Raw genomic sequence first — 56687 nt, 5'->3', positions numbered from 1 at the left:
TTCCCGAAGTGGTATTCGGGTGTGTAGCCGTACACGTGGATCGGCTTGTCGGCCCAGTCGCCGGTCAGTCCGAGCTGTCCCCAGGTCCGGATGTTCTTGTCCGCCCCCCGCACCTTCGTCGGATCCCATTTCTGGCCGTCCCAGACTCCGGTTCGCGCCGCACCGAAGACCCCGTCAATCTGCGAGAACGACAGTTTCGAGAGGGGGTTGGCCTTGTTGACGAAGACCGCGAGCGCGTTGGTCCAGCCCGTCACGTCGTACGAGCCGGTGGTGACGGTGACTTCGAGTGGCTGGGAGTTGAACTGGCGCTGGTATCCCTGGAGTTCGTCCCAGAGGATTTCCCGGCCCATGGGAGCCACGTCCGCGGTTCCGGTGTACAGACTGGGAATACCAACGGCGGAGCTGACGAGATTGTCCTGGAACGTGACGTCCGGCTGATACTTCTGGAACGCCTTCTCCCAGCGCTTGGCCACCGGGCTGTCGCCGAGGTAGTTGTTCCCGGACTGCCGGATCGTCCCGGAGACCATGTGTTGGGGCTTGTACGTGGGCAGCCCGCTCAAGTCGAACTTCTTGGTGTAGTGGATCTGCGCGCCCTTGGAGGTCACCGACTTGATCCGGGCACACTGCTCTGCCAGTGGGTCCTTGGAGTTCGGATCACGGTACTTGGGGTCGTCGCAGTTGAGAGTCGCCTTGCCCGGCTGGGCAGTCGAAGAGGCCGACTGCGCCGCGGAAGGCTGAGACGAACTCGTACAACCGGTCAAGGCCAGCATCACCACGGCCGGGAACACCCATGCGAGCCTTCGCATCGGATCCCGCCCCCGCCTGCGCCTCGGGCGCCGAGCCGCGGTGCCCGTGCGGCGTGGCACGGTGAACTGCGTCATTGCAGAACCTCCGTCGCAAATCGTCTGTCGAAAGCGGATCAAGGCGACTCGCTCTCTGCCCGATCTCTGTCTGACACAACGGAGTGTGGCGCGAGCGGCAGTTGGCGTCCTCCTTGTGGTCCTATTGGTCGAGCGACCAGTGATCCCACACCGTACGAGCGGTTCCGGACCGCCGCGGCCATGGCGTACCGCTACCTCCACCACCGGCGCGGACGCGAACGCGGCGAGTTGTCCTCCTGGTGTCTTGCCGACCGCGAGACACCGTTGTAACGTCCACGGTTGCCCCGCTGATCTCCCTTCGCAAAGGGTGGGACGCCATGCAGCATCGCCGCCGAGCCGGCGGGAAGAGGCGGTTGTGGTCGTAATGGTTATCCGCGGAACGGCCCGATGATGATCAGGACCCTCGTCGTCGAAGACGATCCGACCCTGGCGGCGGCCCACCTCGGTTTCGTGGCAACGGTCCAAGGTTTCGAACCCGCGGGAATCGCGCATTCCGGCAGGGAGGCACTGCGCTTCATAGGGCGTAACCGCCCCGACCTCATTCTGCTCGATTTCGGCCTGCCGGACATGAACGGCCTCGACGTGTGCCGTTCTCTGCACTCCGGCGCCGGCCGGTCGGTGGACGTCATAGCGGTCACCTCCGCCCGCGATGTGGAGACGATTCACCACGCCATCGCCCACGGAGTGACGCAGTACTTGATAAAGCCGTTCATGCCCAGTTCGTTGCGCGAGAGGCTCGAACGGTACGCCGAGTACCGGCAGCGCCTGACGTCGAGCAGGGGACTCGCGGCGCAGCAGGATGTGGACCTGTTGTTCGCCACATTGCGCGGCTCGCGTAGCGAACCACTGCCCAAAGGACTGACGAGGGATTCCTGGAGGGCCGTCGCACGTGTGGTTCGCGACGCCGGACGGCCACTGTCCTCAACGAATGTCGCGGAGGCCGCTGGGCTGTCACGTGTCACCGCCCGCCGCTATCTCGAACATCTGGTCGCCCAGGAACTGGTGACCAGGTCCCTGCGCTACGGCGGTGGACGCCCCGAACAGCTCTACCAGTGGGCCGCTCGCGGCTGAGTCTCGATGGGGGCGCCAACGTGACGGGCACGACCACACGCGGCAACAGATACGCTTTCCGTCGGCTGCGCGCGGTCAGCGTCGCCCGTCAGTTCTTTCTGTTGCAACTCGGTGTTCTGGCCGTGCTGGTGACCGCTGTCCTGGCCGCCGCCTACGTCGAGATATCCCACGAGAGCGAGTCGCACGCGGCCAACGTGTCCTTGGCCGTGGCGCGAACGCTCGCCCACAGTCCCGACGTACGTACGGCGCTGAGCCGGCCCGAACCCCCGCCGGGCCTGCAATCGCTGGTGGAAACCGTGCGGCAGGCCAACAATGTCGACTTCATCGTGATCGCCCGACCCGACGGGACCCGCTGCGTCCACCGCGACCCCACACGGCTGGGCACACAGATCAACTGGGACATCGCGCCGGTTCTCAACGGGCACGAGCTGACCCAGTTCTACCAGGGCCGCCTCGGAACGTCGGTGCGCGCGTCGGCGCCCGTGATCGGCGCGGACTCCACGGCCATCGGCATCGTGTCGGTGGTGATGACGCAGCCGAAGATCGGTGACCAGTTGCACGGCAGGCTGCCCGGGCTGTTGATCGCCGCCGGACTCGCCCTACTGGCGGCCGCGTTCGCGTCGTTCGTCATCAGCAGACGTCTGCGGCGTCAGACTCTCGGCCTGGGGCCGGCCGAGATCACCAGGATGTACGAGCACCACGACGCCGTCCTGCACACCGTGAGCCAAGGGCTCGTAGTCCTGGGACCCGACCGGCAGTTGGTACTGGCCAATGACGAGGCGCAGCGCCTGCTCAGCCTTGGTCCGGACGCCGAAGGCCGCCCGTCAACCGGCCTGACCGACTCTCCTTCGCTGCGGAAGCTGCTGACCGCCGGGCACGACGCCGAGGACGAGATCCACCTCGCGGGCGAACGAGTACTTGTCGTCACCCAGCGGACCGCCCGACGGGACGGCCGCCTCGTCGGCACCGTGGCGACCCTCCGCGACCACACCGAACTGCTTGCTCTGACCAGCGAACTCGACTCCGCGCGTTCCTTCGCCGAGTCTCTGCGGGCACAGGCGCACGAGGCCGCGAACCGGCTGCACACCGTGGTCACGCTGATCGCGGTGGGCAAACCGGAGGAGGCCATGGAGTTCGCCGCCGCCGAGCTGACCGCGACGCAGCAACTCGTCGACCGGGTCGTCGAGTCGATAGCCGATCCCCCGGTGGCCGCACTGCTGCTCGGCAAGGTCGCCGAGGCACAGAGGAAGGGCCTGCATCTGGTCATCAGCGATGACACACGGGTGGACACGGTTCCCATCGACGCCCGGGACCTGATCAGCATCGTGGGAAACCTGGTGGACAACGCGATCGACGCGGCGCTCACCACTCCGTCCCCCCGGAGGGTCGACGTCACCATGCGAACGGAAAGCGACACGCTGACGATCCGCGTCCGCGACACGGGTACCGGACTCGACCCGGCGACGGTCCGGACCGCGTTCACCGCCGGCTGGTCGACGAAGACCGCGGATCGCCCGCACGGCCGCGGGCTCGGCCTGGCGCTGGTGGCCCAGGTGGTGAAACGCCATCACGGCACGATCGACGTCATCAGTGACGGCGGGGCGATCTTCACCGTACGCATCCCGCTCCGGCAACAGCCGGAGCGCAACCACCGGCCAGAAACCTCCTCTTGACCACGTAGTCGCACTATGGGGAGTTCCGACAGCGCCGCAGGCGTGACGGCACGCGCAAGCATCGCCGTACGTCCTCGTGGTTGGCACCGTAGACCCGGCCACGGCTCAGCCGATCAGAGCCTGGTTGATCTGGCGGGTGGTCTGCGCGGCGACGCGGGGGTTGACGGCGGCGTACGAGATGTAGGCGTTCAGGCCGGTGGCCAGGGCCCAGCCTCGACCCCGGGCCCAGGTGGCGTCGTCGACATCGAGCGCGGCACGGAAAGCGGCCCGGCTCCCGGCCGACATCAGGGTGAAGGCGATGGTCAAGGTCGCGGGCCGGGTCGCCGATGCCGAGTTCACCGAAGTCGATGACCGCGCCGAGCTGGCCGTCGACGGTCAGCAGGTTGCCGGTGTGGATGTCGCCGTGGAACCAGACCGGAGGACGGTCCCATTCGGGGGCGTTCAGTGCCGCGTCCCACAGCTCGGTCAGGGCCGCGGTGTCGAACACGCCGCTGAGCTCCGCGAGAGCGGCCCGCGTCGCGTGATCCCGGTCGGCCAGCGGCACACCGCCCATGGCCACGGATAGCCGAAGCCGGGCTCACCCACTCCCACCGGTACCGGGATGGCCAGTGGCCTAGGTCCTGTCCGGCCGATCTTCGCGGGCCCGCGGCGCCGCAGTGACACGAGCCGCTGCCGCGGCGGGCGCACGCTCGCCGCGTTGTCGGGATCACCCCAGTACGTCCAGTACTGGGGAGACCCTCCGCCTTGCGATCGCCGCTCGGCATCCAGGGAGGAATCAAGGCGCCGAGACGAAGAGAGCGCAGCGAACGTAGTGCGCCAGACGCCGCGGCCTGATCCGCGAAGATCGGCCGGACAGGACCTAGCCGCCCGCGGTCACGGCCTTGAGTTCGTCCAGCGAATCCCGCATCAAGTGCGCCATGTCGCGTTCCTCGGCCGCCACGATCCAGCGCTCGAACCCGACCTTGAAGACGGCGACCCCCGCCTCGGCGGTCAGGCTTGCGGCCGGCTCCGCGACGCCGCGCCGGCGGAGGGTGTCGGCGAGCGCGGCCGACATGGAGGCGAGCTTGATCAGCTCGCGCTCCTGGAGTTCCGCGTTCGCCATGATCACAGCCTGTCGCTTCCGCGCGTACTCGCGACGGTCGGCGAACATCTCGGAGACGGCGTCAAGGCCCGCCGCCAGTGCGTCGATCGGCGCCGCGGACTCCGGAGCGTCGGCGACCGCCCGCACGAACAGTTCCTGCAACGCGCTGGAGCCGGCGAACAGCACCTCGCGCTTGTCGGCGTAGTGCCGGAAGAAGGTCCGCTCCGTGAGCCCGGCCCGTTTGGCGATCTCCACCACGGTGGTCTGCTCGAACCCGCGCTCGCTGTAGAGCTCCAACGCCGCTTTCGCCAGGCGCCCCCGCGCGTCCGGCTCCCATCTACCCATGCGCAGATCCTACGCGATGGCAGCGACTGACATCAGGTGCTAGCCTCGATGACAGCCACTGCCATCAAAAGTTTGGAGTCCTCCCATGCGCATCTTCGTGACCGGCGCGTCCGGCTGGATCGGTTCCGCCGTCGTTCCCGAGCTCATCGACGCGGGGCACCAGGTCGTCGGGCTCGCCCGCTCCGACGCCTCCGCCGCCGCGCTCACCGCGGCCGGGGCGGAGGTCGTCCGCGGCACCGTCGACGACCTCGGCGTCCTGCGGGACGCAGCCGCCGCGTCGGACGGGGTGATCCATCTCGCCTTCAAGCACGACATCGCCTTCAGCGGCGACTTCCAGGGCGCCGCCGAGGCCGATCGCCGCGCCGTCGACACCTTCGGCGACGCGCTCGCCGGCACCGACCGCCCCTTCGTCCTCGCCTCCGGCGTGCTCGGCCTCGCGCCCGGGCGTGTGGCGACCGAGCGGGACATGCCCACGATCGACGGCTCGCCGCTCTCGACCCGATCGGCCACCGCCCAGGCGATGCTCGCACTCGCCTCGCGCGGCGTGCGCTCATCCGTGGTGCGACTGTCTCCGACCTGCCACGGCGAAGGAGACCAGGGCTTTATGGCCACCTTGGTCGCCATTGCCCGCGCCAAGGGCGTCTCCGGTTACATCGGCGACGGCGCCAACCGCTGGCCGGCCGTCCACCGCCTCGACGCCGCACGGCTGTTCCGCCTGGCCGTCGAGGAGGCCCCCGCCGGATCGGTGCTGCACGGCGTCGCGGACGAGGGCGTCGCGATCCGCGACATCGCCGAGGTGATCGGCCGTCACCTCGACGTGCCGGTGACCTCCGTGGCCCCCGAGGCCGCGGCCGACCACTTCGCCTGGCTGGGCGCCCTCCTCGGCCTTGACGCCCCGACGTCGAACACCCTGACGCGGGAGCTGCTGGACTGGGAGCAGACCCACCCCGGTCTCCTCGAAGACCTCGACAAGGGCCACTACTTCCAGGTCCCTGCCACCACCGCCTGACCAACAGCGGAGACGCCACCTGCGCGGTACGCGTCCAGTCTCACGCAGATAGCGTTTCCGCGGGGTCGACGAGCTGTGCGGCTTCGCCCGTCACCGCTCCGGCCAACGGTCCATCAGCTCACGACCGCCAGCTTGGTCAGCTTCCCCCAGCCCAGGCTGTCCAGCCTGCTGAACAGGTTCTTGATGTTGGACGGGTTGAGCTTGATGCAGCCGTTGGAGTAGTAGTCGTTCGGGTTGCTGTTGGTCCACTTCTCGGACTCGATCGAGCCCTGCTTGCCGTTCGGCTTCATCTCGCTGTGGATGAACAGCTCGGTGCGCTTGGCGCCCTTGCTGCATCGCTTGTCGGCGAGCTTGATGACGTAGCCGTTGATGATTCCGTCGAAGTTCTTGCGGTGGAACTCGATCTTGTAGTTGCCGTTGGGCAGCCAGCCCTTCCCGACGGCGCAGGTGTTGGTGCTGGTCCCCGATCCGGCCTTGTAACTCGCGATGACCTTGTCGGGGCCCGCGACGCTCTTCATCAGAGACAGCTTGGAGTTGGTCACGGTGTTCTTGTCGAACTTCAGGTAGTACGTCGCGGCGGCGGCAGCGGTACGTTCGCCCGCCGGCTGCGCCTGGGCCGGGGCCATGGTGGCCGTCAGACCGCCGGCGAGGGTCATCGTGAGGACTATGGACGCAAGGCGTGCTCGGGTTCCCATGCGAGGGCTCCTGTCGTGAGTTCGTACGGCGCCCGGCGTGATCGCTCGGGCTGCGACAGAGCCTTCCGGGGCAACGCGGAACCTGACAATGGCGGTTCGATGTCCCGGACAGTCCCGCTCTGTCCGGGCTGGTCAGAGCGGTGTCCGGGACATGGGAGCGCATCGGAATGCGCCGCCTCGAACCGACTGGGGGCGCTACGGGCCGTACCGAGGGCCGGTCGCGAGTCCGGTGTTCTCGATGTCCGCCCCGAGGTGGCCGTGTGGCCGGTCCCCCGGGAGGCGTCGGGCGACCGCCGCACTTCGCTGAGCGCCGCACCGCGGCGAGCGCCGGCCCCTGTGCGGAGGTCACAAAGGCCGTCGGGCCGCTGTCACTCGCGCTTCATGTGCCAGTGAATCCATCCGGCCTGCCCGCCGTCGACGAGCAGGTCGGTGCCGGTGATGTAGAGCGACTGCGGGCCCGCGAGGAACGCCACGGCGTCGGCGATCTCCCCCGGTGTTCCCATGCGGCCCGCGCCGCACTCCTCCAGCATCCTGAGCATGTGCCCGTTGGAGTCCGAATCGGCCTCGGCCTTCGACATCGCGGTGGATATGACACCGGGGCTGACCGTGTTCACCCGGGCGCCGCGCTGGTTCCAGGCGAGCGCCGCGGCCTGCACCCGGACATGGTTGGCACGCTTGGCCACGATGTACGCGCTCGTCGAGTCGTCGCCCACGGCGGTGACCGCCGCCAGCCCGAGCAGTTCCTCGGGGGGAGCCGTCGCCAGGGCGGCCTCGTCCTCCCGGCTCAACGACGCGTAGTGGCCGGCCATGCTGGACACGCAGACCAGCGATGTGCCGCGGACCGCCACCTTCTCGAACGCGTCGATCACGTACACCGTGCCGAGCAGATCGACCTCGAAGATCTTCCGCGCCGACGCGGTCGCGGCGGCTACGCCCGCGGTGTGCACCACGGCTGTCAGCCGGCCCTCGCCGGAGGCGATGTCCGCGAGCTTCTCGACCGAAGCGCGGTCGGACACATCGGTCAGCACGCCACGCACCGCATATCCCTCGGCACTCATCGCGTCGACGACCCGGTCGAGTTGCTCGGGCGAGGCGTCGGCGAGGATGAGGGTCCGTCCGCTGCCCAGCCGGCGCGCGATCGCCGACCCCATGCCGCCCGCCCCCGTGACCACCACCACGTCACGGCCGTCGTATGTACGGTCCTGCATGAACAACCTCCTTGTTGTCGGGTGGGCTCCCGGAATCCGGGAGCCCACCCGGTGAACGGCGGGCAGTGTCAGGCAACCTCGTTGACAGCGGCGCCCGTTGTCTCGGTCGGTACGGCCTCGCGCCAGGCGGCGCCGGTCGCGACGGCCTGACGCCACAGACGGATCGCCTTGGGCGGCATCCCGACCGCGAGCGCGCCGGTCACCCGGTCGCCGGTGCGGTAGGCGGCCACGAAGCGGCGTTCGGCGAGGTCCCCGTCCACGACGGCGACTTCGTCGTGCCCGCGGAGGTAGCCGTACGCCTGGATCTTCATGTCGTACTGGTCCGACCAGAAGTACGGCACCGGCGCGAACGGCTTGCGCGCCTCGGGGTGGAGCAGATTCCGGGCGGCGGCCATGCCCTGCTCGGCGGCGTTCGTGCGGTGCTCGATCCGCATCGAGACCCCGAACAGCGGGTTGTACCAGCGGGCCACATCCCCCGCCCCGTACACCCCCTGGCCGGCCTGGCAGTACTCGTCGCACACCAGCCCGTCCCGCACCGTCAGACCGCTGTCCGCCAGCCAGTCGGTGTTCGGCAACGACCCGATGGCCACCAGGATTTCATCGGCCCCGACGAGTTCGCCGTCGTCCAGCAGCACCCCGTCCTCGGTGACCGCGCTGACCGACACCCCGGTGCGCAGATCCACCCCGTGCTCCAGATGGGCACGTGACAGCACCCCGCCGACCTGATGGCCGACCGCCTGGGCGAGCGGCACCGGTGCGGGTTCGATCAGCGTCACCCGGGCGCCCAGCTTCCAGGCCACCGCCGCCGCCTCGGCTCCAAGAAACCCGGCGCCGACCACGACCAGCCGCCGTCCCGGCCCCAACAGGCCGCGCAGCGCCAACGCGTCGTCCAGGGTGCGCAGTACGTGGGCACCCTCGCCGGGCAGGCGCCGCGGGCGTACCCCGGTGGCGACGATCAGCCCGTCGTACGCCACCTGCGACCCGTCCGCCAGACGCACCGTACGGTCCGTGGTGTCCAGTCCGGTCGCCGCCACCCCCAACCGCAGGTCCAGGCCGAGGCTGTCGAGGACCTGGTACGGGCGCAACGGCAACTGCTTCGTGCCCCACTCGCCGGACAGGATCTGCTTGGACAGCGGGGGCCGGTCGTAGGGGGCATGCGGCTCGTCACCGACCAGGGTGAGTGTGCCGTCGTAGCCTTCCCGGCGCAGGGTCTCAGCTGCCGCGAGCCCGGCGGCCGAGGCGCCCACGACCACGATCCGCTTCACCCCTCCACCAGCCGGATCGCCGCCGCCGGGCAGATGGCCGCCGCCTCGCGCACGCCGTCGTGCAGCTCGGAGACGGGGTGCTCGTCCAGCAGGATCGCAACGCCGTCGTCGTCCCGCTGGTCGAAGACCTCGGGGGCGGCCATCACACACTGCCCCGATGCCACACACTTCGGCTCGTCCAGTTCCACGCGCATTGTCGTTACCTCAGTTCTTACTTGGGGGGTTACCAGGCCACCGGCAGGCTGTGCACGCCGTACGTGGTCCCGGTGTGGTCGAATTCCAGCTCCTCGATCCCGGCGGCCAGCCGGAGGGTGGGGATGCGGCGGTACAGCGTGCCGTAGACGACCTGGAGCTCCAGACGGGCCAGGTTCTGCCCCAGGCACTGATGCGGCCCGTATCCGAACGCCTGGTGCGTACGCGCCGGCCGGCGCACATCCAGCCGGTCGGCCTCCGGGAACGCCTCCGGATCCCAGTTCGCCGCGTGCAGATCGAAGATGATCCCCTCCCCGGCCCGGATCACGACGCCGCCGATCTCGATGTCCTCCTTGACAACCCGGCGCACCCCCGTCTGCACGATGGACAGGTAACGCAGCACCTCGTCCACCGCGTTCGCGATCACTTTCGGGTCCTCGGTCTCCCGCACCACCGCCAGTTGGTCGGGATGCTGCAACAGCGCCAGCGTGCCGAGACTGATCATCGTGGCCGTCGTCTCGTGACCCGCGATCAGCATGGCCACGCCCATGTGCACGGCCTCGGTCCGGGTCATCTCCCCGGCTTTGACGCGACCGCCCATCTCCGACAGCACGTCCTCGCCCGGGTCGGTCATCTTCTCCCCGAGCAGGTTGTCCAGGTACGCGGACAGCGCACCGCTGACCTCCCGGGCCTTCTCGGGCGGCGCCGTGCTGTCCAGCACCAGACTGCTGCTGCTCTGGAAGAAGTCATGGTCCTTGTAGGGCACCCCGAGCAGCTCCGCTATCACCAGCGACGGCACGGGCAGGGCGAGCGCCGTGAGGAGATCCACCGGGTTCGGCCCGTCCAGCATGGTGTCGATGAGATCGTCGACGATCTTCTGGATCGCCGGCCGTGCCTTCTCGATCCGCTTGACCACGAACGGTCCGTTGACCGTCCGCCGCAACCGCGTGTGCTCCGGCGCGTCCGTGTTCGTGATCAGCCGCGGCGTCACCGGTGCGATCTCCGCTCGGTGCGCGTTCACATAGGGAAATCCGGGGTCGAGGTCGTCGTCGCTCACGCGGGGGTCGGTCAGCAGGGTCCGCTGGTCGGCGTGCCGAGTGACCAGCCAGGGCGTGCTGCCGTTCCAAATGCGCACCTTCGTGATGGGTTTCGCCGCCCGCAATTCCTGAACGGCCGGAGCCGGGGCCAGCGGGCATTCCGCCGCCCGCTGCAACGGATATTCGGGCAGCGACTCGGCCGCGCCGCTCACGGGGCAAGAAAGGGTGTCGGACATTCGCGTCTCCTTGGTGATGTGGGGGCTCCGGCCGGAATGGCTGCGGAGATCCGGAGAAACATTTGGTCGAAGAGTTCGACTACTCACATGAAAGCGGAGTCGACTGACACGTTCCGGTCAGTTCCCTGACATTAGCCGGACGTGGTGCACGTCACACGCCCGCCCGAGGGCTGGTCGAACGGCGTACTGATCGATACGGGAGAAATTTCCCTATCGCACCGGACAACGCGAGACCGGGTGTCCCCCGGGCATTCGACCGCAGAGAAATCCCGACCGGCATCGAGGCATGCGGAATTGATGTGGAGCGTCTGGAATGGTGCGCCTGCGTACCTATCGCGCACAAGAGAGTCGAGAAACTCAACCCCCGATACGAAGGGCCTATCATTTCGTCGCCCTGGAGCCGCCGGAGCCGGCCGCCTACGACGTGACACCTGTGACCTCCGCCGGCTCGGCCCGTCCGGAGGCCGCCGGCGCCGCCGCCACGACGCCGGGGCGGTGGCGCGGGAGGAACGCGGCGAGGACGAAGGCGAGGACGGCCGCGCCGGCACCGATGGCCATGACCACCTTGAAGCCGCTTTCGGAGGGCAGGGCGGCGGTACCGAAGCTGATGGTCATCTGGGCGAGAACGACACCGGCGATGGCGCTGGCGATCGATGTACCGATGGATCGCATCAGGGCGTTGAGACTGTTGGCGGCGGCCGTCTCCGACGCGGGCACGGCGCCCATGATGAGTGCGGGCATCGCGCCGTACGCGAAGCCGACGCCGGCGCCGATGACGCAGGAGACCATGACGAGGTGCCAGACCTCTGACATCAGCGCGATATTGAGGCTGTAGCCGGCGGCGACGATGACGGCGCCGAGCATCAGGGTGACCTTCGGGCCCTTGGACTTGGAGATGGCAGCGGACAGCGGGGCCATCGCCATCATCACCAAGCCTTGCGGGGCCAGGACCAGGCCGACGGTCAGCATCGACCGGCCCAGACCGTAGCCGGTGGCCTCGGGCAGCTGAAGCAGCTGCGGGAGGACCAGGGACATGGCAAACATCGAGAAGCCGAACGCGATCGAAGCGAGGTTGGTGAAGAGCACCTGGCGGCGCGCGGTGGTACGCAGGTCCACCAGCGGCTGCGCGGTGCGCAGCTCGAAGACGCCCCACGCCAGCAGGACGACGACCGCGAAGGCGAACAGCCCGAGTGTGGTGCCGCTGGTCCAGCCCCAGTCGCCGCCCTTGGAGATGCCCAGCAGCAGGGACACCAGGCCGGCCGCCATGCCGAGGGAGCCGGTCAGATCGAAACGTCCGCCGGTGCGCACCTTGGACTCGGGCACCAGCATCGTGACAAGTACGGCAGCGACGACGCCGAGGGCGGCCGAGGTCCAGAACAGAACGTGCCAGTCGAAGTTGTCGGCGATGAAGGCGGCCGACGGCAGGCCGAGGGCACCGCCCACACCGAGCGAGGCGCTCATCAGCGCGGTCGATCCGGCCAGCCTTTCGGTGGGCAGCTCATCACGCATGATGCTGATGCCGAGAGGGACGACGGCGGCCGCCAGGCCCTGCAGCGCCCGTCCGACGATCATGGGGATCAAGGACTCGCTCAGCGCGCAGACGACCGAACCGGCCACCAGCAGGGCCAGGCTGACCAGCAGCATGCGGCGCTTGCCGTACATGTCACCGAGACGCCCGGCGACCGGGGTGGCGACGGCGGCGGCGAGCAGGGTGGCGGTGACGGCCCAGGCGGCGTCGGAGGCAGAGGCGTCAAGGAACTTGGGCAGTTCGGGGACGATCGGAATGACCAGGGTCTGCATCAGCGAGACAACGATTCCGGCCAGGGCCAGCACTGCCACTACGGCGTTCGACCTCGGCGGGGCGGAGCCCCGGGCGTCGGCGGAGTGGGCAACGGTGTCGGACATGGAGGGCCCCCGTCAGGGTGATCGGATGTGCTTGACTCACGCAAGCATAAATCCCTTGATTGACTTAATCAAATCTTGTCGGGTGATCGTCCTGTTCCCGATGACGGGTTCCGCGGGCATCACCGGCGAGCTCTTCCGAGGCAGGACTCGGCAGCGCTGCGTGGCGGGCGCGATACTCAGACAGTCCAGGGCGACGTCGGCGCGTACCATCCGGCCGACGGTCGCGGGCCCCGACGAGCCGTCGCGTTCGGCGCGGGCCCAGGCCAGGGCGGGGCGCCGGCCGTGCCGCTCCGAGAAGCCTTCACGGCGGAACAGGTCGAAGGCCACCTGGGCCAGTTCGGCCCGGACGGCGGCCCGGGCGATATCCCGTGTGTTCGTACGCGCTGTTCCGCTCACCCCGCGATCCCAACCACCCCATGGCCCTGATTTGCAGGAGTGCGCCTCAGTAACTAACGTGCCACTGAGTTTCATGTGAGACGTGAGAAATCACAGTCGGGCTTGAGGGGCACAGGTGGAGACCCGAACGCCTCTCTCCCGCTGAAACGGAGACCTTGGACCCTGACCGAGACTCAGCCTCCGGTCAGTTCCTTGACGCGCTCGGCCAGGACACACCTGCTCTCCGTATCCACCCCCACCACGAAGTGAGACAACGATGACCGCCGCTGTGCACGGCTCGTCCGTAGACATCCCCACCCAGGACGGAACCGCCGACGCCTATCTGGCCCACCCCGACGACAGCGCCCCGCACCCCGCCGTCCTCTTCTACATGGATGCCTTCGGACTGCGCCCGCACCTGAAGAAGATGGCCGACCGACTCGCCTCGGCCAGCTATACGGTCCTGGTCCCCAACGTCGTCTACCGCTACGGGCGGGCGCCCGTGGTGGAGCTTCCCGAGTTCATCAACCCGGCCGAGCGCCCGGAGATCATCCAGAGCATCCGCCCGGCCATGGAGACGCTCACCCCCGAGGCGGCCATGCGGGACGCCGGCACCTACCTCGACTGGCTGGCCGCCTCTCCCCTGACCACCGGCGGCCCGGTCGGCATCACCGGCTACTGCATGGGCGCCGGCCTGGCCCTGCGCACCGCCGGCAGCTACCCGGACCGGGTGGCCGCCGCGGCGGGCTTCCACGGCGCGTACCTCGCGAGCGACGCGCCGGACAGCCCTCACCTGCTCGCCGGCCGCATCACCGCCGAGCTCTACTTCGGCCACGCCGACCAGGACGCCACCCTGCCCCCGGAACAGATCGACCGCCTCGACAAGGCCCTCACAGCGGCGGGCGTGCGGCACCGCGCCGAGGTCTACACCGGCGCCCACCACGGCTTCACCCAGGCCGACACCGCCATGTACAGCGCCGAAGCGACGGAACGCCACTGGACGGCCCTGCTGGAACTCCTGGGCCGCAACCTCTGATCCGTCAGTAGGTTCCTCGACGGTCAGTCGTGCCGACCCGCCGTTCGCGCCGCCGTGGAAGGTGACGCGGAGAGTCATGTGGCTGCCGCCTCGTCAGGAGTGCTGGGGTGCAGCGGCAGTTCGGCGACGACTTCGAAACCTCCTTGAGCGCGTCGGCCCGCGCGGAGGCGGCCGCCGACGGACAGAGCGCGCTCGCGCATGCCGACGAGGCCGTAGCCGCTGCCGGAGGCCGGGGAAGAGGGCGGTGTCACGCCTCCCTCGTTGGTGATGGTGACACCCAGCCGGTCGCGGGAGTAGGCCAGCCGCACCGCGGCCGAGCGGCTGGCCGCGTGCTTGGTGACGTTGGTGAGCGCCTCCTGCACGATGCGGTACGCCGCCAGATCCGCCCCGGCGGACAGCGGCCGCGGCTCTCCCGCGCCGGTGACGGTCACCGTGAGTCCGGCGGTCTTGAACGAGGCGATCAGCTCGGGGAGTTGAGCGAGCCCGGGAACAGGATCCAGGGGCCACTCCTGATCGTCGGTGTGGCGCAGCAAGCCGACGGCGGCCCTGAGTTCACGCAGGGCCGATGAGGTGGTGCCCGCGAGTTCGGTGACGATCCTCTCGGCCTCCGCGGGCCGGCTGCGCAGGGAACGCGCGACGACACCGGCCTGGATCTTGGCCAGGACGAGGTGATGGGCGACGACGTCGTGCAGTTCCCGGGCGATGCGCAGGCGCTCCTCGGTGACGCGGCGCCGCGCATCTTCTTCCCGGGTTCGTTCCGCGTGCTCAGCGCGGGCTTGCACCGCCTCCAGAACGGCCGCGCGAAGCCGGGTCGCGGTGCCGAGGGAGGTGGGCAGCAGCAGCCAGAAGACGGGCCCCATCAGCTTGAGGACCAGGGGCTCATCGGTGGGGCCGGCGATCAGTGCTGTAACCAGCAGCAGTGCGATGCCGGTGAAAGCGAAGCCGTTCGCGGTGCGCCGGTCGGTACGGACGGCCAGCGCGTAGAGCGCGACCATGAGCGGCCCCAGCAGCAGGACCGTGAGGATGTAGCCGAGCGCCGTCATGGCTATCGCGCACACGCCTGTCACCACGGCGGTGGTACGGGGGCGGCCGTGGCGCCACAACAAGGCGGTGCTGGAGATGACGCCAAGCAGCACCCCGGGCCACCACGGAACCCCCAGGTCACGGCCGGGAAGCGGCACCGCGCTACCGGGAAACGAGCAGGCACAGAACACGACGGCGACGGCCACATCGACGATGCGGGGGTGGTCGCGCAGCTGCTGCTGCAATCTTTTGATCATGGACCGTGGTTCCTGTTCGATGATGCGACCGTCGTGGATCCCCCAACACACTTACGGCCACCCAAACACGCTTGCTTAAGTTAGGCAATCATCTGTACAGTAGTCGAGTCGGGCAACACTTCAAAACTCTGACTTGACCGAGCGGAATATCCCACGCGTCCGGCCGCCCGAGCCCGCGGCAGTACGAGCGTCTCACAGCGTAAGTCCTATACGAATGGCCTTGTCATGCACAGGAACCTCGGTGAAGAACCGTCGCCGTCCTGCGGCGACAGGAAGCACGTCCTGGTCGTCACCGCCGATCCCGGCATCACCGAACTACTCGACACCACACTGGAGTTGGCGGGCTATCAGGTCCTTATGGCGGGCACCGCCACCGAGGGGATGATGCGGCTCACCCAGCACCGTTTCGATGTGGTGGTCTGGGACGCCACACTGCCGGACCAGGAGGAGTTCGCCCGGGGCCGCCGCATGGCAGCGGCGGACCGTCCCCCGCTGCTCTTCCTCACCACGTGCGACTCCCTCCATAGCCTCGCTCCCGAACTGTCCCCCGGGACCGAGGACTACGTCATCAAGCCCGTCCGGATCGCCGAAGTCCTGGCCAGGGTCCACGTACTGCTGCGCGGCCGGACTCCCGAGCGGCACGAAGGGAAGGCATGCTACGGCGAGCTGGTCCTGGACGACGCGACCTGCCGAGCCCGACGCGGGCCCAGACCGCTCGGCCTCACCCCCGCCGAGTACCGGCTGCTGCGCCATCTGCTGGCCAACGCCGAGCATGTGTTGTCGAAGGAGCAGATCAGCCGGCACGTCTGGGGTGAATTCCGCGCCGACCACGCGATCGAGAAGCTCGTCTCCCGGCTGAGGAACAAGGTGGATCGGGAAGAGTCCGCGCTGATCCACACCCGCCGGGGATTCGGATACTGGCTCGGCTGCCCAGGTCTCTGAGACTCCCATGGGCGGTGCTCGCCACTGGTTCCCGCCCGTCGCTCACCGCCCTCAGCGCCGCCGGCCACGACATCCGACACCGGACCTGACCCGTCCGGTCACCGAAAACCGAAACCCACGGCGCCGACACCATCCGTGGGTACGCAGACCGGGGCCGCTCCCAGCGGAGGCGGTCCCGCCGCGCCCAATCCGTGGGGACGGGGAAGGGCGCGGTCCCGGGCCCGGCGGCCGGAACCCTCCGCCGCCGGGCCCGGGGACAACAGGTCCCCGTTCAGGCACCCCGTCTCTCCCGCGTCCCCTCCCCCGCCGGGTCGGTCAGACGGCCGACCAGCCGTTGTCGACAGGCAGGATGACGCCGTTGATGTTGCTGGCGGCGTCCGAGGCGAGGAAGACGATGGCGGCGGCCTGCTCCTCGGGCTGGGCGATGCGGCCGATGTTGCCCATGTAGCCGCCGACGACCGCGGGGCCGTGGCCTGCGGGGTCGGCGTCGACGACGATAGCGGTGGCGGTGCCGCCCGGGGCAACGGCGTTGGTGCGGATGCCCTTGTCCCGGTACATGATCGCGGTGGACCTGGTCAGACCGACGATGCCGTGCTTGGCCACGGTGTAGGCGGTTCCGGCGGCCGCGCCCCGAATGCCGCCCGCTGATGCGGTGTTGACGATCGCGCCCTTGCCCGCCGCCAGCATATGAGGGAGGGCTGCGCGGGTCAGCAGGAACGGCGCGGTGAGGTTGACGCGCAGCTGGCGCTCCCAGTCCGCGTCGGTGACGTCGGCGGTGGCGGCCATCCGGTCCATGATCCCCGCGTTGTTGACCAGAACGTCCAGGCTCCCGAAGGACTCGACGGCCGTCGCCACCACCTCGTCCGCCACTGTCTGCTCGCTCAGGTCACCGACCACCGTGACGGCCGTGCCCCCCGTCGCCCGGATCTCTTCGGCGACCGCTTTGGCGCCCTCGGAGTTGAGGTCGGCTATCAGTACCCGGGCACCCTCGCGTGCGAACAGCAGCGCGGTGGCCTTCCCGATGCCGGAACCAGCTCCGGTGACGACCACGCTCCCGCCGTCCAGGCCGCTCATGCTCATGGCGATCTCCTCGATTTCGTTGTGTGCGGTGGTGCTGTGTGGTGGTGCTGTGTGGGGCGTCATCTGTCGCCGGCGGACGGGGACAGCCTCACTACCGTCCCCTCGCCGTTGGCCGAGAGGAGAAGCGAACCGTCCGGGGCGGCGGCGAGGCCCGCGAACAGGCGCGGCGAGCCGGGCATGCCATGGGTGAACAGCGCGGGTTCGGTGCGCTGGGTCACGCCCGGCGGCGGCCCGACCGCCAGGTCCTCGGCATCGATCCGTGTCTCCCCCGTGGTGAGGGAGACCGCTCGCAGTCGCCGGTGCTCGGTTTCCACCGTGAACAGTTCAGCGCCCAGGACCGCCAGTCCCTGGGGCGCGCCGAGTTGCTCCGCGACGGCCACCGTCCCACTGTCGTCGATCCGGAGCACCGCCCCGAGCCGGTCGTCACTGACGTAGCAGCGCTGTTCGGCGTCGAGGGCGACGTCCACGGGGTGTTCGAGTCCTTCGGCGAGCACGGAGATGGTGTCCGTCTCGTCGATGGCCAGGACCCGGCCGGCTCCCGCCTCGGCGATGATCAGTGTGCCGTCCGTCCCGACGGCGATGCCCAGGGGCTGGTCGAGCCCGGTGGCTCGTACCCGCGTTGTTCTGCGCTCCGGGTCGTACGTCTGAACGTTGCCGTATTGCGAAGTGAGGTGCAGGAGTCCGTTGTCGGCGGTGATGCCGTGGCAGAAGATCAGCAGATCGTGCGTCGTCACACCGCCCGGCTGTGCCCCGTCCGGGCCGTGGCCCGGCTCGCCCTCACCCTCACCCTCGCCTTCGCCCTCGCCGGAGTTCTCGGGGCTCGCGAGACGGTAGTGGTCGGCCGCGTACACCGTGCCGCCGAGGTCGATCGTCACCCCGTACGGGCCGTCGAAGCCTCCGGGCACGATCTCCCGGGTCCTGCCGTCGGGGTACATCTCCGTCACTCCGCCTTCGGCGAAGCTGGAGACGAACATCCGGTTCTCCGCGTCGAACGCCGCGTTGTCGAGCCCGACGACGCCGCTGGTGACGACCGACCGGGATCCGGTCCCGTGGAGGTCGATTCGGGTCACGATGCCGGCCACACCGCGCGACAGGACGAGCATGGTGCCGCCCCGGTCGAAGCGCACGGCGACCGGTTCGTGCACCTCCTCCGCGACGACCTCCGGTACACCGCCGTCGACAGGGATGCGCCAGACCTGGTTGGTCATCATGTGCGGGTAGTACAGACAGCCGTCCGGGCCGACCTGCATCGCGTTGCCGAGGGCCAGTCCCTCGGTCAGCACCACCGGGTCCCGGCCGTCCGGGAACAGCTCCATCAGACGTCCGTTCATCTTCATCTCGTTGACGAAGAGCCGGTCGCCGACGCAAGTGATGCCGTTGGGCACCTTCACCTGATCGGAAACCAGGGTGTACGCGCCCTGTGGGCTACGGCGCCACACCCTGCCGGGGACCAGGTCGGCGATGTACATCGAACCGTCCGGGCCGAAGGCGAGGTCGTCCGGCGACTGGACGGGACCGTCCATCGGGACCACCACCTCCACGTCCCCAGTGGTGGGGTCGACGGCGCTGATCTGCCCGGCGAGGAACTGGGCCGCGTACAGCCTTCCGTCGGGCCCGAAGGCCACACCGTTCGAACCCCACAGCGGGGTCGGCATGTTGAGCCTCCGGGCCGCCCAACGGCTGCTCGTGGCAGCCCGGCGACGGCCGGTCTCGTCGAACCGGCTGGGCCGAACCGTCTCGGTCTCGCTCACTGTCCCGCGCCGCCCCTCACTCGGCACCGACGACGACATCGCTCATGCCGCCGTCCTCCCGCCAGCGCTTGAGCAGCGCGTGGAAGGCGACCGGGCCGTCGCCGTACGACTCGCTCCGCTCCCTGGGCCTGCCCTCGTTGTTGTAGTAGCCGGGGGTGCACTCAGCCTGGAACGTGTACAGGTCAGCCGCCTTCTGACGGATCGTGGCCACCCAGGCGGCCTCGGCCTGCTCGGTCGGCTCGACGTAGCGGGCATCGCGCTTGCGGGCCTCCGCGATGACCTCGGCGACATGGACCGCCTGTTCGTCGAGGACGTGCACGAAGTTGACGGCACTGGCGTTCTGCAGCGGGCCGAGCTGGAAGAGGTTCGGGAAGCCGTGGCTGTAGAAGCCGTGGAGCGTCTTCGGGCCGCTTCGCCATGCCTCCGTCAGGGTGACGCCACCCCGGCCGTACACCGGGAGCTGTCCGGACATCGTCCCTGATACGCCGACCTCGAAACCGGTCGCGAAGATGATGCAGTCGACTTCGTACTCGATTCCGCCGACAACGACGGAGTTCTCCGTGATCCGCTCGACGCCGTGGCTGTCGGCCGTATCGACGAGTGTCACGTTGGGCCGGTTGAACGTCTGGAGGTACGAGTCACTGAACGTGGGCCGCTTGCACATGTAGCGGTACCAGGGCTTGAGCTTCTCGGCCGTGGCGGGATCCTCCACGATGGTGTCCACCCGGGCCCGGATCTCGTTCATCTTCTGGAAGTCGGCGATCTCGTAGAGGCGTTCACGCTCGTCGGCCGGGACATCCGCGTAGGCGCCGCTCGGGATGAGCTTCTGCTGCAGCCGGGCGCTGGAAGTCCAGCCGTCGGACACCAGGTCCTCGTCCACCCTGCCTCCGGTGACGAGCGTGAGGAAGTTGTCCCTGCGGCGCCGCTGCCAGCCGGGAGTCAGCGACTCGGCCAACTCCGGGTCCGTCGGGCGGTTGCCGCGCGCGTCGACCGAGGAGGGCGTGCGCTGGAACACGTAGAGGTGCCGGGCATCGGCTCCGAGATGCGGTACACACTGGATGGCGGTCGCGCCGGTGCCGATGAGTGCCACCCGCTTGTCGGCGAGCTGGTGCAGGTTCCCGTCCGCGTCACCGCCGGTGTAGGCGTAGTCCCAGCGGCTCGTGTGGAACGTGTGTCCCTTGAAGGTCTCGATCCCGGGGATGCCGGGGAGTTTCGCCTGGCTGAGCGTTCCGCTGGATATCACCACATGGCGCGCGCGCATGTGGTCCCCGCGATCCGTGGTGACAAGCCACTCCAACGCAGCCTCGTCCCAGCGGAGTCCGGTCACCTGAGTCTGGAAGCGTGCGTCGCGGTAGAGATCGAAGTGGTGCCCTATCGCCCGCGCGTGCCGGCGTATCTCCTCTCCTGGCGCGTACTTCCATTTCGGGATGTAGCCGACCTCTTCGAGCAGGGGCATATAGATGTACGACTCGATGTCGCAGTGGATGCCCGGATACCGGTTCCAGTACCAGGTCCCACCGAAGTCCCCGGCCTTCTCGATGATCCTGATCGACTCGACGCCGGCCTGGCGCAGGCGTGCTCCGGCGAGCAGACCGCCGAACCCTCCCCCGATGACCAGCACCTCGACCCGGTCGTGCAGCGGATCGCGGTCGGCCGTCCGATCCGTGTAGGGGTCATCGGCGTAGTAGCCGAACTCGCCGTCGACGCGCCGGTATTGCTTGCTGCCGTCGGGGCGGATCCTTCGGTCGCGCTCGGCGCGGTACCGGGCGCGCAGCGCCTCCGGGTCGAAGCCCGGTTCCCGCTGGTCTGGAGGGGTGGGGTCGGGCGAGGTGCCGGACGGGATGTGGGGGGTGGACATGCGTTGCCGCTTTCTCTCTGGGGATCTCGGGTTCTGGGACAGCCCTTACGCGCTCAGCCGGATGGCGAGAGCCGGGCAGACCGACGCGGCGTGCTGGACGTCTTCCGTCCCAGCCTCGGAGGGAGAGTCGTTGAGGAGGATGGCGACGCCGTCCTCGTCGCGCTGGTCGAAGACTTCGGGGGCGGCCATGACGCACTGACCGGAGGCAACGCATTTGTCCTGGTCGAGGATGACTTTCATGATGCTTCTCTCACATCGGGAGAACAGCGGGAGTTGGGGTTGCAGTTGGGGGTGGAGTTCGGTTGCGGGCCGACGGGCTCGGAGTGCGCCGGCGCGCACGACTACCAAGCGACAGGGAGTTCGTACACGCCGTACACGGAACCGTCGTGCTTGAAGGGGATGTCTTCGAGTGCGCCTGCGAGCCTCAGGGTCGGCATGCGGCGGTAGAGCGTGCTGTAGACGACCTGGAGTTCCATCCGGGCCAGCGGCTGTCCCAGGCACTGGTGGACGCCGAAGCCGAACGCCACGTGGTGACGGGCGTCGCGGTGGATGTCCAGTCGGTCGGGGTCGGAGAAGGCCCGCGGATCGCGGTTGCCGATGTCGTTGGGCAGGATCAGGCCGTCGCCGGCGCGGATGACCTGTCCGGCGATCTCGATGTCCTCCAGCGCCACCCGGCGCCGGCCGCTGTGCGTGATGTGCAGGTAGCGCAGCAGTTCCTCCACGGCTCCCGCGACGAGCTTCGGGTCCTGCGTCTCGCGCAGCGCGGTCAGTTGCTCCGGATGCTGAAGGAGCGCCAGTGTCCCGAGGGCGATCATGTTCGCGGTCGTCTCATGGCCGGCGATGAGCAGCAGCACACCGATCCGGGCCGCCTCGCCGCGCGGCAGCTCTCCCGCGCCGACGCGCGCGGCCAGCTGGGAGAGCAGGTCTTCCGAGGGACGGTCGAGCTTCTCCCCCACGAGACGGTCCAGATATTCGGCGAGACGTCCGAGGGCGCCGGCGCGCTGCTCATCCGTGGAGTCGCGGTTGATGATCGTCTTGCTGTTGTCCTGGAAGAAATCGTGGTCGGCGTACGGCACGCCGAGCAGGTCGCAGATGACGAGGGAGGGCACCGGCAGGGCGAAGCTCTCGACCAGGTCCACCGGATTGGGGCCGGCGAGCATGTCGTCGATGAGGTCGTCCACGATCTGCTGCACCCTCGGCCGGAGCGCCTCCGTCCGCTTGATCGTGAAGGGGGCGGTGACCATGCGGCGCAGCCGGGCGTGCTCGGGGTCATCCATGAGGATGAAGCCGATGCTGTTGCTTCTGCTGCTGGACTGGCTGGGATATCCGGGGCGCGTGATGTCGGCGCTGACCCGCGGGTCGGCCAGCAGCGCCCGCTGCTCGGCGTAGCGGGTGACCAGCCATGGCCGGCTGCCGTCCCACAGGCGGACCTTCGTGAGCGGTCCTTTCTCCTGCTCGTCCCGCAGGGTGGGGGGTGGGTCGAAGGGGCACCCCTGCGCGCGGCGCATCGGGTACTCGGGAATCCCGGCCTGCGGTTCGTCCGAGGACAGTGTCTCTGTCATGACGTCCTTTCGTGTGCGTGCTCGCGGTGCCCACTCAAGTGAGGTGCGTAGGGCCGAATCGCGAAGTCCCCCGACGACGGCGGCGCATATGACGTGGGTCGACGGCACGGCGTGCATGTGGTTCCGGCGATGCCGGATCCGCCCGCCCGGCCGCGAGGCCGGTGGGCTTGGGTGTGGGTGTGGGCTTGGGTGTGGGCGTCTACGGCGTGCTGAGCCTGATGGCGGCTGCCGGACACACATCGGCGGCTTCGCGCACCGACGCTTGGAGCGGCTCGCGGGGTTCGGCGTCCAGCAGGACGACGATGCCGTCGTCGTCGCGCTGGTCGAAGACTTCGGGCGCGAGCAGAACGCATTGGCCGGCGCCGCAGCACTTGTCCTCGTCGACGGTCACTTTCATGGGTTGTCTCCTCTGTCACGGGGCGTGGGGGCCCGCAGATGGTGCGGGGCTCCGGACAACGAGCGGGATTACTGGCCGGGAGTGATGGGGGCGAGCCACAATCCGGTGATCGCGTCGATGACCCCGTTGGCGTGGGTCTGCCAACTGCTCCGGGCGGCGAGGGTGCCATCGGCGAGGGCACGCTCGCGTTCGGCGAGCGTGTGGACCAACAGGAGGCGGGCCATCTCGCCCCGTTCGATCCTTACGGGGAGCGGCAGGTCGGGCAGACACCGGTTCAGTCCGTCGATGGTCCGCTCCAGGGATGGCCCGAACGTCTCGTCGATCATGAGTTCACGCAGCACGGGGTCGGACATCACCTGAGCCCCGAACCGCCCGTACCAGGTGGGGCTGCCCAGCTCGGCCAGGTGCTCGGCGGCGGGTCGGACCAGACAGGCCACCCAGTCCCGCACCTCGGTGGAGTCGCCGGTCTCCTCCAGCATCCGATCCCGCAGCTCGGCCATCCTCTCGGCGCGTTTGCGGACGATCGCCAGGACCAGGTCCGTCTTGGTGCCGAAGTGGTAGCCGACGGCGGCGTTGTTGCCCTGTCCCGCGGCCTCACTGATCTGCCGGTTGGAGACGGCGATCACCCCGTGTTCCGCGAACAGGCGCTCAGCCACGCCGAGTATCGTTTCCTTGGTCGAGTCGGCCCGGTGGGAGCGAGCTCTGGCGGCCACCGTCACCACCTCACCGGGAGCTCGCGCAGGCCGCCGACGACCAGCCCTTCCACCCTGCGCAGTTCCTCCGCCGGCACGGCGAGTTCCAGGGTGGGCAGACGGCGGAGCAGGACTTCGAGCACGGTCTGAAGCTCGGTACGGGCCAGTGACTGACCCAGGCAGGAGTGCGGGCCCGATCCGAACGCCAGGTGGGGGTTCGGACTGCGGTCAAGGGTCATCTCGTCGGCGCCGGCGAAGGTGTTCTCGTCCCGGTTGGCGGCGGCCATGCTGCACACCACCGTGGTGCCGCGGGGCAGTAGCGTCTCGGCGACCTCGATGTTCTGCTCCACATAGCGCGGCATTCCAAACCCGGGGTTGGCATCGAAACGCAGGGCCTCTTCCACTGCCGTACGCACCAGCGAGGGGTCGGCGACCAGCCGTTCCCACCGCCGCCGCTCGGACAGCAGCATGGCCAGCATCTTGCCGATCATGTTGGCGGTCGTCTCATGTCCGGCGACCAGAAGCGCCTGACCGGTGGCCACGAGCTGGATGTCGGTGAGCCCCGCGCCGTCGGCGTCGGTCGCGGTGAGCAGCGAACTGAGCAGGTCCTCACCCGGATCGGCGCGTTTCATATCGAGGTGCGCGGTCAAGTAGGCACCGAACTCCGCCTCCGCGGCGTCGATTTCGGTCTGCCCGTAGCGGGTGAGGTTCAGCATCATGTCGGACCAGCGGGCGAACCTGTCCCGGTCCGTGTCGGGTACGCCGAGCAGGTCGCAGATGACCCAGACCGGCAGCGGGAATCCCACGCGCGCCTTGATGTCCGCCGGATGGCCGGACTCGATCATCTCGTCGACCAGCCGGTCGGTCATCGCGACGATCCCCGGCTTCAGGGCGTTCACACGTTTGGCCGTGAACCACTTGGTCAGCATCATGCGCCACCGCTGCTGACCGGCGCTGTAGAGGGCGGTTGCCATCGGGGCGTTGAACACTCCGCCCGACTCGCTCTCCGAGATGCGGGCGGCGTCCTCCGCGTCCAGCCGACGCGTGCACCGTGGATCGGACAGGACCATCTTCACGTCGTCGTAGCGGGTCAGCAGAGACGCTTCGTCGCCGCTGGGCAGTCTCACGCGCGCCACCGGACACCGCTCCCGCAGCTCAGCCCACTCGGCGGGCGGCTCCAGCGCGCCCTTCGCCGACAGTGGATAGCGCAGCGGCACGAGGTTTTCCTGGTTCACCGCGGCCCCTTCCCTCACTGGCGTACATGATCAGTGAAGCCAGGTCAGTGACGTAAGTCAAGCAATTGAATTAAGAATCAGCCATGTGCCGAGCACACACCATGCGGAGGTTTGAGTGGCGCTCAGCCCTTCACCTCGGACGAGCGGAAGCACACCTCCGGACGCCCGGCGGCGCGACATCACACGAGCCGGCTCTGCCGTCAGGCACGGGGCGAGAGCGCGACATCCTCTTCGGCACGGGCGACGAAGTCGTCCACCATGCGATGGAAGAGCGTGGCGAGCTGATGCAGCTCTTCGGGCGTCCAGTCCGCCAGGGCCATCTGCATGCCCCGCCGGCTCGCCTCCCGTATCCGGTCGACCGCCTCCTGACCAGCCGCCGTGAGCTGAACACGCTGAGCGCGCCGGTCATCCGGGTCGGGAACACGGGTCACATAACCCGCCTTCTCCATCTGCTGCACCTGCCGGGTGATGTGCGACGCCTCCACCGACATCCGAGCCGCCAGTTCCCCCGACCGCAAAGGTTCACTCTCGGCGATCCGCTGCAGAAGCGCCGCGGCGGCACGATCCAGCTCGACCCCGGCCAGCGCCATGAGGCGCTCATGCTGCCGGGCCCGACCGGTCAAATACGCGACGCGATCGAGAGCGCTGGCGATCTCGCCCACGTCCGTCGACGAGGCAGGGGCCGCTGGGGTCTTCGACATGCCACCAGCTTACAAAACTTGCCTGACGCAAGCAATCCGGTGCTTCCCCGAGCAGTGCGTCGGCCTCGGCGATCACCACACGCAGGGCAGTTCCACGGCGATCATGGTCGGCCCCCCGACGGGGCTGGTCACGGTCACGATGCCGTCCAGCGCGGCGACCCTGCGGCGTATCCCCAGCAGTCCGGAGCCGCCCGCCTCGTCCGCGCCACCCAAGCCCTCGTCCCATACGACGGCCCTCACCCCGGCGCTGACGCGGTCGAGCTGGACCGACGCCCGCGGGGATCCGCTGTGCTTTGCGGCGTTCGTCAGCGCCTCGGCCACAACGAAATAGACGGCCGCCTCGACTGCCGCCGGTGCCCGCGGGCCGTCGTCCACCGGACCGTCCACGAGCACGGTCACTTCGAGCCCACTGCTCGCCGCCAGCGCCCGCACCGCTCCCGCGAGTCCCCGGTCGGTGAGGATCGGCGGATGAATGCCCCGGACGACGTGCCGCAGCTCCGTCAGCGCCTCCTCGGCCTGGTCCTGGGCATCGTCCAGGAGTCTGCGCGAACCCTCCGGATCATGGTCGTACGCCCGTTTCGCCAGCCCGATCCGCATGGAGAGCGCCACCAGCCGCGCCTGCGTACCGTCGTGCAGGTCCCGCTCGATACGGCGCAGCTCGGCCCCGTGCGCCGCGACCGCTCCCGCCCTGGTCTCGGTCAGTTCCTCGACGCGCTCGGCGAGCAGTGCCTTCGGCGAGGGCTTGAGAAGGAACCGCGACCACCGGGCGTCGAGGTCGGCGAGCCGGCTGATCAGCGGGAGGACGACCGCCTCGCGGCCCATCAGTCCGCACCGCACTCCGTCGACGACCAGGCCCACCGGCCACAGCGGCAGCACCAGGCAGACGAGCCAGCCGTAGCCGTAGTAGGCGACCATCCAGCGAAGGTCCCTCAGTGTGCCGGGGTCACGGACGGTGGTGCGCAACCGCTCACGCAGTGGGCCGGTCAGGGGCAGATACGCCTCCGGTATTTCCCTCCCCGTCCAGACGGCTGCTTGGCGGCGTTTGACGCCGGCGATCCGGCGTACCAGCAGCACCGTTTCGGGCAGCAACGCGGCGCCCACCACCGCCACCGTGGCGGCGGCGGTGAACAGCAGCACCGTGATGAAGATGTACGAGCCGAGTGCCAGAACCGCGGCCTTGGTCAGCTGAGCCGTGGCCCGCGCCGCCTGCCGCACCGTTTTCCACATGCCCACCACGGTAGGCGGGCCGAAACCGGCCGACAGGCGAGCGGACCCCCCTCCGGTGGTGTAGCCGCCTACACCACCGGAGGGTGTGCCGGACGGGGGAGAAGGAAAGTCGGTCAAGCCTGCTGCCTCTGCCCACGGTCCCGGAGAAGGCTGATGCCCGCTCCGAGCGAGACGACACCCATGCCGACGCTGGTCACGACGCCCTGTGAGCCGTCGACGACGAAGGGGGCGGCCGCGGCGACGACGAGGTTGAACAGGAACAGGAACCAGAGGACCGGCCGTGAGGAGAGCAGCGACTTCATAGGTATTTCCTTCCGGGGGCGGGCAGTGATCTTCCGGAATCAACGATGCCGCCGCCCACTCGCCGCTGCGAGGGAGCGCACTCCCGAACGACGGTGTAGTGGGCTACACCGTCCGCAGGGTGGCCCGCCCGCGTCGGTGATGGGGTCTCGCCGAGGCCGTAAGAGCACTCGCGGCGAGTACCGGGCTCAACATCACTGTTACCGTGGTCGGCTTGGAGGACGGTACGAAGAGCGGGCCTCGGGCTCCGGCCGCGGTCGAGGCCGCAGCGTACTTCGTGGCGGCCGAGGCGCTGACGAACGTGGCGAAGCACAGCGGATCCGACCGGGCCGAGGTCCGGCTCGCCCGCACTCCCGGCGGGCTGACGGTCTCCGTCCGCGATGAGGGAAACGGCGGCGCCGACGAGGGAGGCGGCTCGGGACTGTCCGGGATGCCGCGGCGCGCCGGCGCGCTCGACGGAATCCTCGCCGTGACCAGCCCCGCCGGGGGGCCGACCGTAATCGAAGTGGAGCTGCCGTGCGTGTGGTGATCGCCGAGGACAATGCCCTGTTGCGGGAGGGACTCGTACTGCTGCTCACCTCGGTCGGGCACGACGTCGTGGCCGTTGTGGGCAGCGGGCCCGAGGTACTGCCCGCGCTGCTCACCCACCGCCCGGACGCCGCCGTCCTCGACGTCCGGATGCCGCCCGGCTTCCGCGACGAGGGCCTGCGTGCGGCGCTCGAAGCGCGCGCGAAGATCCCCGGACTGCCGGTGCTCGTGCTCTCCCAGTACGTCGAGGAGACCTACGCGGCCGAGCTGCTCGGCGGCGGCGCGAGCGGAGTCGGCTATCTGCTCAAGGACCGGGTGGGCCGGGTGGACGAATTCCTGAACGCACTGGACCGGGTCGCCGCCGGCGGCACGGCACTCGACCCCGAAGTGGTGACCGAACTCCTCACCCGCCGCCGGGACTCACCCCTCGAATCGCTGACCCCGCGCGAGCGCGAGGTCCTTCAGCTGATGGCCGAGGGCCATGACAACACGACCATTGCCGAGACCCTCGTCATCACGGAACGCTCGGTCAGCAAGCACATCGGCAACGTGTTTCTGAAGCTGGGGCTGCCACCCACCAACAGTGGGCATCGGAGGGTGCTGGCGGTGCTGGCTTACTTGAACAACTCGTAGGGGTACGACCGCGGTTCGGCCGGGGCCGGACGGGATGCCCCGGCCCCGGGGCGCGACCGGGGTGGGCCGCCCTTTTTGCCGAAGGCGCTGTACCGCGTTGCCTCGGCGGCGGCCGGCAGCCGCGCCCGCGCTGCCGCGCCGCGTTCCCGGGGTGAGAGCACCCTTTTCCAGGCTGGTCTGTCTAGATTGGAAGTGTTACCAGACAGACCGGCCTGGATAACAATTCCGAAAGGTGCATCCCATGTCTGTGGAGCACGAGAATCTCGACCTGCACCCCATTACGGCCCTGGTCACGGGGGCCACGTCCGGCATCGGCCGGGCGGTTGCCAAGCGGCTGGCCGCCGACGGAATGTCCGTTGTCGTGTCCGGCCGCAACGCCCGGCGCGGCGCCGAGACCGTCAATGAGATCGCCGCGGCCGGCGGCCACGCCCGCTTCGTCGAGGCGGACCTTGAGGACACGGCCGGTATCGACCGGCTCGCCTCGGAGGTCGGCGAGATCGACGTTCTGGTCAACAACGCCGGCCATGCCGTCTGGGCGCCGACCGAGGAGATCAAGGTCTCCGACTACGACGCGATGTTCGCCGGCAACGTCCGCGCGGCGTTCTTCCTCGTGGCGGCGTTCGCCCCGGCGATGGCGGCGAAGGGATCGGGCAGCGTGATCAACATGGGCAGCATGGCCGGCAGCCTCGGCCTGGCCAACGGCGCCGCGTACGGCGCGACCAAGGCCGCGCTGGCCTCCCTGACGCAAGCCTGGACGGCCGAGTACAGCGGCCGCGGCGTCCGCTTCAACACCGTGGCCCCCGGTCAGGTCTACACCCGCCCCGAGGCCCGCGACCTGTTCGACGCGATCGCCGAGACCACCGCGATGAAGCGCGCGGCCGAGCCCGCCGAGATCGCCGAGGTCGTTGCCTTCCTCGCCTCGCCGAAGGCCGGCTACATCACCGGCGCGACCATCGCCGTCGACGGCGGCCGCACCGCCATCTGAACCTGCCCGCTCCGAGAGGATGGACTGTGCGGTCGCGGACAAACCCGTTCCTGTGTCGCCCTCACCTCTGCCAAGCGGCTGCCTGGAGCACGTGTACGGCGATGTCCTGAACCGACCGGCCGTCCGTCGGGATACGGACGGTGCCCACCGGAGCCTCATCGTCCAGATGCCGTGCCATACGCAGGCTCCGCTCGATGTGAGCGGCAAGCTGGGACCCGATCTCCCGCCCGGCGAGCCGCTCCCTCACGGTGGCTTCCCCGGCCGTGAGGAGGACGCAGGTGGTTCTGATCTTGCCGTCGCCCATGGCCCGGCCGATCATCGTCCCTTCCAGGATGCTCACCGTGTTGGTGTAGATCAGGCGGTGCTGACCGAGAGCGGCGTAGTTCGACCAGACTGCGGCGATGTTCCGTTCCGTGATCGCCGTGCGGTGGGGGTCATCGTCGGGGGCCGGATGGATTTGGTCCATGTAGTCCCCCTCGATGAGGCAGTGCGCCGTTCCCTTCCCCCGCAACGCGGCGGACACCTCCCATGCGACAGTCGTCTTCCCGACACCCGCCCCACCACCGATGAGCAACAGTTCGAAAGCAGTCATGGCTTGTCAGCCTGGCAGAGCCCGGACCGTCATGGCATGCCATTTTGGCCTGGGCTCCTGAAGGCCCTGTCTAGGCGAGTGCGACGAGCGCGATCGCGGCCTGCTCCGGGATGGTGATATCGAGGCCGGTGAGCTTCTCGAATCGTCCCAGGCGGTTCAGCACCGTGTTGCGGTGGCAGTACAGCCGCTCGGCGCTCGCCGTCAGGCCGCCCGTGGCCAGGTAGGCGCGGACCGTCTGCACGATCACGTCCTGTTCCGCCCGAGGCAGCGCGTCGAGCCCGCTGAGCAGCGCGGTCGAGAAGCCGTGCTGTTCGTCGAGCCGGCTCTTGGTGACGCGGGTCCACGCCTGCGCGAGCGTGACCAGACCCGTGTCGTCCGGCCGCAGGGTCCGGCAGATCTCGTACGCCGTCGCCGCCGCCGCGGGAACGGCTCCGAGGCCCTTGACGTCGGGGACCATGCCGCCCGCCATCCCCCGCAGCTGTCGCAGTTGCAGGTCGTGCTGCCGGCCTGATGCGGCAGCCGGCCAGACGAGAACGACCCGTCCCGGCTGGTTGAGCACGAAGAGCCGCTCGCCGAGCGCGCTGATCTGTGCGGCCGCCCGGTGAGCGTCGTGGGAGGCGGTCGCGTCGGCCACGACCACACGGAAGGTGTCATCGGCCCCGACGCCCAGGGCCCGGGCGATGTTCCGTACGTCCCGAGGTGAGCGACCCGCCGGCCCGAGCAGTTCCGCGAGATAGGTGAGCTGCTCGTCGCGTGTGGCGGCGGCCATGAGGGCCCGTTCCTCCAGGTAGGACTGCTGGACGGCGCGGGCGTAGTCGTCCACCACCCGCCATAGGTTCTCGGCGTGCAGCGCCAGTACGGCCATGTCCTCGGCCCGGGCCTCGCCGAGCATCGCGGACCATACGACCCCGAAGTCGAGCCGTACCGCGGCGACGAGATCCTCACCCCGCACGCCTTGGCGGGCCCGTAGCCGCCCGAGTTCGCTGGGCAGCTCGCTGAGCCGTGTCGTGGTCGAGTCGGTGGCGAGCGCCCGGAGGATCAGGGCGAGCGAGTCACGGGCCGACGTGCGCAGATGTTCGTCGGGGACGAGCCCCGACTGGTAGACGCGGGCGTCGTCCAGCCTGGTCAGGAATGTCTCGGCCAGGGCGTCCACGTCCAGCGCGAGAGAGCTGACCAGCTCCCGCCAGCGCGGCAGGGAGTCCCGCGTACGGGCTGCCAGATTTCTCATCCATAGCTCCCTGGCAAAGCCTCGGAGGTTGTGCGTGTGCACAAGCATCTTGCTGATATCAGCACCGGACGGCAATGTTCCACGTATCCGGCCCCGGGTCGAATGGACGTCAGCCAGCGTCCGGCCCGTCTTCCCCCGGAGTTCACCATGAGCGACACCGTCACGCCCGTCACCTCCGCCGACCCGCCGTCCCCGGACCGCTCGGTCGCGCGCCGTGCGGCCGTCGCGGAGAAGGACACCATCGTGAGCAAACCCACCCACTCCCCCGGTCCGGCCTTCACCCCGAACGCGAACGACAGGGCCTTCCTGGCCGACTTCGCCACGCTCTCGGACTTCGGAGCGACACCCGGTGGCGGGGTCGAGCGCCAGGCCGCCAGCGCCGCCGACGGCGAGCAGCGCGCCTGGCTCCACGAGTGGCTCGCCGGCCGCGGGTTCGAGGTGCGCTACGACCACGTCGGCAATCAGTTCGGCATCTACACCCTCACCCCGGGGGCGCCGTACGTCCTGAGCGGCTCGCACCTCGACAGCCAGCCGCTCGGCGGGCGTTACGACGGTGCCTATGGCGTCCTCGCCTCGGCTCACGCCGCGTACCGGGCCGTCCGGCACTGGACGGACCCGGACAGCGGCCCGCGCTACAACGTGGCCGTCGTGAACTGGTTCAACGAGGAGGGCTCGCGGTTCAAGCCCAGCATGATGGGCAGCTCGGTCTTCACCGGGAAGCTGTCGGCCGACACCGCACTCGCGACGACCGACCCCGCGGGCACCACCGTGCGCTCCGCGCTCCGCGAGATCGGGACCATCGGTGATTACGAAGGCCCCGACGTGGCCGCGTACGCCGAGATCCATATCGAGCAGGGCCGCGGTCTGGAGAACGGGGGGACCACGATCGGACTGGTCGACTCCACCTGGGCGGCGCGCAAATACCAGGTCGTGGTACGCGGCGAGCAGTCCCACACCGGCTCGACGATCATGGCGGACCGCCGGGACGCTCTCCTCGGTGCCGCTCTCCTGGTCGTGGCCGTCCGTGAACTGGCCGAGCAGAGCGCGGACATCCCGTTGCACACCTCGGTGAGCGAGATGACCGTCCTGCCCAACTCCCCTGTGGTGGTGGCCCGCGAGGTTCGCCTGCATGTCGATCTGCGCTCGCCCGACGAGGCTCTCCTCGACGAGGCGGCGAAGAGGCTGGCCGAGTCGATCCCCGGGATCGAGGAGCGCGCCTCGGTCGCCGTCGAGCAGGTCCAGACACACGGCTGGGGCGTCGCGCCGTTCCATGCCGCCGGGGTCGAACTCGCCGCTCGGGCGGCGGCCGAGCTGGGACTGAGCCATGAGAACGTCATGACCGTCGCGGGCCACGACTCGGTCAACATGAAGGACGTCGCCCCCTCGGTCATGCTCTTCGTGCCGAGCGTCGAGGGCATCTCGCACAACGAGGGCGAGTACACACACGACCGGGACGTCTGCGCGGGCACCGATCTGCTCACCGAGGTCCTCGGCCGGCTGATGTCCGGCGCGCTGGCCCGCACCGCCGACGCCCCCTCGGTAACCGGTTCCCGGAACGGAGAACAGTCATGACATCTCGCACCGCGATATCGACGGACAGCGGACTTGATGCCGCGAAGATGCGCAGGATTTCCGTCGCGAGCGTGATCGGAACCACCGTCGAGTGGTACGACCTCTTTCTCTTCGGCACCGCGTCGGCCCTCGTCTTCGGAAAGATCTTCTTTCCTCAACTGGACGGCGCCGTAGGCACGATCCTCTCGTTCCTCACGTTCGCCTCCGCCTATCTGGCCCGTATGGTGGGCGCCATTCTCTTCGGACATTTCGGTGACCGGCTCGGCCGTAAGTCGATGCTTCTCGTTTCGCTGACGACGATGGGCGTGGCGACCTTCGCGATCGGGCTGGTGCCGGACTACGGGACGATCGGTATCGCCGCCCCCCTCATTCTGCTCGGACTCCGTGTCGTCCAGGGGCTGGCGCTCGGCGGCGAGTGGGGAGGGGCGGTGCTCATGACCGTCGAGCACGCGCCGCCGGCCCGGCGCGGGTTCTTCGGCTCGATGGTGCAGATCGGTGTGCCGATCGGGACCCTGCTCGCCAACAGCGCCTTCCTGATCGTGGCCTCCAGCATGAGCGCCGAGGCGCTGCTCTCCTGGGGCTGGCGCATTCCGTTCCTGCTGTCCGCCGCCCTGGTCGGTGTGGGCATCTACATTCGGCTCCACATCGAGGAGACGGAAAGCTTCAAGGCGGTCCAGCAGGAAGGGACGAAGGCCAAGATTCCCTTCTTCGTCCTGATGCGCCAGTACTGGCGGCAGGTTCTGCTCGGCGGCATCGCGACGCTCTCCACAGGGTCGACGTTCACGCTCATGGTGGCTTCCGGCGTGAGCTACGGAACCCAGGAGCTCGGGCATTCGAAGAATCTGATGCTGTGGACGGTCATGGCCTCCTGTGCCATCGCCTTCGTCGCCATTCCGGTGTTCGGCCGGCTCTCCGACCGCTTCGGCCGCAAGCCGATCATCTACGCCGGTATCGCCGCGGAAGCAGCGCTGGCCTTCCCCTTCTTCTGGATCCTCGACACCGGCTCCGGCCCGCTCCTCTTCGTCGCCTATGGACTGATGACGCTCGCGTTCTCCGCGAACTACGGGCCGATCGCGACCTTCCTCGCCGAGCTCTTCGGTGCCCGCGTCCGCTACTCGGGCCTGTCCATCAGCTACATGCTCTCCGGACTCCTCGGATCCGCCGCCACGCCCGCGATCACGGTCACACTGCTGTCGGCCACTGGCGACAGTTCCTCCATCGCGTGGTACATCCTCGGTGCCGCCCTGCTCTCCCTCCTGTCCCTCTTCCTGCTCTCCGAGACGCGCATCGGCAGTCTCGACGAGGTCGGCACCGCCACCTCCGCCGGCAACCCGCGGATCGAGGTGACCGCATGACCCCGGTCCGGCGTTACGAGACAGCTCCTGGCGTCCCCGCGGCCGTCGGCCCGTACGTCCAGGCCACGTCCGCCGGCGGATTCGTCTTCACGACGGGGCAGATCCCGGCAGTCCCGGGCCAGGAGACCGGCACTTTCGAGGACGAGGTCCGGGCGACGCTCACCCATCTGGCCTCCGTGCTCGCCGAGGCGGGATCCGGGCTCGACCGGATCGTGAAGCTGAACGCCTTCCTCAGCTCGCCCGAGCAACTCGCCGTCTACAACCAGGTGTACGAGACGTTCTTCGCGGATCTCCGCCCGGCGAGAACGACCGTGTGCGTGGGGCTCTGGGGCGTCTCCCTGGAGATCGACTGCATCGCGGTCGCCGGCCCGGGGAGCGACGCATGACCCTCGTATCGGGCAGAGACGGTCTGCCCGCCGGGCAGGCGCTGCTCCTCGAACGCCTCGCCCGGATCGACTTTCCGACCCTGGGGCACCTCCTTGAGGACGGATTCGTCTCCCCCGCCATCCGCCGGCTCGGACTCCCCCGACGCATGATCGGAATCGCGTCGACGCTCGCTCTCGACACACCGGATGCCGGGGCGGTCAACCGCGCGATCCTCGAACTCGGGCCCGCGGACGTGCTGGTGATCGATGCCGGTGGCGCCCCTTCCCATGCCGTGATCGGCGCGGTCACCGTCGCGGCGCTGCACGCCCGCGGCGCGTCGGGCGTGCTCGTCGACGGGGTCGTCACCGACATCGACGCGCTGGCCGACCCGGGCAGCGGCATCTGCGTCCACGCCCGGGGCACAAGCTGTCTGACCACCAAGAGGCTGGGCGGGGAGGGCGGACGCCGTCAGGTCCCCGTCGAGGTGGGAGGCGTACGTATCGACCCGGGCGACCTCGTTCTCGGCGATGCGAACGGGGTGATCGCACTGCGGCCCCAGGTGCTGGCCTCGGTACTGGACGCCGCCGAGGAGACGGACGCACGGGAGCCCGCGCTGCTGCGAGCGATCGCGGACGGCGAGGATCCGCGGACCCTGCTCCACCTCGGCTGAGACACGCGCTCGCGCCCGGTCGGTGTCTCTGACCGGGCGCGAGCGCATCAGTGTGCGCGGGGCCCGGAAGGAACGCACGTTCCTCCCGGGCCCCTTGTACGTCTGCACCCACGGGTGTCAGGGCCTGTTGTGAGCGGCCATGACGTGCTTGACCCGGGTGTAGTCGTCGAAGCCGTAACGGCTCAGGTCGCGTCCGATGCCGGACTGCTTGAAGCCGCCATGGGGCATTTCGGCGAGGATCACCTGGTGGCAGTTGAGCCAGACGCAGCCGAAGTCGAGCTCGGCGCTCAGCCGCATGGCCCGGCCCAGGTCCGCCGTCCACACACTGGAGGCCAGGGCGAAGTCGACGCCCGAGGCGAGCGCCAGGGCCTCCTCCTCCGTATCGAACGCCTGCACGGTGACGACAGGGCCGAAGATCTCCCCCTGGACCACCTCGTCGTCCTGCCGGACGCCGGAGACGACGGTCGGCGGGAAGAAGTAGCCGGGCCGGTCGAGCCGCTTCCCGCCCGTCTCGACCACCGCGTGCGGAGGCAACGCGTCGATCACGGCGGCCACGCGCTCGGCGTGAGCCGCGCTGTTCAGCGGCCCGTAGTAGGCGTCCTCGTCCGGCGATCCTGTCGTGATGCTCCGGGCCGCCTCGACGAGCGCGGCGAGCCCCGCCGCGTACGCCTCGCGCTGTATGAGGACGCGCGTGACGGCCGTACAGTCCTGGCCCGCGTTGAAGAACGCCGCGTCGGCCAGGGCACGGGCGGTACGGACCGGGTCGACGTCCGCGAAGACGATCGCCGGGGCCTTGCCGCCCAGCTCCAGATGGACGTTCTTCACCTCGCGGGAGGCCGCGGCCATCACCTCGGAGCCGGCGCGCGTGCTGCCGGTGATCGCCACCATGTCGACGTCCGGGTGGGACACAAGGGCGCGCCCGGTGTCACGGTCGCCGCACACGATGTTGACCACGCCGGGCGGGAAGACCTGGGCGGCGAGCTCACCGAGCAGCACGGTGGACCACGGGGTGGTGTCGGAGGGCTTGAGCACGACCGTGTTGCCGGCCGCGAGCGCGGGACCCAGCTTCCACACTGCCATCATCAACGGGTAGTTCCACGGCGTGACCTGGGCGACGACCCCGACCGGCTCACGGCGGACGTAGGAGGTGTACCCCTCCTCGTACTCGCCTGCGGCAACACCCTCAAGAAGCCGGGCCGCGCCCGCGAAGAAGCGCAACTGATCGGCGCCGCGGCCGACTTCCGCCGTGCGCGTGGTCTCGTAGGGCTTGCCCGTACTGCGGACCTCCGCCGCGAGCAGACGGTCGGCGTGTTCCTCGACGAGGTCGGCGAACCGGAGCAGTGTCCGCTGCCGCTGGGCAGGAGTGCCGCGCCGCCAGGCGGACAGGGCACGGCGGGCGGCGGCGACGGCCGCGTCCACCTCGGCGGCGGAGGAGCGCGGAGCGGTGCCATAGACCTCCCCCGTGGAGGGGTCGGTCAGCTCCATGCGCTCGGCGACCTCGACGGCCCGGCCGTCGACGATGTTGTGGAGGGTCAGGTCAGACATGGCTGCTCTCCTTGCGCAGGGATGCGACGGTGACGCCGGGGGCGAGCCGTCCTTCGGTCACCTTCAGCTCGATGAGAGCGGCCTTGCCACAGGCGAGGGACCGCTCCAGGGCAGGCCCGAACTCCTCGGTGAGGGTGACGGTTTCGCCGTGGGCGCCGAAAGCGCGGGCGAGGGCGGCGAAGTCCGGATTGCCGAGTCCGGTTCCGCTGACCCGGCCCGGGTAGGTCTGCTCCTGGTGCTGCCGGATCGTGCCGTACGTGGAGTTGTTCAGGACGATGATCACGGGGGCCGCGCCCTCGGTGACGGCCGTGGCGAGTTCCTGGCCGTTCATCAGGAAGCAGCCGTCCCCGGCGATGGAGACCACGCGGCGTCCGGGGTCGGCTATCGCCGCGGCGACGGCGGCGGGGATTCCGTACCCCATCGAGCCGTTGCGGGGCGCGAGTTGGCGGGTGCCCTCCTTGTACGTGAGGAATCGCTGAGCCCAGATCGCGTGGTTGCCCGCGCCGAAGGTGACGACGGCGTTCTCGGGCAGCCGTTCGCCGAGGACGGCGAAGACGGTGGCCAGGTCGAGCGGGTCCTCGTCGGGCACCGGGGTGCGGAACGCCAGATGCGCGGCCCGGTCCCGCTTGGTGCGTACCGCCCAGGGCACGGGCGCCTCGGGGCGCAGCGTCCGTACGGCGTCTCCGAAGGCTTCCGGGGCGGCGAGCAGGGTGAGTGTGGCCGGGTGAAGGACGCCGGGCGGCTGGGCGTCCGGCAGCACCTGCACGAGTCGGGGGCCGGTGCCGTCCGACGGGAGGAGCGTGAAGCCGTCGGTCGCCACGTCGCCGGGTGCGGTCCCGACACACAGCAGCAGGTCGGCCTCGCGTACGCGGTCGGCGAGGACGTCGTCGCGGCCGTAGCCGAGCGGCCCCACATACACCTCGGCCTCGTTGTCGATCAGGTCCTGGCAGCGGAAGTCGACGGCCACGGGCAGGGACCATGCCTCGGCCCAGGCCCGGACGCCGGCCCGGGCCCGGGGGGTCCAGCGACCGCCGCCGAGCAGCACCACCGGCCGCTCGGCGGCGACGAGCAGGGCCTCCAGAGCCCCGAGATCGGCCGGTGCGACTCCGCCGGCCGGAACCGGCAGCGGCGCGGCGTCGGCGACGCTCACCGTGTCGGTGAGCATGTCCTCTGGCAGACCCAGCACGACGGGCCCCGGCCGGCCGCTGCTCGCGACGGCGAAGGCCCGGGCCACGTACTCGGGAATACGCGCCGCGTCGTCGATCGTCTCGACGAGCTTCGCGCTGGCCCCGAAAGTGCCCCGCAGGTCGAGTTCCTGGAACGAGGCGCGATCGGTGTGGCCCCGGGGCACCAGGCCGATGAAGAGGATGAGCGGGGTGGCGTCCTGGTACGCGGTGTGCAGGGCGACCAGCGCGTTGGTGGCACCGGGGCCCCGGGTCGTGAAGCAGACTCCGGGGCGCCCGGTGAGCTTTCCGTGGGCCTCCGCCATATAGGCGGCGCCGCCCTCGTGGCGGCAGACGACCATGCGTACGGGAGCGTCGTGCAGGGCGTCGAGAGCGGCGAGGTAGCTCTCACCGGGCACGCCGTACACGGTGTCGACGCCATGCGCCTGGAGCTGGTCGATCAGGATCCGGCCGCCGGGGCGAGCGGGAGGGGGCTGGGGCATGCCATGGCCTTCAGGGTGCGGGGATGATTTCCGGGTGGTGCGGAGCGGCCGAAGACGATCGGGGAACACGTCATATGCACAGCGACACCTCCTGCGGTGACAGGAGGGAGGACGCCAGCCTGCCGGACAGTCCCAGCATCAAGGGGGATCCGTGGCGAGCCAAGGTTGAAATATCTCCGGAGAACCCCCGAGGATTGTGCATATGCACTCCGACCCTCTTCTGTTCCCTTCGCCGGATCCACAGGTCGCGGAGCTGGCGCGCCAGTGCCTGGAGGAGATCGACTACCTGGTCGACGTATGGATCGAGTGCGTGCGGCCGGTGCGGGCCGACTACGCCGACCGCGTCTCCGACGACGACTTCCGCGCGTCGGCCTGGCAGGCTTTCGAGCTGCTGCTGCGCACAGCCGCCCAGTTGCCGGTGCCCGAGAACATCGCCTCCGTGTCCGAGCGTGTGGGCGAGCTGCGTGCCCGCCAGGGCGTCCCGCTCGCCCTGCTTCTGGAGGCGGCGCGTCTCGACTTCCGTGTGGTGTGGGCCGCGCTCGTCCGCAAGGCCGGTGCCGAACACGCGGCGCGGCTGGTCGGCTCAGCGCACCACGTATGGGAGGCGGTGGAGCGGCACGTCACCGGCATCATGACCGCCTACCAGCGCACCGTCCTGGAGATGGGGCGCCGCACCGAGGACGAGCGCCGCATGTGGTTCTCCCGCCTCCTGGAGACCGAGGGGCGCAACCCGACCGTCGTGAGCGACGCCGCACTGGCGCTGGGCTTCGACCCGACAGCCGGGTTCCTCAGTGTGGTGAGCGCATCCCACCACGGGGCAGGCATGCGCCGAGCCACGGCGGAGCTGCGAGCCGTCGACGTGCCTCTCCAGCTCCAGCCCGTGGCCTCCGACGTCGTCCTCACGGTGCAGCTCGGCCGGCGCACCACGCAGGACCACGTCATCGGACGACTCCAGGGGACCCCGTGCGGGGTGGCGACGGCAGTGACCGGGCTGGCCTCGGTGCCGCACGCCGTCGAACTCGCCACAGCCACATCCCGCGTCCTGCCCCCTGACGCCGCCGGTCCTCGGCGCCTCCAGGACAGCTGGCTGGACGTGCTGGTTCACCGCGCCGAGGGGCTGGACAAAGATCTCGCCGACGAGGTGCTGAGCGGCCTCTTCGGCGAGGCAGTGCCGGCTGCCGAGGCGGACCGCCTCCTTGAGACGGTCAGCCTGCACCTTTCGGGCAGCGGCTCGATCGCCGACACCGCCGCGGCGCTGTACTGCCATCGCAACACCGTTCAGCACCGCCTCCAGCGCTTCGCCCGGCTGACGGGGCGCGACGTACGACGCCCCGAGGACGCGGCCGTCGTGACCATCGCTCTGCGAGCGCGTGCCCAGCGTCGGACCGCCCGGACATGAACCGCCTGACGAGACGTTCACACGTCGCGGCGGCGCACGACGGCCACAGCGAGTGCGACCGCGATCAGCGGCCAGAGCACGTACACGATCCAGGAGCCGGGGACCGTCGCGGTGTATGCGAGGGATTCGGGATCCGGCGGCCAGTTCTGGACGAGGCGCCTCCAGGCGGTCACCGGCATCGCGTGGTTGATGTCGGCGGACCAGCGCTCGCTCCGCGAGAAGATCGTGGGCAGCATCAGCAGCGTGAAGGCGACGGTGAGCACGGTCGTGGCGCTGTGCCGGATCAGGACGCCGAGGCCCAGGCCGATCAGTGCGCAGACCGGGGCCAGTAGCGCGGATGCCACCAGCGCCCGGAGCACCCCAGGGTGGGTGATGGGGACCCCGGCGTGCCGCCCGTTCAGGATGGCCTGGGAGACCAGGAAGGAACCGGTGGCGATGGCCGTGCCGACCACTGTCCAGAGCGCGGCGGTGACAGCCGCCTTGGCCAGTACCACCGAGCCGCGCGCTGGGACGGCCACGGTGGTGGTGCGGATCAGGCCGCTGCTGTACTCGCTCACGACGGTGACGGCGCCGATGCTGCCGGCGACCAGCATCAGCGTCAGGTAGCCGGCCGCCGGATAGGCGTCGAAGGGCAGGAAGTCGCGGGGCTCCCGCGTACTCGCTCCGGAGCCGGCGAGCTTGTTGTAGTCCGCGAGCGCCGCCACCGCGGCGGACCCGATGACGAACAGGGTGGTGAGTGTGATCGTCCACGGGGTGGAGCGCAGCGACCGCATCTTGATCCACTCGGAGGCGAGCAGGTCGCGGAAGCGGGCGGCCGGCTCGGACACCGGCGGGGGCGAGGCGGTCGGGGGGACGGAGGTGGATGCGGTCATCGGGGCTCTCCCGCCAGGTACTCGACGCTGTCGGCGGTGAGTTCCATGAAGGCTTCCTCCAGTGAGGCGGTCCGGGTGGTCAGTTCGTTCAACGGGATCCGGTTCTTGAGGGCGAGCGCTCCGATCCGGTCCGCCGGCAGCCCGGTCACGGCGAGCTTCTCGGCGCCCGCCGAGCCCTCCGGCTCGACCGACGCGCCCGCGGCGGTCAGCACCGCTGCCAGCTCGGCGGCCAGCGGTGTGCCCACCACGACGCTGAGGCGGGTGCTGCGGGCGGCGAAGTCCCGTACCGACTCGGCGGCGATGAGCCGGCCCCGGCCGATGACGACGAGCTGGTCGGCGGTGTTCTCCATCTCCGACATCAGATGGCTGGAGAGGAAGACCGTGCGACCCTCGTCCGCCAGGCGCCGGAAGAGGCGGCGCATCCAGAGCACGCCCTCGGGGTCCATGCCGTTGACCGGCTCGTCGAACATCAGCACGGGCGGGTCGCCGAGCAGGGCGGTGGCGATGCCCAGCCGCTGCTTCATGCCGAGCGAGAATCCGCCGATCCGGCGGGTCGCCGCGTCGGCCAGCCCCACCTCCCGCAGCACCTCGTCCACCCGGCGCGGCGGGATGCCGTTGCTGCGGGCCAGGGCGGACAGGTGGGCCGCGGCGCTCCGTCCGCCGTGGACCTGGTTGGCGTCGAGGAGGGCGCCGACGTGCCGCAGTCCGCGCGGGTGGCCGCGGAAGCGGACGCCGCTGACGGTGGTGGCGCCGCCGGTGGGTGCGTCCAGGCCGAGGATCATCCGCAGGGTGGTGGTCTTGCCGGCTCCGTTGGGTCCGAGGAATCCGGTGACTCGCCCCGGGTGGACGGTGAAGGACAGACGGTCGACGGCGGTCTTGTCGCCGTAGCGTTTGGTGAGTTCGTTGACTTCGATCACCGGACCAACCCTGCCGCGAGGCCTCCGTCCGGTCATGGGGCCGAGGGCGGCAATCGCGCGGCCGGGTTGGCCCGCGGGCGTACGTCCCCGGGCCGATGCCGCGGCGGGCAGCGGCTGGTTAGTCTCGCGGCATGGACGCCACACCGAACACCCCGTTGCCCGCGCGCGTTTCGCGTCGCGGCCTCCCTCTCGAAAAGGCACACCGCCGATGACGGGTTCGAAGGTCATGGCCCGGGTGGGGGGTGTCCTGTACCTCGTCGTACTGGTTCTGCTGGTGGGGGGTGCGCCGCGGGCTTCCGGCACGGTCCACGGTGTCGGGGCGCTGCTGGCCGCGAGCCTGCTCGTCGGTGTGCTGCGCCGGGCGCCGCGCATGGCTCTGGCCATGACGGTCTTCGGGTCCACCGCCGTGGTGGTGTTCGTTCCTGGCCCCGTCGCCGCCAGTACGTCGGCGTCGTATCAGGGCCAGTTCCTGCCGTATCTGGCGGTGGACCTCGTCCTGGGCTTCATTGTCGCCACCAGCACGCGGCGGGCCTCGATCGTCGCCGTGGCGATATCTTTCACCGTGCAGATCCTGCTGACCGCCGGCTTCGCGCACGGGGACAACGTGACGGTCAATGGCGTGATCGCCTTCTTGGCGATGGCCGCGTCCTGCATGGTCGGCCTGCTGAGTCGCGAGCGCCGCGAGCACACGGTGGCGCTGCGTTCGCAGGAGGTGGCCGAGGCCGTGACCGCCGAACGGCTGCGGATCGCACGGGAGTTGCACGACATGGTCGCGCACAGTATCGGCATCATCGCCATCCAGGCCGGAGTGGGGAGCCGGGTCATCGAGACGCAGCCCGCGGAGGCCCGCGAGGCACTGCGAGCCATCGAGGCCACCAGCAGAGAGACCCTGTCGGGCCTTCGGCGCACGCTGGTGGCGCTTCGTCAGGCCGACCTGGGCGCGACGGCCTCGGGGCAGGCGCCTCTCGCGCCCTCGCCGGGTCTGGCGGACATCGAACGGCTGGCGGCGGCGACGGCCGACGCGGGGGTACGGGTCGACGTGCGGCGCAGTGGGGAGCAGCGTCCTTTGCCGACCGACATCGACCTGTCCGCCTACCGTATCGTTCAGGAGGCGCTGACCAACGTGGTCCGCCATGCGGGCACCGGGCATTGCCGGGTGACCATCGGCTACGGGGATGAGGAGCTGTCCGTGGAGGTCGTCGACGACGGGCGCGGCGCCACCGGGAACGGCTCGGCCCACGGCTTCGGCATCGTGGGCATGCGGGAGCGGGTCGGACTGCTGCACGGCCGCCTCAGCGCCGGGCCGCGTCCCGAGGGAGGCTTCCGGGTAGCGGCGCGGCTGCCGCTACCCGAACCCGTCGGAGTTCCGGTGGAGGCCCGATGACCGGCAGGCCCATTCGTGTCCTGCTCGCCGACGACCAGCCGTTGGTACGATCCGGTCTGCGCGTGATCATGGCGGATCAGCCGGACCTGGAGGTCGTCGGTGAGGCCGCCACCGGCGCCGAGGCGGTCCGACTGGTCGGGGATGTCAGTCCCGATGTCGTGGTGATGGATATCCGGATGCCCGGCATGGACGGGATCGAGGCCACTCGCCTGATCATGGCCGGTCCGGCGACGACCCGCGTCCTCGTCCTGACCACCTTCGACGAGGACGACCACGTCTACGGCGCGCTCCGGGCCGGTGCGAGCGGCTTCGTGGTCAAGGACATGGCGCTGGACGACATCCTCGCGGCGATCCGCGTGGTCGCCGCCGGCGACGCACTGATCGCGCCCGGTGTGACGCGCCGTCTGATCGCGGACTTCGTCAGGCGCCCCGTGGCTGCCCCGGAGCGTACTCCCCGGCCGGTCGTGGGCATCACCGAGCGGGAACGGGAAGTCCTGACCCTGGTCGGGCGCGGCCGGTCGAACACCGAGATCGCGGAGGATCTCTTCATCACGGTGGCCACCGCCAAGTCGCACGTGTCACGTCTGCTCACCAAACTGGGCGCCCGGGACCGGGTTCAACTCGTGATCACCGCCTATGAGATGGGGCTCGTCACACTGCCCCGCTGAGGACTCGTCCTCGTACATGCTCAGTGGGATCTGAGCCGGGAACATCCGCGCCGCGTCCTCTGCCGTGGCGAACGAGTCCAGCTGAACGGCCTTCCGAGCGGCGCCCCGGGCGGGCCGCCCGGGGCGCCGGGACCCGGGGGCCCGCGGCGCCGGGCCGGCCGAAAGCCCCGCACCCCCTCAGGCTGCCGTGATCTCCACCGACAAGTCGTTGTCGACCGTGTAGTACGGGCGCACATTCAGGCCGTCGAGCGCCGTGGCCGGGTACACGAAGACCTTCTTGCGGTCCGCGAGGTCGTCCAGGAGCCGGGCCAGCCGGATCCGTGGGGCGTCCGCGGACGGGCGTACGAACACGTCCCACACCCCCGGGCCCGCGCCCGGTGTACTCAGCAGGTCCCGGTAGCCGGCGGTGAAGGAGAAGACGTGATCGCCCCGGGCGGTCAGCTCCACCTCCCGTACGGTGCCGCCCGTTCCCCGGCGGCGCAGCAGTGCCGCCGCTCCGGTGTCCAGTTCGGCGCCGAAGAGCCTGCCCCGTACCGTCATCGCGCCGTCGGCGACATGGATACGGTCCGCTTCCGCGTGTCTGGGGCGCAGCCAGGCGCGTACGGCGAAGTAGCCGTCCAGAGTGGCGTACGGGATCCGGACCGCCAGGGGTGAGGAAGTCCTGTCGGGAGCGCGGCCCGTCACCAGGGCTCGCAGGTCACGGACGCCGGGGAGGAGCCGTCGGCGCGGCTCGCCGGGCGCGGGGAGGACGTAGGCGTCCCACCGGCCCTCCGTGAAGGCGGGCGACGGCTCGATGGTCGCCTGCCAGCGGTCCTGGCCGGGCGCCGGTTCCAGGTCGAACACGCGCCTGACCTGTTCGGGCTGTCCCTTCGGCGGGCGCAGGCGCAGGAGCAGCTGGGGCCGGGAGGCCGGGGCCTGGGCCGTCGGCGTGGCCGGGGCGGTGAGCCGTATGGTGAGCCGGTTCTCCCCGTCCACCGTGCAGTCGGCGCGAGGGCGCGGTCTCTCGGCGAGTGGCCCTTCCTCGCGCGGGTTTCCGTCGCGGACGCTTGCGTCGCGGTCCGGGCTCATCGCCTCGCCTTCCGTACGGTCTTGAGGATGGTGCTGGCCGCCGAGTAGGCGGCGTCGCGGGCCGCGTAGCCGCCGGTCACCAGAGCGCGGTCGATGCCGGTGGTGCGCGCGGCGGCCGGACGGCCGGCCGCCTTCGCCGACGCCAGCGCGCCGAACAGTTCCTCGGCCTGTGCCACGACCGGCCCAGGGGCGTACCGCGCGGAGTTCTTCAGCGCCGTGCGGCCCATCCGGCGGCGTGTCTCGTCGTCGCGTACGAGGTCGAGCAGGGCGGCCGAGAGGGCCTCGCGGTCGCCGACGGGCACCAGCCTGCCGTCCGCTCCGTCCTCGATGATCTCGGCCGGGCCGTGCGGGCAGTCGGTGCTGACGACGGGGAGACCGCTGCGCATCGCCTCGACGATCGTCATGCCGAAGGGCTCGAAGTTCGATGTCGCGGCGGCGATCGAGCCCTTGGCCCACTCGGCCTCCATCGGGGTCGCGGCGCCCATGAGGAAAACGTTGTCGTACAGGCCGAGTTCCTCGATGAGCCGTCTCAGCCGGTCGTGTTCCTCACCCTTGCCGTACACGCGCAACTGCCAGTCGGGACGCTCGGCCACCACTGCCGCGAACGCCTCGATGAGCAGGTCGTACCGCTTCACCGGGACCAGCCGGCCCGCGGCCACCACGACGGGAGCGGTGCCGTCCGAGGGCGGGAGCGACGGGTCGGGGACGCTGTTGGGCAGCGCTTCCACGCGTACACCCGGCAGCCGCATCTTCCTGCGGTACGCGGCGGCGTCGGCGTGGGTGACGGTGGTCAGGGCGTCCAGGCGCGGATAGACCCGGCGCAGTACGCGGCGCAGTCTCGGCGGATGGTTGTCCAGGGTGAGGTGTTCCTGCCCCACCCGTACGGTCCGGGCCGGAGCCTGGAGGGCGATGTGCACATTGAGGCCCGGCCGCGTGCCCACGACGACATCGGCGTCCGTCGCCGCCAGGAACTCCCCGATCCGCTGGTCGGTGAGCTCGCTGTACTGGCCGTGGCGGTACTCGTACAAGGGGAACACCTTCGCCGGGCGCAGATGCAGCGGGTGCTCCTTCTCCTGCCGCAGGTCCACGAGCGGGCGCAGCCGTATGCGTGGGTCCGGTGTCAGGGCCGGGCTCTCCCGGTGCCGGAGCACGGAGACGATTTCCACCTCATGCCGCTCGGCCAGTGCACCGGCCAGGTTGTACGTCGTGGTGATGGTCCCCCCTATCCCATAGGCGTTGTGAATGAGTAAAGAAATCTTCATGCAGGTACAGACCACGTTGTTCACCTTGGCGTTCCACTCGTTACACGGTCTTGAGGCAACCGCGTCGGTTCCGTGTCCGGCGATCGGGTGCGTGTTCGCCCGACGCCGGTGACACCTCGTCAGAGGCTGCCCTCGCCTGGCTGTTTCTCCGTGACCTGGCATCTTGTCGCTCCGTCACGTCCGGGGCCAGGATGGGTGGACTTGCCTGCTAGTTACGGAGACGCGATGGGGGACCTCCCAGCAGCACCGGACAACAGTCGATCCGCCGACCAGTCGCCTCAGCCGGCGGCAGCAGAGGCCGAGAACCCGCTGGGCGAGGTGTCGAACACCCTCTGGGGCTCGCTCATCGCTCTGGCGGGCCTGCTCACTGTCCTGGGCATGGACAGCGACAGGCTCTTCGTCGCGCTGAACAATCACACCTGGTTGACCCTGCTCGCGCCCGTGCTGGCCATCACCGCCGTGGCCTTGAGCTTCTACGCGTACTTCGCCAGGCAGAGACCGCTCCTGATCTTCGGCAGCACGGCGTATGTCGCCGCTCTCGTGGCCTCCTTGATCGTCGCCGCCCTCGCCGCCGGCGGGAACGGCAGACCCACCGTGACGAGCGTGAGCCTCAAGGGCCAACGGCCCCATGTCTCCTTGACGTTCACCGTCCACGCGGTCGGCGTGGACCGCAACGATCACGTGGCGGCGTTCGCGCGGTCGCTGTACCGGAGTCATGGCGACGTGGCGACCACGGAACTCTATTCAGGCTCGCTCAGGCCGGACGACATGGGGCAGATAGACCAGACAGTCACCATTCCGCTCACGCTGAAGAAGAACGAAACGCATCTCACGATCAACGTCTCCAACAGCGGGGACAGGGGAAAAAGTCAGTGCACGACACGTTCCCCGACTGCCCCCGCCTGCGTGACGGTCAAGCTGCCATGAAATGCGGGCACGCTTTCTTCACCCTGGGGACATTGATACGAATCAGCACCTTCGGCCAATGAGCGCGAAATCTCCGCGCGCAATTCAACTGAGCATCCATCACACGGTAATGAAAGACATCCCAAAAGCCCAGAAGGTTCAATTACCGAGGAATGACCGGAGCGTAGAAACACCTATCGATCCCGCCGGTAGTGTGACCCCCGGCAGCTGTCGAGAGATCGCTGACCTCAATCCGCGCATCACGATGATTGGAGGAGGCAGTATGACCACGTCTCAGGAGAACCTCGCAGCGGTGCTGGAAGGCGTCAGAAAAATATCCCCCCAACTCCGCGAGAACAGCACGGTCGCCGAGTCCCGCCGCTGGATACCGGAAGAGAGTATCGAACTGCTCAAGGAAGCAGGCGTCTTCGGCGTCGCGGTTCCGGAGCGTTTCGGCGGGCTCGATCTTCCGGTGGCGGACCAGGCCGAGATCCTCACGGAGATCGCGCGCAGTTGCGGTTCCACCGGATGGGTCGCGTCGGTCTGGATGTCGAGCACGTGGATCGCGAGCCTCTATCCGGACAAGGCGCAGGAGGAGATTTTCGCGAACGGATCGGTACGGATCTCGGGCGGTTTCACCCCGTCGGGAACACTGAAGGAGACCGACGGCGGATACACCCTGAATGGGACCTGGCGTTTCAACACCGGTGTCCGCGGAGCCGAATGGAACATATGCGCGGCCATCGCGGAGACGCCGGACGGAGAACACGAGGAACTCTTCGCCATCGTGCCGATCTCGGACATCTCGGTCGCCGATGACTGGGACACCTACGGCGCGGCGGGGACGGGAAGCGTGACGTCCACCGTGAAGGACGTATTCGTGCCGGCGCACCGGGTGGTCGACGCCGCCGTGTACGACGCGTCCACTCGCGAGCGATGGAACGCGGACGTGAACGGCCGTAACTACAACCTCATAAGTTACATCCTGGCCACCTGCGCGCCGGTGTACATCGGGCTGGCGAAGGCCGCGCTCGACCTCTTCCTCGAACGGCTTCCCGGCAAGGGCATCACCTATACGGAGTGGACCGAGCAGAGCCAACACCCGTACACCCAGGTCCAGGTGGCGACAGCGGCCAACAAGATCGCCTCGTGCGAGGCGTTGCAGCGGGTCTGGCTGGAGAGCATCCAGACCCGGGAGGACGCCGGCGAGAAGATGACCGTGGAGGCGAAGGCCGCCGTCCGCGGCCAGGTCGGCCATGTCGTACAGACGGCCAGAGAAGCGGTCGAGGTCCTCTTCGCGATCAGCTCGGCCTCGACGATCTCGCGCGGCAACGCGTTCCAGAGGGTCTACCGGGACGTCACGGCCCTTTCGTTGCACGGCCTGCTGACCCCCGTCAGCTCGCTGGAGGCCCACGGCCGCGTACTCCTCGGGCTGGAGCCCGGCACCGAGTACATCTGAGCTCCGGAACGCCCTCTCCGGTCTCCGCCCCGTACGGTTTCCGCCGGCGTTCCCGCCGCCGTTTCCGCCCGGCTCCCTCACCGCCCGCCCCGATCCACGAATGCCCCCGGTCCGTCGACCGGGGGCATTCGTGCTGCCGTCGGGCATTTCGGGCGCACAGGAAATGATATCGCCGCCCCCGATTCCGGAGAGTGCCCCCTCTTTCCCAGAGAGTATTGATGCGAAACCCGAATGTGCGGATTATTACCGCGCAATGGGCGGTCATAGTCCGGTCGGTGACCAGGGGCCCTTTACAGTCATGAACAAGGCATCGGCGCAGAGAACAAGGATGTTTTGAGCCGAGCCGTGCACGGGGGGAGAAACCATGACCAGACAGATCCGGGAAAACCTCGGAAGCACAGATGATGCACACTCTTCGTCCGGCGGCTCCGTCCGGAGGCAGTGCGGCCTCCAACTCGACGACATGACAGTCGCCTTCACCGTCTTTCGCTCCGCTCCCCACAGGGAATGAGAGCGCGCAACTCATTCGGCACCCGCGCATGCACGCAGAGCGTCGGCACCCAGGCCACAGGACACCGTGACGTCGAGTTCTCGGACGACGAGTTCCCGCCGCGTTTCTCCGGTGTCTCTCTGCAGCGCACACGGAATCGCCCGGCCGTGGCATTCAAGGCGTCAGCCGATGCCGCGCCCGGCTGATTCGGTGTGCCTTCTTCCGCCCCAGGGCGAACACCCGACCATCAACATCAGTGGAGCACTTCCATGTCTTTCCCTGGCACTCGATCCAGCCACCCGGCCGACCGCCGATTCGGCCGCCGCGATCTCCTCAAGACGGCCGGCGCGGCCGCATTGACCACCGCACTCATCCCGTCCACCGCGGGTGTGGCGCGGGCCAAGGACGCCGCGACGGTGGACGCCATCATCATCGGCGCCGGGTACGCGGGTGGCACCGTGGCGAGAGAACTCGCCCTCAAGGGGCTGAAGCCGCTCGTGCTCGAAGCACGCAACCGGATCGGCGGCCGGATCTGGACCAGCACCTTCGCCGGCGCGCAGGTCGAGGTCGGCGGGAGCTGGCTCGGACCTCAGCAGACGCTGATCCACAAGGAGCTCAACCGCTACAGCCTCACCACATTCGAGGACGTCGCCGCCGAGCAGGTCATCCTCCCCGGAGACCAGGGGTTCCAGAGCCACTCCCCGGCGGACGCGTACAACTCGATCGGCCAGTTGTTCGGGGAGTTCTACGCGGGATCGGAGAACTACTTCGAGCGGCCCCATGACCCGCTGTACCGCTCGGACCTGCTGGCGTCCGTCGACCCGCTCTCGCTGGCCGACCGTCTCGGACAGCTCCAGCTCTCGCCGACCGAGCTGAAGTGGCTCAACAGTGAGACCTCCGTGTACTCCGGCGGGCCCAGCACCCGCGGGGCGCTGACCGGTATGGCGCAGTGGATCCAGCTCTCCGGCGGCTCGTACGGCACCTACTCGACGACCATGAGCCTCCGGCCGACCGGCGGCATGACCGCTGCGCTCCAGGCCATGTTCAACGAGTCCAACGCCGACATACGTCTCAACTCTCCCGTCAAGAAGGTGACGGAGGCCAACGGGCTGGTGACGGTGGAGACCGCCGCCGGCGCCACGTTCGTCTCGCGGGTGGTCGTCGTGGCCACCCCTGCCAATGTGTGGAAGAACATCACCTTCAGCCCGGGGCTGCCGGCCGCGCACACCCAGGCCACCACCCAGGGCATCGGCGTACCGCACGCCACCAAGATGTGGGTCCATGTGCAGGGCAACGTCCCGGCGACAGCCGCGCAGGCGGGCGAGGGCTCCCCGATCCTTCTCATGGTGCCGCAGCAACAGCTGTCCGACGGAAGGCTGTTCATCGCCTTCACCGGCCCGTCGCTCAACGTCGCCAACGCGGCGGACGTGCGAGCGGCCGTCCAGCAGTTCCTGCCCGGCGCCAACGTCCTCCGCTATCAGGCGATGGAGTGGGCCAAGGACCCGTACACCGGGGGTGGTTGGGGTCTGCGCAGGCCCAATCAGCTGCTTCAGCTCTTTCCTCATATCGAGCAGCCGCACGGCCGCATCGTGTTCGCGGGCTCGGACATCGCGAAGGGCTGGCACGGCGCGTTCATCGAGGGCGCGATCGAGTCCGGCTTCCGGGCGGCCGGACAGGCGGCGGCGCTGGCCTGACGGAGCGACGCCGGGCCGCACCGGCGACCGGCCGGGGAACGAGGGACGCGTGAGGAACTGAACCCCGGGCACGGGGGCGGGGCCTCCGGGGGACGTCCCGCCTTTCCGGAGACCGTACCGGACCGAGGACATGTCCTCGGTCCGGTACGCGACGGCTCAGGCCGAAGGCTTCTTGAGCACCTCGATCAGGCTGGAGAAGCTGTTCTCGGCGAAGCCCTTGTCCATCCCGGCGTGGAAGATCTCGGCGACCGCGGCCGGCAGCACGGTGCTGACTCCCGCGTCCTTGTGGGTGTGCAGAACGTGGTCGATGCTGGCCGCGCCCATCGCCAGCCGGTCCACGTCGCCGGGGTACGTCGCGGAGTCCACGTGCTGGGCGTACAGCTCCAGGAAGTGGGGCATCATCGACGTCATCATCGTGGCGTACGGCAGCAGTTCCTTCGCCGAGACACCGTTGGCCTTGCCCAGCGCGAGCATCTGGTAGTAGCTGAGCATCGTGGTCCAGAAGATGGTCATCTGGGCCTGGTAGTACATGGCCGCGAGACCCGCGTCCTCGCCCCGGTAGTCCGCGTCGGTGAGGACCTTCAGGGTCTCCTCGTGGGCCTCGAAGACATCACGCGGACCGCTGTAGTAGGTGGAGGACCCGGGCTTGCCGATCAGCGGCGGCGGCACCTGCACACCGCCGGTGAGGTGCTTCGCACCGTGCTTGGTCGCCCACTTGGCCGCCTCGCGGGTCTTGTCCGGGGTGTCCGAGCTGAGGTTGGCGATGACCTTGCCGGAGAGGGAAGCCGCCACCGGTTCGAGAATGGCGTTCACCGCGTCGTAGTCCGTCAGGCTGAGCACGATCAGCTCATTGGCGCCGAGCGCGTCCTCGACGGTGGGAGCCAGCGTGGCGCCCTTGGCCACGAGCGCCTCGGCCTTGCTGGCGGTCCGGTTCCATACGGTCACCTCGTGACCGTTCTCCAGGAAGGTGTTCACCATCGCCTGGCCCATCGGACCCAGACCGATGACCGTTACCGACTGCTTGCTCATCTGGAGCTCTCCTTGACTCTTCACGGGTTGGGCCGTCCGCCGCCGCTCAGGCATGGGGGTGGACGGAGCGACGGCGGAGCGGCCCGCTCGCCACTAGAACGAGCGATCTATCCAGAACAATGTAGCAGGACTCCAGAACGATCGCTCTATCCAGTAGATTGAAGAAATGCAGACCAAGCCACAGGGTGTGAGTGCCAGAGACACGGACGTCGCTGTCGGCACGCGCGAGCGGGTGGTACGTGCCGCGTCCCGGCTGCTCCAGCAGCAGGGTTACGAGGGGACCGGCATCAAGCTGATCGCCCGGGAAGCCGGGGCCACGCTCGGATCCGTCTACCACTTCTTCCCCGGGGGCAAGGAGGAGCTGGCCGTCGCCGCGATCCACCACGGCGACCAGGAGTTCGCCGACACACTGCGGGCCGGGCTGGACAGCGCGGACGACCCGGCCGTCGCGGTGGAGAACTGCGCCCGCCGGCTCGCGAGCGCCCTGCGCGAGTCGGAGTGGACCGACGGCTGTCCGGTGACCTCCACCGCCCTGGAGACGCTCGGACGCGCGCCACGTATCCAGGAGGCCTGTCACGCGGCGCTGCGGAACTGGCAGGAGGTGCTGGCCGCCAAGTTCCGCGAGTGCGGATTCGCCGACGAGGACGCGGAGGAACTGGCGTGCACCGTGCTGGGTGCCCTGGAAGGGGCCGAGGTGACCTCCCAGGTCTTCCGGAGTGAACAGCCCCTGCTGACCGCGGGCCGGCACCTGGCGCGGCTGGTCCGCTCCTGGTCGTAGCACCGCCCAGGGCCCCTCGTCTCCGGGCGCGCCGGAGACGAGGGGCCCTCAATGTGCCGGCCGGGGTCAGCCTGCGGCGGGGAAGTGTCCTTGCCGGACGAAGAACTCGACGTACGTGGCGAACAGTTCCTCGGTCAGCGGCGGGCAGACGATACCCGTGCCGTCCAGGGCCTCTTCCGTCTCGGTGGTGTCGATGGGCGGATAGAAGCCGTCCGTGTCCGAGGTCATCATCTCGAAGGCGTGCAGGAGCGGCAGCAGCGCGTTGTTCCGGTCGCCCCGCACCGCCTCGCTCCACTCCGGCCACGCGGTCTCACGCAGCCGGTATCCGAGCCCGCGCAACTGGGACACGCAGTCGGAGAGGCTCAGCGAGCTCTGGTTGAAGAGATGGAACGTCCCCCCTCCCGTCCCGGGACGGGAGGCGATGGCGACGATCGCCGCGCTGACATAGTCGACGGGCAGCAGATGGAAGCGGCCGCCCGCCCCGGAGGGGACGGCCTCCGCCTGGAGCAGTCCCTTGAGACTGAGCCAGACGAAGTCGCGGGTCTGGCAGGCGCCGTTGCGCTGGTCGCCGGAGATCACGTCGACGCGGTACACGGAGACCGGGATGCCTCGGTCGCGGGCCAGTCCGACGATCTGCTCGGCAACCCACTTGCTCTGCAAGTAGCCGCTGGGCAGCGCTTCGGCCGGGCCGGTGGGGTCGGTCACCTTGAGCGGTACGCCCTCGGTGACGGGTCCGTCGAAGACACCGACCGTGGAGACGTAGTGGACGGGAACCGTACGGTGACGTGCCGCCAGCCGCAGGATCTCCTCGGTGCCCCGGACGTTGGCCGCCCGCAGCGCCGCGTACGGATGCAGCCAGTGGACCGTCGCCCCCGCGTGGTAGACGACGTCGGCCGTACGGGCCAGTCCGTCGAAGACGTCCGGTGCGAGGCCGAGGCCTTCCTCGGCGAGATCGCCCACCAGGACCGAGAGCCGTTCCGGGTCGATGTCGTCCCAGACCCGGTACCACTCCAGGCCCGCGCGCAGCCGCTCGTACGCCGCCGCCTCGTCCGCTCCCCGTACGAGACAGTGGATACGCGCCCCTGTGGTACGCATCAGATCGCGGAGCAGGAAGGCGCCGAGGAAGCCGCTCGCTCCCGTCAGCAGGATCTCCCGCGGTTCTCCGGTGGCGCTGACAGCGCCGGGCACGGGCCTGATGTCGTCGGCGAGGCGGATGTCCGCCGCGTAGTCGACGGTGTCGGGGGCCCCGCCCGGTCCTTCGGTGCCGGATCCGTCCCCCTCGCCGAGGATCTCCGTGCGGAGCCGAGCCGCGAGGGTGGCCGGCTCCGGGTGGTCGAAGACCAGGGTCGCGGGAAGCCGCAGACCGGTCACGGCGGCGAGCCGGTTGCGGAGTTCCACCGACATGAGCGAGTCGAAACCGAGCTGGGAGAAGGGCCGTTCGGGGTCGATTCCCCGCGCGTCGCTGTGCCCGAGGACCCCGGCCATCGCGTCGAGCATGACACCGAGCACCACGGCGCGCTGCTCCGCCTCTGCCAGGCCGGCCAGCCGGTCGGCGAGCGCGGCTCCTCCGTCGGCCACGGCACGCGCGACCCGTCGTACCGGTGTACGCACGAGGGAGCGCAGGACGGTGGGCACCTGGGGCCCGCGACGGATCACCGTCAGGTCCATCGGCGTGGCGACGGTGTACGGGTGGCGGAGCCGCAGCGCGAGGTCGAGCAGCGCGGGCCCCCGGGCGCTCGTGACCGGGCGGAAGCCGCTGCGCGCGATGCGCCGGAGATCGGTCTCGGTCAGTCCCCCGGTGAGTCCGGAGGTCTGTTCCCACAGCCCCCAGGCGAGGGAGGCGGCGGGCAGACCGTGGGCGGCGCGGTGCTGGGCGAGGCCGTCGAGGAAGCTGTTGGCCGCCGCGTAGGTCGACTGGCCGGGGCCACCGATCACGGCGGCGACGGACGAGAACAGCACGAAGGCGGTCAGGTCCAGTTCCCGGGTCAGCTCGTGCAGATGCCAGGCCGCGTCGGCCTTCGGGGTCAGCACCCCGTCGAGCCGCTCCGCGTTCTGCCCGGCGACGAGTCCGTCGTCCAGGACTCCGGCGGTGTGGACGACGCCGGTCAGCGGATGCTCACGCGGAATCCGCGACAGCAGCGCGGCGAGCGCCGTCCGGTCGGAGACGTCGCACGCCTCGACCGTGACCTCCGCGCCGCGTTCCGTGAGCTCGTGGACCAACTCGGCGGCTCCTGGGGCCTGTTCGCCTCGGCGGCTCACCAGGACCACATGGCGTACTCCGTGCTCGGCGACGAGGTGCCGGGCGAACAGCCCGCCGAGCGAGCCGGTTCCACCGGTGATCAGCACCGTACCGTCGGAGCCCCAGACCGGTTCCGCGCCGGTGGCGTCGTGCCGGATCCTGGCCAGCCGGGGCAGGAACACCCTGCCCTCCCGCACGGCGGCCTGTTCCTCTCCGGCGGCCAGCAGGCCGGACAGCAGGGCCTCCGCGGCGGGGCCCAGGGCCGTGGCCCCGTCGGCGGGCGGGTTGTCGGCCGGCAGGTCTACGAGGACGATCCGGCCGGGCGCCTCGGACTGCGCGGAACGCAGCAGCCCCCAGGCGGCCGCGCCGCCCAGATCGGTGACATCGTCCCCCTCGGCCACGGCCACGGCGCCGGAGGTCAGGACCATCAGCGGCACGTCCGCGAGTCGCTCCTCGGCCAGCCACTCCCGGATCAGCGCCAACGCCCGGCCGGTGGTCGTACGGACCGAGACGGTGGTGTCGGCGAATCCGCTGTCCGAGGTCAGCCGGACGTGTACGGCGTCGAGGGCCGCACCGGAGGCGACGGCCGCGGCGAGATCGGCCACGCTCGAAGCGGCTGACGGATCCGACGGGCTCGCGTCGAGCGTGGCCCACCGTACGGGCGTGGCGACCTCCGGCAGGGGGTACGGCGTCCAGTCGACGCGGAAGAGCGCGTCCTCGGCGCGGTTCTTCGCGGGAGCGAGACCAGTGGTGTCGAGCGGCCGTACGGTCACGGCGTCGGCCTCGGCGACGAGTTGTCCGGTCGGGTCCGTGATCCGCAGATTGAAGGTGCCACTGTCCGCGAGGGGCCCGTCCGCCGGGGAGAGCCTCGCGCGCAGGACGGTGGCCCCGGTGGCGTGGAGGCGGACTCCCCGCCAATGGACGGCGGTTCCCGCGGCCGGCGTGGGCCCGGTGAGCAGCAGGGGCTGGAGCGCGGCCTCCAGCAGCGCGGGGTGGAGCCCGTACTCGGGGGCCCGCTCGGCCATGGTGTCGGGGAGCTGAATCTCGGCGAACAGGTCGTCTTCGTGTCGCCACAGTCCGGCGAGGCCCTGGAACGCGGGGCCGTACGCGGTTCCGGCCTCCGCGAGACGCCCGAGGACGTCGGGGGCCCGGAGCGGCTCCGCGCCGGCCGGCGGCCAGGACGCCCCCGCGTCGGCGGTCCGCGGCGTGGTCAGCGGGCCGCCGCCGAGCCGGCCGTGGGCGTGCCGGACCCAGGAGGCTCCGGTGCCGTCGGGCCGGGCGTGGCAAGCGAATTCCCGGTGTCCGGACGCGTCGGGGGCGCCGACCGTCACGCGCAGCTGGACACCGCCGTCGGCGGGCAGTACCAAGGGCGTCTCGACCGTGAGGTCGTCCAGGACGGTGCAGCCGACCTCGTCACCCGCTCGTATGCCCAGTTCCACGACGGCGGCGACCGGCAGTACGGCCGTGCCTCCCACCGTGTGCTCGGTCAGCCAGGGGTGGGTGCGAGCCGAGAGCCGGCTGGTGAACACCGCCTCATCGCGTTCATCCAGGAGCAGGGCGGCGCCGAGCAGCGGGTGCTCGGCGGGCTCAAGTCCCAGCCCGGTGGCGTCCGTGGTGGTCTCCGCGGCATCGACCCAGTAGCGCCGGTGCTGGAAGGCATAGGTGGGCAGCTCCACGCGGCGGGCCCCGGTGGGGGCGTAGAACGCGGGCCAGTCGGGGCGCGCCCCTGTCCGGTGCAGTGCTCCGAGCCCTGCGACGAGGGTGTGGGCTTCGGGCTGGTCGCGGCCGAGGAGGGCCAGCACGGTGGGCGCCGCTCCCGGCAGTTCCGTGAGGATGCCCTGGGCGAGCGCGGCGAGAACGCGGTCGGGTCCGATCTCGACAAAGGTCGTCGCTCCCTGCTCGTGGAGGGTGGTGACGGCCTCGGCGAAGCGGACGGCGTGCCGTACCTGCTCCACCCAGTAGTCGGCGGTCCGCAGATCGTCGCCGGAGGCGAGGCGACCGGTCAGCGTCGACACCACGGGGATGCCTGGCTCGCCGTAGGACACACGCTTCGCCGCTGTGCGGAACTCCTCCAGCATGGCGTCCATATGAGGCGAGTGGAACGCATGGGAAACCTTCAGCCGACTGGTCCTGCGCCCCAGCCCCTCGAAGTGCCCGGCAACCTCTACTACCGCCGACTCATCACCCGAAATCACCACCGACTCCGGACCATTCACCGCGGCAATACTCACCTCACCCTCACGCCCCGTCAGTTGCGCGGCCACCACCGACTCCGCCGCACCCACCGCCACCATCGCCCCACCACGCGGCAACCCCTGCATCAACCCCGCACGCGCGACAACCAACCC

At 69.6% G+C, this 56687-nt stretch carries 48 protein-coding genes and 2 pseudogenes (1 of these 50 running past the window's edge); 19 read left to right on the top strand and 31 right to left on the bottom strand.

What is annotated here, in order from left to right:
* Positions 1 to 806, bottom strand: the 5' portion of a protein-coding gene (locus IF11_RS0125630) for a PstS family phosphate ABC transporter substrate-binding protein (RefSeq protein WP_206300649.1). The gene continues 442 nt to the left of window position 1, outside the view; 806 of the gene's 1248 nt are visible here — the first part of the coding sequence; its start codon is at positions 804 to 806; its stop codon lies beyond the left edge, outside the window.
* 462 nt (positions 807 to 1268) lie between these two features.
* Between IF11_RS0125630 and IF11_RS0125625 the strand changes: the two genes are divergently transcribed.
* Positions 1269 to 1952: a response regulator gene (locus IF11_RS0125625; RefSeq protein ID WP_338119911.1), complete on the top strand. Its 684-nt coding sequence runs from the start codon at positions 1269 to 1271 to the stop codon at positions 1950 to 1952.
* Positions 1953 to 1972: 20 nt separating this feature from the next.
* On the top strand, positions 1973 to 3625 hold the full coding sequence (locus tag IF11_RS0125620; protein ID WP_063759233.1) for a sensor histidine kinase: 1653 nt from the start codon (positions 1973 to 1975) through the stop codon (positions 3623 to 3625).
* Between the two features lie 105 nt (positions 3626 to 3730).
* Here IF11_RS0125620 and IF11_RS39250 read toward each other — a convergent pair.
* Positions 3731 to 4237, bottom strand: a pseudogene (locus IF11_RS39250) (phosphotransferase); the annotation flags it as partial.
* 247 nt (positions 4238 to 4484) lie between these two features.
* Positions 4485 to 5051: a TetR family transcriptional regulator gene (locus tag IF11_RS0125610; protein WP_030354091.1), complete on the bottom strand. Its 567-nt coding sequence runs from the start codon at positions 5049 to 5051 to the stop codon at positions 4485 to 4487.
* A gap of 85 nt (positions 5052 to 5136) precedes the next feature.
* Between IF11_RS0125610 and IF11_RS0125605 the strand changes: the two genes are divergently transcribed.
* On the top strand, positions 5137 to 6060 hold the full coding sequence (locus IF11_RS0125605; protein ID WP_030354090.1) for an SDR family oxidoreductase: 924 nt from the start codon (positions 5137 to 5139) through the stop codon (positions 6058 to 6060).
* A 113-nt stretch (positions 6061 to 6173) separates the two neighbouring features.
* Here the strand turns inward: IF11_RS0125605 and IF11_RS0125600 are convergent, their stop codons facing one another.
* The 6 genes from IF11_RS0125600 to IF11_RS0125575 all read right to left on the bottom strand — a co-directional run bounded on the left by IF11_RS0125600 (position 6174) and on the right by IF11_RS0125575 (position 12598).
* Complete coding sequence (locus IF11_RS0125600) at positions 6174 to 6755, bottom strand: L,D-transpeptidase family protein (protein WP_030354089.1); 582 nt, start codon at positions 6753 to 6755, stop codon at positions 6174 to 6176.
* Positions 6756 to 7123: 368 nt separating this feature from the next.
* Positions 7124 to 7963, bottom strand: coding sequence for an SDR family oxidoreductase (locus tag IF11_RS0125595; RefSeq protein ID WP_030354088.1), 840 nt, complete (start codon positions 7961 to 7963; stop codon positions 7124 to 7126).
* A 68-nt stretch (positions 7964 to 8031) separates the two neighbouring features.
* Entirely contained in the window at positions 8032 to 9228 is a 1197-nt protein-coding gene (locus tag IF11_RS0125590) for an NAD(P)/FAD-dependent oxidoreductase (RefSeq protein ID WP_030354087.1), read from the bottom strand.
* A complete protein-coding gene (locus IF11_RS0125585; protein WP_030354086.1) occupies positions 9225 to 9422 on the bottom strand; it encodes a ferredoxin in 198 nt (65 codons plus the stop codon). Before IF11_RS0125585 ends, IF11_RS0125590 begins: the two co-directional genes overlap by 4 nt.
* A 29-nt stretch (positions 9423 to 9451) precedes the next feature.
* Positions 9452 to 10693: a cytochrome P450 gene (locus IF11_RS0125580; protein ID WP_030354085.1), complete on the bottom strand. Its 1242-nt coding sequence runs from the start codon at positions 10691 to 10693 to the stop codon at positions 9452 to 9454.
* A 417-nt stretch (positions 10694 to 11110) separates the two neighbouring features.
* Complete coding sequence (locus IF11_RS0125575; protein WP_030354084.1) at positions 11111 to 12598, bottom strand: MFS transporter; 1488 nt, start codon at positions 12596 to 12598, stop codon at positions 11111 to 11113.
* 652 nt (positions 12599 to 13250) lie between these two features.
* On the opposite strand from IF11_RS0125575, the gene IF11_RS0125565 reads away from it, so the two are divergent.
* A complete protein-coding gene (locus IF11_RS0125565) occupies positions 13251 to 14009 on the top strand; it encodes a dienelactone hydrolase family protein (protein WP_030354082.1) in 759 nt (252 codons plus the stop codon).
* Positions 14010 to 14083: 74 nt separating this feature from the next.
* On the opposite strand, the gene IF11_RS0125560 is transcribed toward IF11_RS0125565, so the two are convergent.
* The gene (locus tag IF11_RS0125560) at positions 14084 to 15289 is read right to left on the bottom strand and encodes a sensor histidine kinase (RefSeq protein WP_030354081.1); all 1206 of its coding nucleotides are present in this window, start codon (positions 15287 to 15289) and stop codon (positions 14084 to 14086) included.
* 225 nt (positions 15290 to 15514) lie between these two features.
* On the opposite strand from IF11_RS0125560, the gene IF11_RS0125555 reads away from it, so the two are divergent.
* Entirely contained in the window at positions 15515 to 16231 is a 717-nt protein-coding gene (locus IF11_RS0125555; RefSeq protein WP_030354080.1) for a response regulator transcription factor, read from the top strand.
* A gap of 315 nt (positions 16232 to 16546) precedes the next feature.
* Here IF11_RS0125555 and IF11_RS0125550 read toward each other — a convergent pair whose 3' ends face one another.
* The 11 genes from IF11_RS0125550 to IF11_RS0125500 form a co-directional block, all read right to left on the bottom strand.
* Entirely contained in the window at positions 16547 to 17305 is a 759-nt protein-coding gene (locus IF11_RS0125550) for an SDR family NAD(P)-dependent oxidoreductase (RefSeq protein ID WP_037728551.1), read from the bottom strand.
* A gap of 65 nt (positions 17306 to 17370) precedes the next feature.
* Positions 17371 to 18966 (bottom strand): NHL repeat-containing protein, encoded by a 1596-nt coding sequence (locus tag IF11_RS0125545; RefSeq protein WP_420894611.1) that lies wholly within the window; start codon positions 18964 to 18966, stop codon positions 17371 to 17373.
* A 112-nt stretch (positions 18967 to 19078) separates the two neighbouring features.
* On the bottom strand, positions 19079 to 20920 hold the full coding sequence (locus IF11_RS0125540) for a flavin-containing monooxygenase (protein ID WP_030354077.1): 1842 nt from the start codon (positions 20918 to 20920) through the stop codon (positions 19079 to 19081).
* Between the two features lie 45 nt (positions 20921 to 20965).
* Positions 20966 to 21160, bottom strand: coding sequence for a ferredoxin (locus tag IF11_RS0125535; protein ID WP_030354076.1), 195 nt, complete (start codon positions 21158 to 21160; stop codon positions 20966 to 20968).
* A 101-nt stretch (positions 21161 to 21261) separates the two neighbouring features.
* Positions 21262 to 22482, bottom strand: coding sequence for a cytochrome P450 (locus tag IF11_RS0125530; protein ID WP_030354075.1), 1221 nt, complete (start codon positions 22480 to 22482; stop codon positions 21262 to 21264).
* 199 nt (positions 22483 to 22681) lie between these two features.
* Complete coding sequence (locus tag IF11_RS0125525) at positions 22682 to 22879, bottom strand: ferredoxin (protein ID WP_030354074.1); 198 nt, start codon at positions 22877 to 22879, stop codon at positions 22682 to 22684.
* 68 nt (positions 22880 to 22947) lie between these two features.
* Positions 22948 to 23601 (bottom strand): TetR/AcrR family transcriptional regulator, encoded by a 654-nt coding sequence (locus IF11_RS0125520; protein WP_078490915.1) that lies wholly within the window; start codon positions 23599 to 23601, stop codon positions 22948 to 22950.
* On the bottom strand, positions 23595 to 24806 hold the full coding sequence (locus IF11_RS0125515) for a cytochrome P450 (RefSeq protein ID WP_030354072.1): 1212 nt from the start codon (positions 24804 to 24806) through the stop codon (positions 23595 to 23597). The genes IF11_RS0125520 and IF11_RS0125515 overlap by 7 nt, the downstream gene beginning before the upstream one ends.
* Positions 24807 to 25006: 200 nt before the next feature.
* Positions 25007 to 25507, bottom strand: a complete 501-nt coding sequence (locus tag IF11_RS0125510) for a MarR family winged helix-turn-helix transcriptional regulator (protein ID WP_030354071.1) — start codon at positions 25505 to 25507, stop codon at positions 25007 to 25009.
* Positions 25508 to 25579: 72 nt separating this feature from the next.
* On the bottom strand, positions 25580 to 26734 hold the full coding sequence (locus tag IF11_RS0125505; protein WP_030354070.1) for a sensor histidine kinase: 1155 nt from the start codon (positions 26732 to 26734) through the stop codon (positions 25580 to 25582).
* A gap of 113 nt (positions 26735 to 26847) precedes the next feature.
* A complete protein-coding gene (locus IF11_RS0125500) occupies positions 26848 to 27036 on the bottom strand; it encodes a hypothetical protein (RefSeq protein ID WP_030354069.1) in 189 nt (62 codons plus the stop codon).
* A gap of 143 nt (positions 27037 to 27179) precedes the next feature.
* Here IF11_RS0125500 and IF11_RS0125495 point away from each other — a divergent pair.
* The 3 genes and pseudogenes from IF11_RS0125495 to IF11_RS0125485 form a co-directional block, all read left to right on the top strand.
* Positions 27180 to 27563: pseudogene (locus IF11_RS0125495) on the top strand (ATP-binding protein); the annotation flags it as partial.
* Complete coding sequence (locus IF11_RS0125490; protein ID WP_030354067.1) at positions 27551 to 28195, top strand: LuxR C-terminal-related transcriptional regulator; 645 nt, start codon at positions 27551 to 27553, stop codon at positions 28193 to 28195. The pseudogene IF11_RS0125495 and the gene IF11_RS0125490, both read left to right, overlap by 13 nt.
* A 241-nt stretch (positions 28196 to 28436) precedes the next feature.
* Positions 28437 to 29180: an SDR family NAD(P)-dependent oxidoreductase gene (locus tag IF11_RS0125485; protein ID WP_030354066.1), complete on the top strand. Its 744-nt coding sequence runs from the start codon at positions 28437 to 28439 to the stop codon at positions 29178 to 29180.
* A gap of 61 nt (positions 29181 to 29241) precedes the next feature.
* On the opposite strand, the gene IF11_RS0125480 is transcribed toward IF11_RS0125485, so the two are convergent.
* Positions 29242 to 29772, bottom strand: a complete 531-nt coding sequence (locus IF11_RS0125480; RefSeq protein ID WP_030354065.1) for a P-loop NTPase family protein — start codon at positions 29770 to 29772, stop codon at positions 29242 to 29244.
* 70 nt (positions 29773 to 29842) lie between these two features.
* Positions 29843 to 31000 (bottom strand): PucR family transcriptional regulator, encoded by a 1158-nt coding sequence (locus IF11_RS0125475; RefSeq protein ID WP_030354064.1) that lies wholly within the window; start codon positions 30998 to 31000, stop codon positions 29843 to 29845.
* 147 nt (positions 31001 to 31147) lie between these two features.
* On the opposite strand from IF11_RS0125475, the gene IF11_RS0125470 reads away from it, so the two are divergent.
* From IF11_RS0125470 to IF11_RS0125455, 4 genes are read left to right on the top strand one after another with little or no spacing between them, the layout of a single operon-like run.
* Positions 31148 to 32572, top strand: a complete 1425-nt coding sequence (locus IF11_RS0125470) for a M20 family metallo-hydrolase (protein ID WP_078490919.1) — start codon at positions 31148 to 31150, stop codon at positions 32570 to 32572.
* Positions 32569 to 33927: an MFS transporter gene (locus IF11_RS0125465; protein ID WP_037728536.1), complete on the top strand. Its 1359-nt coding sequence runs from the start codon at positions 32569 to 32571 to the stop codon at positions 33925 to 33927. Before IF11_RS0125470 ends, IF11_RS0125465 begins: the two co-directional genes overlap by 4 nt.
* Complete coding sequence (locus IF11_RS0125460) at positions 33924 to 34313, top strand: RidA family protein (protein WP_030354061.1); 390 nt, start codon at positions 33924 to 33926, stop codon at positions 34311 to 34313. The genes IF11_RS0125465 and IF11_RS0125460 overlap by 4 nt, the downstream gene beginning before the upstream one ends.
* Positions 34310 to 34963 (top strand): RraA family protein, encoded by a 654-nt coding sequence (locus IF11_RS0125455; RefSeq protein WP_051746206.1) that lies wholly within the window; start codon positions 34310 to 34312, stop codon positions 34961 to 34963. Before IF11_RS0125460 ends, IF11_RS0125455 begins: the two co-directional genes overlap by 4 nt.
* A 117-nt stretch (positions 34964 to 35080) precedes the next feature.
* Here IF11_RS0125455 and IF11_RS0125450 read toward each other — a convergent pair whose 3' ends face one another.
* Both IF11_RS0125450 and IF11_RS0125445 read right to left on the bottom strand, forming a co-directional pair.
* Positions 35081 to 36508, bottom strand: a complete 1428-nt coding sequence (locus tag IF11_RS0125450; protein WP_030354059.1) for an aminobutyraldehyde dehydrogenase — start codon at positions 36506 to 36508, stop codon at positions 35081 to 35083.
* Positions 36501 to 38174, bottom strand: a complete 1674-nt coding sequence (locus tag IF11_RS0125445; protein ID WP_030354058.1) for a thiamine pyrophosphate-dependent enzyme — start codon at positions 38172 to 38174, stop codon at positions 36501 to 36503. The genes IF11_RS0125450 and IF11_RS0125445 overlap by 8 nt, the downstream gene beginning before the upstream one ends.
* A gap of 202 nt (positions 38175 to 38376) precedes the next feature.
* Here IF11_RS0125445 and IF11_RS0125440 point away from each other — a divergent pair, with 202 nt between their 5' ends.
* Positions 38377 to 39573: a PucR family transcriptional regulator gene (locus IF11_RS0125440; protein WP_037728534.1), complete on the top strand. Its 1197-nt coding sequence runs from the start codon at positions 38377 to 38379 to the stop codon at positions 39571 to 39573.
* Between the two features lie 17 nt (positions 39574 to 39590).
* Here the strand turns inward: IF11_RS0125440 and IF11_RS0125435 are convergent, their stop codons facing one another.
* Both IF11_RS0125435 and IF11_RS0125430 read right to left on the bottom strand, forming a co-directional pair.
* Positions 39591 to 40445, bottom strand: a complete 855-nt coding sequence (locus IF11_RS0125435; protein WP_030354056.1) for an ABC transporter permease — start codon at positions 40443 to 40445, stop codon at positions 39591 to 39593.
* Positions 40442 to 41362 (bottom strand): ATP-binding cassette domain-containing protein, encoded by a 921-nt coding sequence (locus tag IF11_RS0125430; protein ID WP_030354055.1) that lies wholly within the window; start codon positions 41360 to 41362, stop codon positions 40442 to 40444. The genes IF11_RS0125435 and IF11_RS0125430 overlap by 4 nt, the downstream gene beginning before the upstream one ends.
* A gap of 208 nt (positions 41363 to 41570) precedes the next feature.
* On the opposite strand from IF11_RS0125430, the gene IF11_RS0125425 reads away from it, so the two are divergent.
* Both IF11_RS0125425 and IF11_RS0125420 read left to right on the top strand, forming a co-directional pair.
* Positions 41571 to 42746 carry a sensor histidine kinase gene (locus IF11_RS0125425; protein ID WP_051746205.1) on the top strand — a complete coding sequence of 392 codons (1176 nt, stop codon included), beginning with the start codon at positions 41571 to 41573 and terminating at the stop codon, positions 42744 to 42746.
* The gene (locus IF11_RS0125420; RefSeq protein WP_030354053.1) at positions 42743 to 43414 is read left to right on the top strand and encodes a response regulator; all 672 of its coding nucleotides are present in this window, start codon (positions 42743 to 42745) and stop codon (positions 43412 to 43414) included. The genes IF11_RS0125425 and IF11_RS0125420 overlap by 4 nt, the downstream gene beginning before the upstream one ends.
* A gap of 177 nt (positions 43415 to 43591) precedes the next feature.
* On the opposite strand, the gene IF11_RS0125415 is transcribed toward IF11_RS0125420, so the two are convergent.
* The gene (locus IF11_RS0125415) at positions 43592 to 44482 is read right to left on the bottom strand and encodes a hypothetical protein (protein ID WP_030354052.1); all 891 of its coding nucleotides are present in this window, start codon (positions 44480 to 44482) and stop codon (positions 43592 to 43594) included.
* On the bottom strand, positions 44479 to 45744 hold the full coding sequence (locus IF11_RS0125410) for a glycosyltransferase family 4 protein (RefSeq protein WP_030354051.1): 1266 nt from the start codon (positions 45742 to 45744) through the stop codon (positions 44479 to 44481). The genes IF11_RS0125415 and IF11_RS0125410 overlap by 4 nt, the downstream gene beginning before the upstream one ends.
* A 225-nt stretch (positions 45745 to 45969) precedes the next feature.
* Between IF11_RS0125410 and IF11_RS0125405 the strand changes: the two genes are divergently transcribed.
* From IF11_RS0125405 to IF11_RS0125395, 3 genes are all read left to right on the top strand, one after another.
* Positions 45970 to 46671, top strand: coding sequence for a hypothetical protein (locus IF11_RS0125405; protein ID WP_133243190.1), 702 nt, complete (start codon positions 45970 to 45972; stop codon positions 46669 to 46671).
* 262 nt (positions 46672 to 46933) lie between these two features.
* Entirely contained in the window at positions 46934 to 48109 is a 1176-nt protein-coding gene (locus IF11_RS0125400) for an acyl-CoA dehydrogenase family protein (RefSeq protein ID WP_030354049.1), read from the top strand.
* Positions 48110 to 48868: 759 nt separating this feature from the next.
* The gene (locus tag IF11_RS0125395) at positions 48869 to 50293 is read left to right on the top strand and encodes a flavin monoamine oxidase family protein (protein WP_030354048.1); all 1425 of its coding nucleotides are present in this window, start codon (positions 48869 to 48871) and stop codon (positions 50291 to 50293) included.
* A gap of 156 nt (positions 50294 to 50449) precedes the next feature.
* On the opposite strand, the gene IF11_RS0125390 is transcribed toward IF11_RS0125395, so the two are convergent.
* Complete coding sequence (locus IF11_RS0125390) at positions 50450 to 51322, bottom strand: NAD(P)-dependent oxidoreductase (RefSeq protein ID WP_206300583.1); 873 nt, start codon at positions 51320 to 51322, stop codon at positions 50450 to 50452.
* 166 nt (positions 51323 to 51488) lie between these two features.
* Between IF11_RS0125390 and IF11_RS0125385 the strand changes: the two genes are divergently transcribed.
* Positions 51489 to 52100 (top strand): TetR/AcrR family transcriptional regulator, encoded by a 612-nt coding sequence (locus IF11_RS0125385; RefSeq protein ID WP_037728529.1) that lies wholly within the window; start codon positions 51489 to 51491, stop codon positions 52098 to 52100.
* Positions 52101 to 52166: 66 nt separating this feature from the next.
* Here the strand turns inward: IF11_RS0125385 and IF11_RS0125380 are convergent.
* A partial coding sequence (locus IF11_RS0125380; RefSeq protein ID WP_037728545.1) for a thioester reductase domain-containing protein occupies positions 52167 to 56687 on the bottom strand: 4521 nt, incomplete at its 5' end.

The sequence above is a fragment of the Streptomyces scopuliridis RB72 genome, from assembly GCF_000718095.1.
In the GTDB taxonomy this organism is placed as follows: domain Bacteria; phylum Actinomycetota; class Actinomycetes; order Streptomycetales; family Streptomycetaceae; genus Streptomyces; species Streptomyces scopuliridis.
This window is presented reverse-complemented; position numbering and strand designations above follow the sequence as displayed.

Bases quoted from the DNA above. Each gene is read 5' to 3' on its own strand.
- IF11_RS0125625 (WP_338119911.1), top strand. From the start codon at position 1,269: ATGATGATCAGGACCCTCGTCGTCGAAGACGATCCGACCCTGGCGGCG.
- IF11_RS0125610 (WP_030354091.1), bottom strand. From the start codon at position 5,051: ATGGGTAGATGGGAGCCGGACGCGCGGGGGCGCCTGGCGAAAGCGGCG.
- IF11_RS0125605 (WP_030354090.1), top strand. From the start codon at position 5,137: ATGCGCATCTTCGTGACCGGCGCGTCCGGCTGGATCGGTTCCGCCGTC.
- IF11_RS0125600 (WP_030354089.1), bottom strand. From the start codon at position 6,755: ATGGGAACCCGAGCACGCCTTGCGTCCATAGTCCTCACGATGACCCTC.
- IF11_RS0125595 (WP_030354088.1), bottom strand. From the start codon at position 7,963: ATGCAGGACCGTACATACGACGGCCGTGACGTGGTGGTGGTCACGGGG.
- IF11_RS0125585 (WP_030354086.1), bottom strand. From the start codon at position 9,422: ATGCGCGTGGAACTGGACGAGCCGAAGTGTGTGGCATCGGGGCAGTGT.
- IF11_RS0125580 (WP_030354085.1), bottom strand. From the start codon at position 10,693: ATGTCCGACACCCTTTCTTGCCCCGTGAGCGGCGCGGCCGAGTCGCTG.
- IF11_RS0125575 (WP_030354084.1), bottom strand. From the start codon at position 12,598: ATGTCCGACACCGTTGCCCACTCCGCCGACGCCCGGGGCTCCGCCCCG.
- IF11_RS0125565 (WP_030354082.1), top strand. From the start codon at position 13,251: ATGACCGCCGCTGTGCACGGCTCGTCCGTAGACATCCCCACCCAGGAC.
- IF11_RS0125560 (WP_030354081.1), bottom strand. From the start codon at position 15,289: ATGATCAAAAGATTGCAGCAGCAGCTGCGCGACCACCCCCGCATCGTC.
- IF11_RS0125555 (WP_030354080.1), top strand. From the start codon at position 15,515: ATGCACAGGAACCTCGGTGAAGAACCGTCGCCGTCCTGCGGCGACAGG.
- IF11_RS0125550 (WP_037728551.1), bottom strand. From the start codon at position 17,305: ATGAGCGGCCTGGACGGCGGGAGCGTGGTCGTCACCGGAGCTGGTTCC.
- IF11_RS0125545 (WP_420894611.1), bottom strand. From the start codon at position 18,966: ATGCCGACCCCGCTGTGGGGTTCGAACGGTGTGGCCTTCGGGCCCGAC.
- IF11_RS0125540 (WP_030354077.1), bottom strand. From the start codon at position 20,920: ATGTCCACCCCCCACATCCCGTCCGGCACCTCGCCCGACCCCACCCCT.
- IF11_RS0125535 (WP_030354076.1), bottom strand. From the start codon at position 21,160: ATGAAAGTCATCCTCGACCAGGACAAATGCGTTGCCTCCGGTCAGTGC.
- IF11_RS0125530 (WP_030354075.1), bottom strand. From the start codon at position 22,482: ATGACAGAGACACTGTCCTCGGACGAACCGCAGGCCGGGATTCCCGAG.
- IF11_RS0125525 (WP_030354074.1), bottom strand. From the start codon at position 22,879: ATGAAAGTGACCGTCGACGAGGACAAGTGCTGCGGCGCCGGCCAATGC.
- IF11_RS0125510 (WP_030354071.1), bottom strand. From the start codon at position 25,507: ATGTCGAAGACCCCAGCGGCCCCTGCCTCGTCGACGGACGTGGGCGAG.
- IF11_RS0125505 (WP_030354070.1), bottom strand. From the start codon at position 26,734: ATGTGGAAAACGGTGCGGCAGGCGGCGCGGGCCACGGCTCAGCTGACC.
- IF11_RS0125500 (WP_030354069.1), bottom strand. From the start codon at position 27,036: ATGAAGTCGCTGCTCTCCTCACGGCCGGTCCTCTGGTTCCTGTTCCTG.
- IF11_RS0125485 (WP_030354066.1), top strand. From the start codon at position 28,437: ATGTCTGTGGAGCACGAGAATCTCGACCTGCACCCCATTACGGCCCTG.
- IF11_RS0125480 (WP_030354065.1), bottom strand. From the start codon at position 29,772: ATGACTGCTTTCGAACTGTTGCTCATCGGTGGTGGGGCGGGTGTCGGG.
- IF11_RS0125475 (WP_030354064.1), bottom strand. From the start codon at position 31,000: ATGAGAAATCTGGCAGCCCGTACGCGGGACTCCCTGCCGCGCTGGCGG.
- IF11_RS0125470 (WP_078490919.1), top strand. From the start codon at position 31,148: ATGAGCGACACCGTCACGCCCGTCACCTCCGCCGACCCGCCGTCCCCG.
- IF11_RS0125465 (WP_037728536.1), top strand. From the start codon at position 32,569: ATGACATCTCGCACCGCGATATCGACGGACAGCGGACTTGATGCCGCG.
- IF11_RS0125460 (WP_030354061.1), top strand. From the start codon at position 33,924: ATGACCCCGGTCCGGCGTTACGAGACAGCTCCTGGCGTCCCCGCGGCC.
- IF11_RS0125455 (WP_051746206.1), top strand. From the start codon at position 34,310: ATGACCCTCGTATCGGGCAGAGACGGTCTGCCCGCCGGGCAGGCGCTG.
- IF11_RS0125450 (WP_030354059.1), bottom strand. From the start codon at position 36,508: ATGTCTGACCTGACCCTCCACAACATCGTCGACGGCCGGGCCGTCGAG.
- IF11_RS0125445 (WP_030354058.1), bottom strand. From the start codon at position 38,174: ATGCCCCAGCCCCCTCCCGCTCGCCCCGGCGGCCGGATCCTGATCGAC.
- IF11_RS0125440 (WP_037728534.1), top strand. From the start codon at position 38,377: ATGCACTCCGACCCTCTTCTGTTCCCTTCGCCGGATCCACAGGTCGCG.
- IF11_RS0125435 (WP_030354056.1), bottom strand. From the start codon at position 40,445: ATGACCGCATCCACCTCCGTCCCCCCGACCGCCTCGCCCCCGCCGGTG.
- IF11_RS0125425 (WP_051746205.1), top strand. From the start codon at position 41,571: ATGACGGGTTCGAAGGTCATGGCCCGGGTGGGGGGTGTCCTGTACCTC.
- IF11_RS0125420 (WP_030354053.1), top strand. From the start codon at position 42,743: ATGACCGGCAGGCCCATTCGTGTCCTGCTCGCCGACGACCAGCCGTTG.
- IF11_RS0125415 (WP_030354052.1), bottom strand. From the start codon at position 44,482: ATGAGCCCGGACCGCGACGCAAGCGTCCGCGACGGAAACCCGCGCGAG.
- IF11_RS0125410 (WP_030354051.1), bottom strand. From the start codon at position 45,744: ATGAAGATTTCTTTACTCATTCACAACGCCTATGGGATAGGGGGGACC.
- IF11_RS0125405 (WP_133243190.1), top strand. From the start codon at position 45,970: ATGGGGGACCTCCCAGCAGCACCGGACAACAGTCGATCCGCCGACCAG.
- IF11_RS0125400 (WP_030354049.1), top strand. From the start codon at position 46,934: ATGACCACGTCTCAGGAGAACCTCGCAGCGGTGCTGGAAGGCGTCAGA.
- IF11_RS0125395 (WP_030354048.1), top strand. From the start codon at position 48,869: ATGTCTTTCCCTGGCACTCGATCCAGCCACCCGGCCGACCGCCGATTC.
- IF11_RS0125390 (WP_206300583.1), bottom strand. From the start codon at position 51,322: ATGAGCAAGCAGTCGGTAACGGTCATCGGTCTGGGTCCGATGGGCCAG.
- IF11_RS0125385 (WP_037728529.1), top strand. From the start codon at position 51,489: ATGCAGACCAAGCCACAGGGTGTGAGTGCCAGAGACACGGACGTCGCT.